Below are 57,671 nucleotides of genomic sequence, written 5' to 3'. Positions count from 1 at the left end.
CCAACGCCAAGCGCCAAATAGGTGAGGAAAACTGCCGCAATGTAGATTGACCCGAGGCCCAACATCCGCAAGCGGAGAGTGTTCACACTTTGTTCTCCAGCCTGGAGGGTGGTGAGCAGGGCGGTGATGAACAGCAACAGCACGGTGAAGGCGCACGGATTGATGCCGTCAACAACCCCGGCGACGACCACCGTCGGGAGCGTGATTTGAGGCAGATACCTCTGCATCGCCTCGGCAGGCGCGTTGGGATGCCAGAAGCCGGTAAGGGCGATTGCGCCAAGAGCCATCGCGCTGAGCGCAGAGAAGACGGCGATGCGGCGAATATGAGTAGCGGTCATTATCTATCCCTCGACGATGAGCGTGCCTTGCATGGTGGGATTGGCCCGCCCACCACAGCAGATGTCGCAATAGAACGTGTACGTGCCGGCTTTGGCGGGAGTGAAGGTGGCGTAGTTCGTGCCTTCAGGAGGGGCGATGATGCTCACGCCAAGTTCGTCCACCGCCCACTGGTGCTTGCCGCCGCCGTCGGTGTGGTGCGAATTGTCGAGGCTGGTCAGGCGGACCGTGACCGGCTGGCCGACCTTGAGGCGGACGAGTTTCAGGTCGAATCCGCCCATGTCAGCGGTAACATCAATGACATTGCCGGCCATCGGTAGCAACGCGGGCTTGAGGAAGGCTGTCACCAGAAAATAGCCAGCCAGGCTCAACACGGCGATGCCGATCCCGGCAAAAGCAATGGCGCGGATTCTTTGCTCGCGCTGGCGGGCACGCTTATGTGCTTCGCGATCTTTGTGTGGCATGTGCATCTCTCCTATCTACGGTTGGAATGTTGATGGTCGAATCTTAGTGTTCGGTTGTAGTCTAGCGCGCTGGCGGTCAAAGGGGAGGCGTTAAATAGCGCATTTGTTACCCGCCATTTAGCCTATGCAAGGATCACAGATCTGGTGTCGAGTTTTGAAAGGGTGATGAGAAACGGTTAATCTTTGACGCTGATGGAGAGGCCCATCCCCGGATGGAGTGTGCAGAGCGCCGTGTAAGTGCCCTCGGCGGCAGGTGCTGTCCAGGTTACAGTTTGCGTAGTGTTGCCAGGCAGGTTCAGGAAGGGGATGCCCGCCTCCTGGCTGACGAAGTTGTGCAGATACGGGTCGTCGTTGGTCACCACGAAGCGCACGGTCTCGCCGGGTCTGACGACGATCTCCGCCGGGGTGAAGCGCAGATTGAGAGCGGTGATTTGAATTTCCTCGTCCACTGGAACAGGGGTCGCACCTACAGGTGTCGGCACGGCGGTTGGGGCAGATTGACCATAGCCATACCCGCCCATCATCCCCCCTCCTCCCATCATCCCACCGCCCATGTGTCCGCCACCCATCATTCCCCCACCATCCATCATGCCGCCCGACCCATAACTGTAGCCCGGCGCGGGAGTCGGTTGATAATTGGCAAGAGGCTGCGCAACACTGCACGCGCTCAACATCAGCGCGACGACGAGGGCCAGCAATCCCTTAGCAATGAATTTGACGTTGTTGTTCATAAGCACACTCCTCTCAGCTTGACTGTGAGCCAGTGTAGCCAAGTTGAGTGAAGAGCCAATGCGGAACGGGTGAAGATTCGATGAAGGTTACGGCTTCGCTACGGCTTGGCCTTAATCCCCTCCAGCTTCGTGTTCTTCAACATCAACGCATTGATCGCCACGAGCAGGGACGAGCCGGACATGGAGATGGCGGCGATCTCCGGGCGCAATATCAACCCAAAAGCTGGATAAAACAACCCGGCGGCGATGGGGAAGGCGATGGTGTTGTAGCCCGCCGCCCACCACAGGTTCTGGTGCATCTTGCGCAAGGTGGCCCGGCTAAGGGTGATTGCACCGATCACGTCGAACGGGTCGGACTTCATCAGTACCACATCGGCGGTCTCCATCGCCACATCGGTACCCGCGCCGATGGCGATGCCCACGTCGGCTTGCGCCAGCGCGGGGGCGTCGTTGATTCCGTCGCCCACCATTGCCACTAACTTGCCCTGCGATTGCAGTTCCTTCACTTTGTCGGCTTTCTGGCCCGGCAAGACTTCGGCGAAGACCGTTTTGATTCCCAGTTCGCCTGCGATGCGTTCAGCGGTAGCACGATTGTCGCCGGTGAGCATGGCAACCTGCACGCCCATTGAAGTCAATTTCTCTACCGCGAGTTTGGCGTTGGGCCGCACCGCGTCGGCGATTGCGATAAAGCCCGCAAACTTGCCGTTGGCGGCGGCGTACACCACCGTGCGCCCCGCGCCTTCCAGTGAACTGGCCTGGTCACTGAATCCATCAGCGGGTGTTCTGACGACTGCTCTGCAGAAGCGACCAACTTTAGAAAGTAATCGGTGGGCAGTTGGGAGTGTTCAGTCTGACTGTTCACTGCCCACCGTTCACTGATCACTATTTCTACCACTTGCGGCTTGCCCTCGGTGAGCGTGCCGGTCTTGTCGAAGATAATGGCCTGTAGTTTAGCGGCCTGTTCAAGGGCGGTGGCGTTCTTGTACAGGATGCCGTTCTGCGCGCCGAGGCCGGTGCCGACCATCACCGCGGTCGGCGTGGCGAGGCCAAGCGCATCGGGGCAGGCGATGACGACGACGGTGATGGCCAATGTGAGCGCCCATACCGTTTTGTCCATCCCTGCCGGAATCGCCGTGCCGCCGAGGAAATACCAGCCGAAGAACGTCGCCAATCCGAAGATGACGGCGGCGGCCACCAGCCACTGCGCGGCCCGGTCGGCCAATCGCTGTGAGGGCGCTTTGGAGTTCTGCGCCATCTGCACCAATTTGACGATTTGCGCCAGAGCGGTATCTGCGCCCACTTTGGTGGCGCGAAACTTGAATGTGCCGGTCTTGTTGATGCTCGCGCCGACCACGGCGGCGCCGACTTCCTTCTTCACCGGCAAACTCTCGCCTGTGAGCATGGATTCGTCCACGCTTGACTCGCCTTCCAGGACCACGCCATCCACCGGGACTTTGTCGCCGGGGCGGATGAGAACGACGTCGCCCAGCAGAACTTCGGAGGTCGGCACTTCGACCGGTTGCCCGCCCCGGATGACGGTGGCTTTGGGCGGTGTGAGGTTCATCAGCGCCTGAATAGCCTGCGAGGCTCCGGCGCGGGCGCGCATTTCCATCCAGTGGCCGAAGAGGACAAAGGCCAGCAGAAGCACCGCCGCTTCGTAGAACACCTCGCCCTCGAAGAAGAAGGTGGCGGCGACGCTGAAGAGGTACCCGGCCAGTACGGAGAGCGTGACCAGCACAGCCATGTTGAGGGTACGATTCTTCAAGCCGCGCCACGCGCCGATGTAAAACACCCAACCGCCATAGAGCACAGCGGGAGTCGCGAGCAGGAACGAGAGCACTTCATTGGACAACCCAAGCGGCAAGGGCAACTGGATATTGAAGTAATCCGTGAACAACGGCGAGTACAGGAAAACCGGGATGGCAAGGATGAAGGCGACGAGGAAGCGGTTGCGCATGTCACGCACCATGCCTTCCATGCCCATGCCTCCGCCATGGCCCATCTCGTGGGCCATCGCTTCCATCTCGCCAGCGGCCATATCGTGCCCGGCATGTACGTCGGCCTTCGCGGCGGGTTTGGTTGCGGGCACAACGTGTCCGGCATGTTCATCGGCTTTGGTCGCTGATGATGCGGACGGCATGGCATGTCCGGCGTGCGCGGCCACATCGTGTCCCGCGTCCGTCATCGCCACCGCGGGCGGGTCGCCCGGTTTGGCGAGGTGCTCCGGCAGAGCCTCGCCTGCGCACCCGTAGCCGCAGTCGGCCACGCATTTTTTGATTTCAGCCAGCGTCACCGAGTCGTCGTGATAGACGGTGGCCGTGCCGGTCATAAAGTTCGTTTCGACTTTGTGGATGCCGGGATGCTGGCACATTTTCTTCTCGACGCCGCCGGGCGAGAGCACCGACTCGATACCCTCGAGTTTGATGACAGTGGTTTTCATAAGTCTTGCCTCCAATGCGATGAGTGTATGCGATTTGCAGTGTTGCGGGGAGCGTTATTCGGCGTGTTTGCAGATGCGCCGTTTGGCGGAGGGAAAGATTAGGGCAAAATTAGCGAGATTGTATGCCGTCAATCCTCATCGGTCGGATGCTCGATCTCACCAGCCATAAAACAGTCAGGGGCGGTTTCAAAAGCATGCAGACAGGCGCGAGCGCAGAAGTAGACGCACTGACCCCGATACAGGACACTGGGGTAGCGGCTGGGATCGCTTATTTTGCCTCCGCAAGCTGTGATGGCTTGAGGTTCTTCGAATGGCACTGTTGGGTTCACGCTGGTATTTACTTTACTCATAGTTGTTTGCTGGCTCGGCCCATAATACCCTATTCTCCCTGTTGTTTCCAATTCTGCCTGGCAGTTGCAGGCAGTTGTGTGCACGCAAAACATGTCAGCCAAATCCGGCTGAGGAGGCCGCATCCCTAGATGCGGCCTAAGTTCGCGTCCGGGGATGCGAACTCCGCGACAACCTTTGCGTGCACACTGGCAGTTACTTTATCCAGCGGTAAACAGCAAACTAAAGGCAAAGACTATAAAGGTGGCCGCGTTGACGAGGACGGCGTTATTCCACAATCAACTTTCCGCGCAGCATCCCCATCTGGCATTGGAACTCGAACTCACCGGCCTTATCGGGGATGAACTCCACCGGCACGGTTTCGCCTTCAGGCAACTTGGCGCTCTTCTTGAAGTCGGGAATGAGCACCATCTCCGAACACGAGGCCGACTCGGCGCGGACGAAGTTCAAGCGCACCGGCTTGCCTTTTTCGACGACGATGACATCGGGCGTGTAACCGCCTTTGACCAATATCATCGCTTCTTGATAACCGCCACTGGTCAACGCCGCTTTCACGCCGGCCTTCTTCACCAACCAGAAGAACCAGACGATGAGGGCGATGGCGGCGATGCCGCCGAGGGTGACGAAGATTTTATCCGGGGTCATAGTGTTTCTCCATTGGTGATTGCTGATTGTTGATTTCTGATTGGGGTTATCAATCAACAATCAGCAATCCAAAATCATCAATTGGACGGTTTCCAATTCTTGAGCCGGTTGGCATTGCTAATGACGGTCACACTGCTGAACGACATCGCCAGCGCCGCGAGCAGGGGCGAGAGCAGGATGCCGAAGAATGGGTATAGCACACCCAACGCGATCGGCAGACCGGCGGTGTTATAAATGAAAGCGCCGACCAGGTTCTGATACACGTTGCGCATGGTGGCGCGGCTGAGTTGGATAGCCGTGACCACGCCCATCAGGCTGCCCTTGATGAGGGTGATGTCGGAGGCCTCAATGGCTACATCCGTGCCGGTGCCAATCGCCAGGCCAATGTCGGCCTGGGCCAGCGCCGGGGCGTCGTTGATGCCGTCGCCAACCATCGCCACCTTCTTGCCTTCGAGTTGCAACTTCTGCACGTTGAAGGCTTTGTCTTGCGGCAAGACTTCGGCTAGCACGCGGTCAACACCCACTTGCCGGGCGATGGCCTTGGCCGTGCGCTCGTTGTCGCCAGTGATCATCACCACTTCGATACCCATCTTTTTCAGGGTGGCGATGGCGGCTTTGGAATCCTCTTTGACGGTATCGGCCACGGCGATGATGCCTGCCGCTTTGTCATCAATGGCGACGTACATAGGGGTCTTGCCGTCGTCGGCCAGGGTTTTAGATTTTTCTTCAAGCGGGCCGAGAGCAACGCCTTCGCGGTTCATCAGTTTCAGGTTGCCAATGAGAATGCGGCGACCCTCAACAGTGGCGGCGACCCCGTGGCCGGGGATGGCTTCAAAGGTTTGCACATCGCTCAATTTCAGACCACGCGCCTGCGCGCTTTCCACAATCGCCGACGCCAGCGGGTGCTCGGACGACTTCTCAACCGAAGCGGCCAAGTGCAATAAGTTATCAGTGAACAGTGATCGGTCATCAGTACCACTGTTCACTGATAACTGGTCACTGATCACAATGTCCGTCAACTCCGGCTTGCCCTTCGTGATCGTCCCGGTCTTGTCCAGAATGATCGCGTTAAGTTTCTCGGCGGCTTGCAAAGCATCACCGGAACGGATCAGAATTCCGTTCTGCGCGCCGAGGCCGATGCCGGTCGTCAGGCTCATGGGCGTAGCCATGCCGAGCGCGCAGGGGCAGGCGATGATGAGCGTCGTCACAGCCACAATGAGCGCGTACGTCAGCCCCGGAGAGGGGCCGAAGTCGTACCAGATCACGAACCCGATGATAGCCAGGATCATTACCGATGGGGTGAAATAGGCCGACACCTGATCCACGATGCGCTGGATAGGCACCTTACTTCCCTGCGCGTCCTGCACCAGCCGGATGATGTTCGAGAGCGCGGTGTCCTTGCCAACCTTGGTAGCGCGGAACCTGAACGAGCCGGTCTTGTTGATCGTCGCGCCGATGACCTCGTCGCCAACTTTCTTTGAGACGGGCAGGGACTCGCCGGTGATCATCGACTCGTCCACTGCCGATTGGCCCTCGATCACTTCGCCGTCCACCGGGATTTTCTCGCCGGGGCGAACGACCACGATGTCACCTGTCAACACTTCCTCAACCGGGATGTCCACTTCTTTACCGTCGCGGAGGACGCGCGCCGTCTTGGCTTGCAGGCCAATGAGTTTCTTGATCGCCTCAGAGGTCCGGCCTTTGGCCCTGATCTCCATTGCCAGGCCGAGCACGACCAGCGCCGTGACGACGACAGTCACGTCGTAATACACGTCGGTGAATTCTTCCGAAGGGAAGATTTGCGGGAAAAGCAAAGCGATAGTGGAATAAATCCAGGCCACGCCGGTGCCAAGAGCGATGAGGGTGTGCATGTTGGCCGAGCGATGCTTGAGGCCTTCCCACGCGCCGACGAAGAACTGACTGCCAGAATAAGCCAACACGGGCGATATTCTTGCTCAGTGGCCTGCGCCTATTTATCCATCTCCGGTTCAGAGGCTTCGGCGGCGCGAGTCGATTTATATGGTCCGGCACTTTCGACGGCCTTCGTCAGCAAACTCAAGTCGCCGATGACGGGTGAATACTCTACCTTCACCTCATTCGTCGCCGCATTCATTGTCGCGCCCAGCACACCAGGGGTCGCCTTGAGCGCGTTTTCAATTCGGACGACACACTCGGCGCAGTACAGGCCGTTCACTTTTAGCCGCATGGTTTGGCCGTCAGTGCTGAAACCAGCGGCGCGCACCGCGTCTACAAAATCAGCCGCCTTGGCGCGCGCCGGATCGTATTCAATAGCCGTGCGACCACTACGAACGTTGACGTAGGCTTTGCTCACGCCAGGCACGGCTTGTAAAGCCTGGGCCAGGGCAGGCCCGCCGGAGCGGTTGAGGCCACGCACCGGGAGTTCCAGCCGCACCGGACCACTGGCGCCATCGGGGACGCCGGTTGTCGCCGAGTGGACAGTAGCGTGTTTCACAGGCGCGGCGGGCGAGGCCTCGAACTGTTTCACACAATTCTCCGAGCAAAAGTAAAATGTTTGGCCTTTCACCGTCCGGGTGGCAAAGGCCGTTTCAGAATCAATCTGCATTCCACATACAGGGTCTTTGATTAGCATAAGATTTGCCTTTCTCTCAACCGAGAATAGCGCCGACTTGGTCGGCATAGTGACAGTGTAGGCAATCGGCGGGGATTTGAATAGCGCGATTCCACCTATTCTCTGATAAGCAAAATGGCCTATGCCAGTCGGATTTCGATAGCGTGGTCAGAATCAGGTTAACGGCAAAACGACGGTCGAAAATGTGTGGTAGTGACTCGAGGAGGATGCTGGAGCCGGTGTCGGAGACAGTGAACAACAGACGGTGATCAGTGGTCAGTGAACGCCGGACCTATCGCCCCGCTCTCGGGCGTATGGCGGATGGCGTTGCCGATTAGATTGCCGAGGAGTTGCGCGATGCGCTGGGGATTGAGCAGGATGGAACGGAGGCCCATCGACCGCCTTGGCACGGAGGTCAGGCTTCTCGTGCTTGTATTGCGTGAGCGCTAATTGGCCGTCGTTGGCCGTCACAACACGGAACCTGGCCTGTTCCAGATAGCCGCGCAGGACCTTCACGATTTGCGGTTCGTCATCCACGACGAGGATTGTTTGGGCCATGCCGGTAGTTTATACCCAAAAGGCCGGAGCATGTCGGCTCCGGCCCCGGCTGGGTTACCACACGTCAGGCTCAAACCTTTTCGCCGCAGTACGGGCAAGCCTTCCAACCGGCCTGAAGCGGCTTGCCGCAGTGGATACAAAATGTGCTGGCGGCGGGCGGTTGAGGCGCGCTTGGCGTCCCCGCGCTCCTCACCAGCCAGACCACGCCGAGCACGATCAGCCCGACGAACAACAGCGGTCCCAACAGCATCCCGATGCCGAACAGCGACATCATTCCGAGTCCACCCATCATAGTTCCACCTCCATACATGTGCCCAGGCCCCATCCCGCCCCAACCGGCCTGCGGGAAGAAGAACGACAGGACGGTCGAAGCGATAAGGGTGAGGGCGATTAAGACGGCGCTAAGGCCGAGAGTCCATTGCAATCCTTTGCTCATATTGGCCTCCAAAGTTGTTTCTGAGTGACACTATAGCTATAACCTGTGAAGAAGCTATGAAGGTTCGCCCAAGGCGCGGTGAAGATTCGAAGCTTACTTTGCCGGAGCGACCCCGGAGCGGCTTATCCCGGTCAGCCTCCAGGCGATCAGCGGTAGGGCGGCGGCGAGGGCGACGAGGGCGACAATTTGTGACTGCGTCAGCCCGAAGGCGATGATTTGATACGAACTGGTGAAGGCCAGCAAGAATCGCTCCACGCTGTAAATAGCGAGATAGACAAGGAACAGCAGACCATCAGGCCAGTTCTTTTTGCGGAGTTGCCAAAGCAATGCGAATATGCCCAAGTTGACGACAATCTCGTATAGGGGCATGGGAGTGTAGTACACGCCCAACTGTGGCACCATCGCATTGGGGCTGGTATAGGCGAATCCAAGCGGGCCGGTGGTGGGCTTGCCCATCGCGTCACCGGTGATGATGCAGGCCACACGCCCGATAGCTTGCGCGAGGACGAGGCCGGGGGCCACTGCGTCGAGCAAGCGCGGCAATTGCCAGCCACGCTGCCACGCGAGGATCGTGGCCGCGATCAGCCCGCCGACCACCCCACCCCAGATCGCCAGCCCACCTTCCCAGATGTACAGGGCGCGCACGGGATTCAGCGCATACTCGTGCGGCCAGTGATCGAGCACGTGAAAGAGCCGCGCGCCGAGCAAACCGCCGATAACCACCCACAACGCGCCGTCGTAGATGTCATTTTTGTTGAAGCCTTTGCGCCCGGCCTCGCGCGCCGCCAGCCACACGCCGGTGAGGATGGCGGTGAGAACGATGACGCTGTACCAGCGCACCATGAAGTGGCCGATGCTGAAGAGGATCGGATCAATACTAATAGTAATCATTGCTAACCTTCAATTGTTCAGACTCCCGAAGTGCTACGCTTATGCTCCGCAAGACTTCGGAAGTCTGAACATACGAGACAGCGGCCTAATGCTGGTGGCCGGCGTGTTCTTCTTTCTTGCCGACATACTTCTCCGGCTCTTTGTCAAACGATTTTTTGCAGCCGGGCGAGCAGAAGTAATACGCCTGCCCGTTGTATTCCGATTTGCCCGCCGCCTTCTTCTCATCCACTTCCATGCCGCAGACCGGGTCTTTTGCCATTGTGGTTCACCTCCTTTCAGCGGAAGAATACGGCGTACACGAGTACGCCCAGAATTGCTATTAGCACCAGCAGGATAGCCTGCCCGATAGGATTGCTCATCATCATCGCCGTGCCATGCATCATGCCCATCGTGCCCGCCCCACCAGTGAAGAACAAATCGAGGACGATGAGGACGACGATGATGCCAACACCGATCAAGAAAAGTGTGCCAATGCCCATCGGTCTCTCCTCTCTGAGCCTCAACCTTTGAAAACTTTCCAGGTACACACGCCCCAACAGATAGCGGCGGCGATGAATAACAAAGTGAGGGCGACGATCCCAGCGACTTTCAGGCCGAAAAGCGGGATAACAAGCAGGCCGACTAACGGCAGAGTGCAGAGCCAGAGCACAAAAGCCAGCGCCATTTCATCCGAGTGGAAACCGAGCCGCTTGAACATCGTGTCCTCCCGACAAGCTAGAAGCCTCTCCTAAGCCTTGAACTGTTTCTTGACCCGCGCGGTGACGATCGGCATGCTTACAATTAAGCTGAGCAGGCCGACCCAGACTGCCCCGCCAAACTTCGCCACGAGCGAATAATCGCCAAGCAGGCTGGCGGCCAGCAGAAATAACAATGCTGCGCCGAGGGAAATTGGCAGGTAAATCAACGCGCTTCTGCGCGCTACTTCTTTTTCCACTTGTTCGTGTTCCATGTTTCTGTTCCTTTCCTCAATCGCCGCTGGCGGTCGCCGGAGCCAGTTGTGTCTTCAGGCCGCCCACGCTGGGCCGCGGTTTATCATGACGCCGAATTGAAGGTTTGAAGCCTTTGAGGAGTAATGTATTAAGCGTGACCGTTACCGAACTGATCGCCATCAGCAACCCCGCCAGTTCTGGACTGATGATCAGTGCAACGAAGGGGTAGAACAGCCCCGCGCCGAGCGGGATGCCCAGCACGTTATAGATGAAGGCCCAAAACAGATTTTGCTTGACCTTGCGCATGGTGGCCTTGGCGACTTCGAGTGCCACCACCACATCGCGGATGTCGTCTTTGATGAGGATGACATCGCCCGTCTCTTTCGCCACGTCCGTGCCTGACCCAATCGCCATGCCCACGTCGGCCTGCGCCAGCGCCGGGGCGTCGTTGACGCCATCGCCCACCATCGCCACTTTCTTACCCGCGCTCTGAAGTTTTTTCACTTCTTCGGCTTTGTCCTGTGGCAGCACTTCGGCCAGCACCCGGTCAATTCCGACCTGCCGGGCAATGGCTTCGGCGGTGCGGCGGTTGTCGCCGGTGATCATCGCCGTTTCAATGCCGAGTTTATGCAGACGCTTGACAGCCTCCGCCGAGTGTTCCTTCAGCGTGTCGGCCACGGCGATCAATCCGGCGGGCTGGCCGTCTATAGCCACAAACATCACCGTCTTGCCCTCGCCTTCCAGCCGCTCAGCCTCGGCCATCATCAAGGCGAAGTCTATCTTATGCTCACGCATGAGTTTGCGATTGCCCAACAACACGACGCGCCCTTCAACTTTGGCTTCCACACCGTGGCCGGGGATGGAGTTAAAAGACTCGGCCTCCACGAGAGCCAAGCCGCGCGTTTCCGCCCCGCGCACAATCGCTTCGCCCAGCGGATGCTCGCTGTTCTTCTCGGCAATCGCCGCCAGCCGCAACACTTCGTTGGGATTTGGGAATTGGGAGTTGGGATTTTCGGTGACATCCGTCACCGACGGCTCCCCCTTCGTCAGCGTCCCCGTCTTGTCGAAGACAATCGTCCGCAACTTGCTGGCGTTCTCAATCGCTTCCGCGCCTTTGAACAGCACCCCGTGCTCGGCGGCCTTGCCCGTCCCGGCCATCATCGCGCTCGGCGTGGCCAACCCCACCGCGCACGGGCAGGAGATGACCAGCACCGTCACCGAGAGCAGGAGCGAGAAGCCGAACACCCCGATCTCGCCCAACTTGTAGGGTGAAAGAATGAAGGCGCTGTTCGGGTCGAAGAACATCTGGTAGCCGAAGAAGAACCAAAACACGAATACGGCGACGGCCAACACGTGGACGCCGAGGATGAAGTGCCCGGCCACCCAGTCGGCCAATTTTTGAATCGGCGCTTTGCTGGCCTGGGCGTCTTCGACAAGTTTGATGATCTGCGCCAGGGCCGTGTCTTTGCCCACGCGGGTGGCGGCGAATTTGAACGCACCGGTCTTGTTCAAGGTGCCGCCGATGACGTTGTCCCCCGCCTTCTTCTCAACCGGCAGGCTCTCACCGGTCAGCATGGACTCGTCCACCGCCGAGTAGCCTTCAATTACCGCGCCGTCCACCGGGATGCTTTCGCCGGGGCGGACCAGAATCAGGTCGTCAATCTCAACTTCGTCGGCGGGAATTTCTTCTTCTCTGCCATCCCGAATCACGCGGGCAATCTTGGGCTGAAGCTTCATCAGTTTACGGATGGCTTCCGAGGTGCGCCCGCGAGTCAGAGCTTCGAGCCAGCGCCCCAGGATGATGAAGGCGGTGAGCAAGGCTGCGCTCTCGAAGAAGGTCGCGCCTTCGCCGCCGAAGCCGGCATTCGGAAACAGGGTGTTGATGACGGCAATGCCGTAGGCCGCGCCGATACCGGTGGCGTAGAGCAGGTTCATGTCGGTGACGCCGTGTCTGAGGCCCTTCCACGAATTGGTGAAGAACTGCCGCCCCGGCCCGAAGACGATGGGCGTGGTGAGCAGGCCGATGATCCACTTGTACGAGAGCCATATCGGGACGAAGGCTTTGAACGGGCCGAGCATGTCGTAGAACGTGCCAATCATGACAATCAGCCCAATGACTCCGGCGATCAGCAAGTTGCGCCCCTGCCGCTTGATTTCTTCCTCGCGCGCCTGCCGCTCGCGGTCGAGGGCGTCTGCGCCTCCACTGCGCTCCTGCGCCTCGTAACCAACTTCGCGCACGGCGCGTTTCATGGCGCTGACACTCACCACGCCGGGGACGTAAGTCACGCGGGCCGTGTTCAGCCCAAGATTGACAACGGCGTCCGTTACGCCGTCGAGTTCCTTGAGTGCTTCTTCGACATGCGAGACGCACGAAGCACAGGTCATGCCGCGCACGTCCAGGGTGAGTTCGGCAGTGGGCACGCGGTAGCCCACATCGTCAATAGCGCGGGCCATGTCGGCCAGTGTCACATGGGCCGGGTCGTAAGTCAGGCCGGCTTTGTTGGTTCCGAGATTGACGACGACGTTCGACACACCGGGTAGTTCTTTGAGCGCGCCTTCGACGTGCGATACGCACGAAGCGCAGGTCATGCCCTGAACGGGCAAGCTGAGAGATTTAGCAATGCTGGTCATACGAATTCCTTTCCACAGTAGACGAGGCCATCGGCAACATGATGGCCGCCTCCACGAGGGCGGCCATCACTTCCCCAGCCAAGCGCGGGTCGGGGATAGTCGCCGCATCGTGGACGATCCGGGCCTCAGTCCGGTTGTCGCGGCTGTGCGTTGTGATGACCACCGGCTCGGCGGCCTCACCGTACACGAGCAGCACTACGAACTGGCAATTGCACTGGGCAGTGCCATGATGAGGACATTCGCAACCGCCGTGAGCGCCGAGGGCCGACTGCAAGTCAAAACTTCGGATAACATACAAACCACGTCGGGCAAGGGTTGTCATCACGGCTTTGATGGCGGTTTCGCTGTCGAAGTTGAAAACGAGGCTCTCGTTCATGGCCGTCACCTTTATGCAAGTCTAGCGAATAAGCGCGACAATCCCTAGCGTCGTTTTGCGGGTGCGGGTATACGCCATTTGGCGGGTGCGGGAGACGAGCTGTTTAGCGCATAGCGAAAAATGAAAACCCTCCCGAAGGTTGGCCTGAGCCGCCGGGAGGGTTTGCGATTAGAGCAGGAGCAATTATCTCTACAGTGGTAATCGGAGTTCGATGGTTGTGCCGGCGCTGGGCACAGATTGAATGGTCAGTCGTGCCCCGATCAACTCGGCGCGTTCCTGCATCCCCATCAATCCGTAATGGCCGGAAGCGACGAGGTCGCTCACCCGCTCCGGCGCGGTGAAACCTTTGCCGTCATCCTGCACCCGGATGATGAACTCGGTCGGGTTGAAGATCGCAGACACGTTAACCGACCGGGCCGAGGCGTAGCGGGCGGCATTATTCAATGCTTCCTGCACGATGCGATAAATGGCAATTTCCTGGCCCGGCGGCAGGCGGCGCGGCTGGCCGTTAGTAGAAAAAGTCGTCTGCACATCGGCGGTGGCTTGCAGGTCGCGGGTCAACATTTCGATGGCGGGTAGCAGTCCGAGGTCTTCAAGATAGTTGGGTCGCAGAGCACGGATCACGCGGCGAACTTCTTCGATCAAGGACGCCGTCAGCCGCCGCAATTCGGCCAGTCGTTCGGCGGCCTCGGGCGATGCATCTTTCAGCGTGAGTTGCGCGAGTTGCATACGCTGATCGAGGGCAACCAACGCCTGCACCGTGCCGTCATGGAGCTCACGGGCAAGGCGGCGGCGCTCGTCTTCCTGTCCGGCAGTGATGGCATTGAGGTAGCCGCGCAGGTTTTGTTGAGCGGCCCTGACCTTGTGCGCCATGAGAATCAGTTGGGCTTGCAAGTGGCGAATTTCGGCAATGCCGCCGACCGGCGGCTCGATGGCCTCGAAACGCCCCCAGCCCAGTTCGGCGGCCTGTTGCGCCAGCAATCGCAGTGGTTGAACAATTTGCCGGATGCCGAAGCCTACAGCAATCAACGCAAAAAACAGCGCCGGAATCAAAATCAACGGCGCGGCTTGCGTTCGACTGAGCAGGGGATTGTCCACCGCCTCCCAGGGTTCTTCAATCACTAAAGCCCAACCCAGTGGCGCTACCGGGCTGTAGGCGACGACGTGTTCGTTGCCATTGATCGCGCGATAGGCTGTGCCGCTCTCGCCGCGCAAGGCTTCCACCACGCCGGGATGTTGGGCAACGCTCGACTCGGAAGCAGGGGGGGTGCCCGCCTCATAAAGCACCTGATTGTCGCTGTCCACGATCACGGCGAAATCCTGCCCGCTGGACGAGAACTCTTCACCCAAAGAGCGGCGCGCGAGAGTAGCTGGTGAGAATGCGCCTGCCGCGATCAATCCTTCGGGTGAACTTGCCATCACCAACACCATTGGCTCGCCGCTGGCCGAGTCAATGAAAGCCGGTGAGAATTTCACTTCATCTTGTTCCGTCGTTTGTCGCAAAAGTTCAGCCACGGGCCGGGTTTGCCAGAGGTCGCCAGAGTTGGAGGCGGCCAGAAAAGTTCCGTCGCCCGCGGTGAGTAACAAGCCGCCCTTAAAGTCCGGAAGAAGAAAATCGTAATCGGCCAGGATTTGCGCGTAGGGTGAGGCTGAACTGGCGCGCTCGGCATACAACGCCAATCCCTGAATGGCGGCGGCGCGATGGCTGAGTTGCTCGGTGATGGCCACTGCCGCGGCCTGGGCCGCGCGCTTATCTCGTTCACCAACGAGGAGGCGCATCGCCTGACTATGAAGAGTCAGACTGCCAAAGGGAATCACCACGACCAGGGCCGCAAGCGGCAAAACGATGAAAACGAAAAGCTGAAAAGTCAGCCCTTGCCAACGCAGGCCGGAAAAGAGTTGGCGGAGTGTTGAGGGATGAGCCATGGGCGAGTCTTATTCTGGGCCGGGTTCGCCGATGGCGGGCGGAATCCAGCCCAGCGTGACGGCGCGCATCACGGCTTCGGTGCGGCTGGCCGCGCCCAACTTGGCATAGATTTTGGCAAGATGGCCCTGCACCGTCCGGTCGCTGATTGATAATTCTACGCCGATGGCCTTGTTGGTGTGGCCCCTGGCGGCAAGGCGCAGCACTTCCAGTTCGCGCTCAGTCAATGCCTCGACGTTTGTAGCTAGCCGAGATGTACCCGGCTCCGAGAGTTGAGACATGAGTTTGCGCGCAATCGCCGGATCAAGCACCGATTGGCCTTCATGAACAGCCTGCACTGCCTGTACGATCTCGCCGGCGTCGGCGGTTTTAAGCACATAGCCATTGGCCCCGGCTTGCAGGACGGCTTTCACGTAAGGCGGATCGTCGAAGGCGGTGAGGATAAGCACCCCGACCGGCAGGCGCTCGGCGCGAATAGCGCGAGTCACTTCGACGCCTGATTGCCCTGGCATTTGAATATCCAGCACGGCGACGTCGGGGCGATGTTCACGGATGAGGCGCATCGCCTCCAATCCGTCTGAGGCCTCGGCGACGACGGTGACCCAGCCCCCTATTTCAAGAAACTCGCGGATGCCTTTGCGAACAACGGCGTGATCGTCGGCAAGGATGACACGGATGGAGTTGTCTATTTCAGCCATAAGATGCTCCTGAACAAGAGTCTATGCAGCAGATGCAAAACAAAGATAAGTCTCCACGCATCGTACCAAATGTAGGGCTTCCGGGCAAATAACAAAGAGAGACGTACAGAGGCGCAACGAAGGTTACACTGCGATCAAAATTGCTCCGGCGGCCATCACCAGTGAAGCCGGGAAACGCTGATTGTATGAGATTCGTATACCCAAACACCATAGGCAAATGCCACGAGTTGGATTACAAATGCATGTCAAGTTCACAGCAAGTTGTCCGCTTCGGCATAATAAGAATGCAGTTGAATATCAGGCCCTCAAATTACCATCTGAAGTTGCTTCATGAGAGCGCGTCGGGCAGTTAGCCGAAACGAGCCTGGAGCCGAGACCGGCGCGGCTTTCGCCTAGCGCACCGCGTCGGTCTGGCAACCGCTGAAGGCTTCGGCCGATAGATGTTGCAGGAAACTGGGGATGGCGTTGGACAACAAAACACCGCAGTCTCATTTTGTGAGACTGCGGTGTCTGTCAGTAGCGGGGGCAGGATTCGAACCTGCGACCTCCGGGTTATGAGCTACAATTCTACATTGCACACTATAGACCGCAAGGCCCTTCATTTTTGAGTAGCCTTGCGGTCGCCGGTTCAAAAGAACCTGGCGAGATAAGGTTGTTAATTGGGAGTGTGATAACTCGCTCCCTGACTATGGTTGGCATGATACACGATGAGGGAAAGTCAGGCAAGCCTGTTCTCAACCTGGCAAAGTCAGACAGCTTTCTATTCATCACTCTGCGCCTCCTCCCACATCTTCAACTCAACACTATTCGCTTTGTCTGCGCTTTGTGCCCCGATATTCAGCATCAAATTGTTCACTTGGAGATGCGCCCGCTTGGCGTTCGGAGAATCGGCTGGCACTTGAGGCGTGAGCGCCGCACCTTCACCAAATCGAAGCGGGTTGAGGAAGACTCGGCCTCACTGCTGATCTACAACTCGGCGACGCCCAAGCGCTCGATTTCCCCGGCCACACCTTTGACACCGCCGTTGCCATCTTCGTCTTTTGCTCTGTGCCCGACCATGTTCTCGGTTTGCGTGAATTGGCGCGCGTCGTCCGCCCCGGCGGGCAAGTGCTTCTGCTCGAACACATGCGCTTGGTGAACGCGCTCATCAGCGCGGTGATGGATGCGCTCAACCCGATCGTCGTGCGAATGATGGGCGCGAATATCAACCGCCGGACGGTCGAAAACGTGCAGGAGGCCAAGTTAGAGATTGAAAGCAATGCCGGGATTCTAAAACAGGCCATTTGGCGCTTCTATGAACTGGATAGGCTCTAGCAGTTTGTCGGAGAGAAAGTCTCGGAGCGGGAACAAGTGAACTTCGCTAAGGCGATCAGCCTCGTTTGGATCTCATTTCACGCTCTGGAACTCAGGTGGCTACTCTTTTTTCAGTCAGCAGGCGTGTTAAAGCCACCTCCCTAAGGCGGGCCACAAGATATGCAACCGTTTCAGGTTGTAGGCCAAACACACCAAGCACCACTCACTGGTTGCGGCCGCCAGGCCGCGCAAGGAGAACTGCCGAAAGTCCAGCACTTCTTTGATGATGCCAATGACTGGCTCGACGGTGCATTCACATCCCTGGGAAAATCAGGCTGAGGGTTAGCCGGTGACAGTCAACGGCGGTCAACACGCGCTCCGCCTGCCCCTGTTGTTCGCCCCTTTGTTGTGATGAATGCAGAAATCTTGGGGTGATCCCCAAGTGGGGATGAGCCTGTGGCTCATTTCGGGTAAGGCAACTCGCCGATTAGACTAGCAAGCGCTATAAACAGGATGTAATATCCCAGCTTATACAGAGATAGAAGCTTCGTAACTTTCTTTGTGCTTTCACTCGCTCATTGAACAGTATTGCCCCCGTCCACTCCCAAACTATTGGGTCAGCAACATCCGCTCTAATTTCTCGTTCCCGGCATCTTCGCAAATGTCTACCTCTGACCTCATCGGCGCACCTATAATAAGCGCGTGTTGGGCAACCCTTTTTTATCGCAGTTCTACCGCACATTGCTTTATTGCAAATACACTGTATGTGGCCGGCTAAAAGGTATTCGCGCTTGCGATTACGGCTGGCTCTCGCTCTATTCTTCGCATGTCGCTTTTGTGCTGCATCGAATGTTGCCTGATCAATAATAGCCAATTCCGGCAGTTCTATTGTGAGTAATTCATGTGACCTGCGTGATGTCACCCCACGCCGCTTTATCTGCAATCACCGTCACATTGGCCGCCTTTTGTAAATACGAAGCAGGCGTCTCTGGGCTGACTGGCCCTTCGACCACGCGCCGGAGGATAGCCCGCTTGTGTTCGCCAGAGACTACCAGCAGAATGTGGCGCGCGGCCAACAGCCAGGCCAAGCCGACCGTTAATGCCTGGCGAGGAACCTGGTCGCGCCCACCCCAGTAGCGCGCATTACTTTCAACACTCGCCTCGGTCAAGGCAACTATGTGGGTGCGTGATGTTGGGTCAGCGGGCGGCTCGTTAAAGCCCAAATGGCCGTTCGACCCTAAGCCGAGCACAGCGAGGTCGAACCCACCCACTGCTTCTATGGCACGGTCATAAACGCGACAGGCAACTTGGGGCTCGGAACTGTTGCCGGGCAAGCGCGCGACATTGGCCGGTGTTATCGCCCAAGGAGCCAAGACAGCGCGCTTCATCCAAAGAAATAGTGATCGCTGGTCGTCAGGCCCCAAGCCCAGATATTCGTCCAGTTGAAAAATGCGAAGCTGTGAAGTGTCGAAGGCGCCGCGGTCTCGCCTTTCGGCCAGTTCCTGATACAGCCCCATGGGGGTGACGCCAGTGGCCAGCACCAGCGCGGCGGTAGGCCGGGCGGCCACCACCTCGGCCACCAGGGCGGCCCCGGCGCGGCTCAGGGCCTGATAGTCGTCAAAGATGAAAAGGCGCACCCCGGCCTACTCATTCCCAATCGGGAGCCTGAGCAGGTTTCTCTCCCAATTGTCCTTGATCCATGCGTAAGCGGGATCATCTAAAGGCGGCGTCCCACGCGCTTCGTCGAGCAGCTCCCCGGCCAGATAGTTCAGGAAATAAACGTTTGAACCGGGCGCGGCGGCGACGGGGTGAAAGCCTTGCGTCACCAAAACCAGATCGCCATTCTGCACGGCGAACAGTTCATCGAAATCTTTGTCGCGCCGGTAGTTGCGGTGAATGGCAAAGCCGTCTTCGGGGTCAATGCGGTAATAATAGACTTCTTCAAGATACGGCGACCCCATGTAGCCGTCGTGGCAGTGCGGCGGCCACCCCGACCACGCGCCGCCGGGGACGTACACCTCAAACAGGATTAGCCGTTCGGCGGGCAAAGGATGAGCAAGGATATGATTGACCTGCCGCCGCGCCGCGCCGCCGCCGCGAATCTCCCGCTTCATCTCGGCGGGCGTGAAGAGGCGCGTGGAATATTTCCCCTCGGCGGGCGCGCCCCCAATTGCAAATTCCAAATCGGTGCTGGCCGTCACCGTGATGGTTTTGCCCGGCGGCGCGTAAAGCACGTGAGGCCGTTCATCAAAATAGCCCTTGCGAGCAATCTCAAAGTGTTCGCCCGAAGCATCGAAGAGTCCCTTGCCGATTAATGGCACAAGGGCGACCTCATTTCGGCCTGTGGGTTCACTGTAGCTCTCTCCCGCCTTTAGCGCCACAACTTTGAAGCTCAAGTATTGCCATCCGGCAGATTCAGTCGCCACGCTGAGAAGGATGCTCGAATCGTGTTTCGGTTTGATCAGGTGATCCAACGTCGCCTCCTTCCAATCAGTATTGCAAATGCCACTGCTCGTTTATCTCCGGCAGTGAATGGCGGCGTTGCCAGGGCTTGCCGAATTCAAGCGCGATCTCAACCAGTTCGGCGAAGCGGCGGCGTGCGACGTTTTCCAGAAAGTTCTCTCGCTCCGCGCCGGTCAGTTTCACTGCTCCGCGCCACACCGCGCGCCCGGCCAAGAAGCCGGAACACCCGGCCTGACATGCCACACGCAACTGTTGCTTGAACACCTCAAATGGCTCGTCGGCAGAGAGCAAGGCCCACGGCGCTGAGGCGGCTTCATCGAGTTCGGCGCAGGCTTCGGCCCAGGCGGCCTGATCCGTGTCGTGTTTGACATCAACGGGAAACTCAACTTTGAGCACGTCCGGCCCCAGCGCCCCCAAACGGCGGGCGCTCTCCACCACGATTCGCCGGCGGAGCCGCGCAAATTCCACGCTCCCCTTCTGAATAGACGGGTCAAGCGAGTACGAGATCGGTTCGAGAAAGAACGGGGTTTCCCAGCGATGGCACTCGGCCAGCACCGCGCGTACCAACTGCTCCTGTTTCTCAGCGGCCATCCCCGCTTCAGGATGATAGAAGAGAAGAATTTTGACTCCGGTCGCGCCCAGCCGCTTCGCTTTCTCAACGCTCCAGCCGGGTAACAACGTCGTCCGGCGGCGATGTGGATCGCCAAGATAGCCCTGCTCTTCCAGCGCGCACAACAGCCCGACGTGACCGGGCAAGGCCTGTGACGTTATCGCCTGCGCCGCGCTGTACAGTGGATCGAGCAACACCGCGCTGGCTTGCGGCGCGAGGCACCGGGTGATGGCGAGCTTCAATTCGGTAAGTTGCGAGGCGGGCACTGACTCCGGCGTGTGGGCGTCCAACATCACCCGCAGTGCGTCGCGGTGATCAATGGCCAGAATGGTGAAGATGCCTTGCGGGGCCGCGCTGGCCTGCAGGCCGCGTATTCGTCCGGGCGAGATCATCATAGGTGATAGCGTTCCTTTTCTTTCGCCGACTGATACTGCTGATATGCCGCCCTCACCGTTTCCATTTCAGAGGCTTCGGCAATCGGCACATCCCACCAACTTTCGTAACCCGGCACACGCTGCTCACGATCCGTCTCAATCACAATCACGGTGGTGCGCGTCTGCTGACGCGCCTCAGCCAACGCAACCTTCAACGAGGGCAAATCGCTCGCCTCGATGACGCGCGCGCCCAGACTGCGCGCGTTCGCGGCGAAGTCCACCGGCAGGCGCTCGCCGTCCAGCTGGCCGGTCGCCGGGTTGCGGTAACGATAGTGCGTCCCGAACCCGCCACTGCCCAGCGAGGCCGAGAGGCCGCCGATGCTGGCAAAGCCGTGATTGTTGATCAGCACGATAGTGAGTTTGTAACCTTCCTGAAGCGAAGTGACGATCTCCTGCGCCATCATCAAATACGAGCCGTCGCCCACCATCACGTACACCTCGCGCTCCGGGGCCGCCATCTTCACCCCCAATCCGCCCGCTATTTCATAGCCCATGCACGAGTAGCCGTATTCAAGATGATAACCCTTCGGGTCGCGCGCCCGCCACAATTTGTGCAGGTCGCCGGGCAGGCTGCCCGCCGCGCACAGCACCACGTCCTGCGGGCGCGATGCTTCATTCACCGCGCCGATGACTTCGCTCTGGCTGATGGGCGGGCCATGCTCCAGGTTGTAGAGGCGGCTCACTTCGGCATCCCACTCGCGGTTGAATTGTGTGGCGCGCGCCCGGTAATCGTCTGCCACTTTATAATCGGCCAGCATCGCCTCAAGTTCATCGAGCGTCATGCGCGCGTCGCCCACCAGCGGCAGGGCGGCGTGCTTGTGCGCGTCGAACTCGGCCACGTTAATATTGATGAAGCGTGCGTTCGGGTCTTGGAAGGCGGTCTTGGAGGCGGTGGTGAAATCGCTGTAGCGTGTCCCGATGCCGATGACGAGGTCGGCTTCACGCGCAATGACGTTGGCCCCCGGCGCGCCGGTCACACCCATCGCGCCGAGTGCTGAAGGATGGTCGTAGCGCAACGCGCCCTTGCCCGCCTGAGTCTCGGCCACGGGGATGCCGGTGCGTTCCGCGAAGCGGGCGAGCACATCGGTGGCCTCGCTGTAAATCACGCCGCCGCCGGCGATGATGAGCGGCGCTTTGCTGGCGCGAATCCAATCCACTGCTTTCTTCAACAGGGCGGCATCAGGCCTCAGGCGCGGGATGTGCCACACGCGCTTCTCAAAGAGCGCCGCCGGATACTCGAAGGCTTCGGCCTGCACGTCTTGCGGCAGAGCAAGTGTCACCGCGCCCGTCTCGGCTGGAGAGATCAACACGCGCAACGCCTCGGGCAGGGCCGTGATGATTTGCTCCGGGCGGTTGAGGCGATCCCAGTAGCGCGAGACGGGCTTGAAGCAATCGTTGACGGAGATGTCCTGCGACGCGCCCCACTCCAATTGTTGTAGAACGGGCGCGACGTTGCGCCGCGCAAAAATGTCGCCGGGTAGGAGCAGGACGGGCAAGCGGTTGATGGTCGCGCCCGCCGCCGCCGTCACCATATTCGTCGCGCCCGGCCCGATGGAGGTGGTACAGGCGAACGTCCGCAGGCGATTATTCATCTTGGCGAACGCCGCCGCAGTGTGCACCATTGCCTGCTCATTGCGCGTCTGGTAATAGCGGAAGTCGGGGTTCTGTTGCAGCGCCTGCCCGATGCCGGTCACGTTGCCGTGCCCAAAGATGCCCCAGCACCCGGCGAAGAACGGCTGTTGATTGCCGTCGCGTTTGACGTATTGATTTTTCAGAAATTGGATGATGGCCTGAGCCATCGTGAGGCGTTTTGTGTGTGCCATTAGAAGCCTCCACGTTCTTCGATAAACATCAACACTTCATCCTCATAACCCATAAAGTTCGCGCAGCCGTGCCGGGTTACGACGATTGCGCCGCAAGCGTTGCCCATGCGCGCCGCCTTGCGCCAGTCCCAGCCTTTGAGGTAGCCGTAGATGAATCCGGCGGCGAAGGCGTCGCCGGCGCCGAGGACGTTGTAAACCTCGATGGGGAAGCCGGGCGCGTCTATGACTTGCCCGTCGGCCAGAAAGACCGACGCGCCTCTTTCGCCCCGCTTGACCACCAACGCCTCCGGCCCGCGACTGAGGAGAACGTGAATGGCCGACGCCAGGTCGCCTGCTACCTCGGGATTGGAGATTTGAGAATTGGAGATTATGAGTTGAGCCGCCTCGCGCAACATGGCGGCTTTGATCTCCGCTTCGGTGCCGAGGGCGATGTTGACGAGCGGCAGGATCGAACGGATGGCGACGCCGAACGCGCGCGGGTCGTGCCACTGGTCGGCGCGGAAGTCGAGGTCGAGGATGATGGTCGTCCCGGCGGCGCGGGCCTGTTCAGCGGCGAAGAACGTGGCACTCCGGCCCGGCTCCCTGCTCAGCCCCGTGCCGGAAATCTCCAATACGCGGCTGTCGGCGATAGGCATCGCCAGCACGTCGTCAATCGTTAGTTGAACGTCGGCGGCATTGTCGCGGTAAAAGACGAGCGGGAACTTGTCGGGCGGCTCGATGCCCAGCACCACCGCGCTACTGCGCGCGCCCGGCTTGCGCGGAATGAACCGGGTATCAATGCCCTCGCTGTTCAGGAAGTTGAGGATAAAATCGCCGACCGGATCGTTGCCAACGGCAGTCAACAGCGCCACTCGCAGTCCGAGCCGTCGCGCGCCCACCGCGATGTTGGTGGGCGAGCCGCCGACGTAGGCGGCGAAACTTTTGATGTCCACAAATGCCGCGCCCACGTCGTTAGCGTACAAATCAATGGACGAGCGGCCCATGGTGATCAGGTCAAATTGCTTTTCAGGCATGGTCGCCTTTCAAGCTCGCGGCGCGGCGGCTTCCATTAGCGCACGGAAGTTGTCTTCTGGAATCTCCGGCCAGAGATCACAGCCGGGCCAAACCGCGCTCGCGCCGGCGTTGACGATGGCGGTCACGGTCTGCGCGATCCGAGTCGGCGTAGCCTGACTCAACACAGCCACCGGATCGAAGTTGCCCAGTAAGACGGCTTGCGGGCCGAGGGCGCGGCGGGCGAGAGAGAGATCGGCGCGCTGATCGACGCTGAGCGCATCCGCGCCGCACGCCGCAAGGTCGCTCAGGATCGCGTTCGTGTCGCCGCACATGCTGAGCACTTTGGGCGAGGGCAAGCGGGCCAACAACCGCGTCAGGCTCGGTTTGACCAGCGCGCGAAATGTGTTCGGGCCGATGACTTGCGACGAGCCGCCCATTTCGTGGACGGTGATGAAGTCCGCCCCGGCCTCACGGTAAGAGGCGGCCACCCGCGCCAGAAAATCTTCCAACCGGGTGAGCAGGCTGTTGAGTCGATCTGAATCCCATTTAACTGAGGTGAGCCAATCGGTCGTGCCGAATAGTTGCCAGCCCAGTGTGAACGGCCCCGGCACCCACGCCCCAACCGCGACCTCACGCCCCACTCCGGCCTTCAGCCGCCGCAGAGCCTCGGCCACCACTGGGAGGCGGCCAACCTGTGAGACATCATCGGGCACAGATAATTGTTCAAGCGCAAGCTCAACATCTAAAGGCGAGTCCACAATCGGCGGCAGGAAGGCATCCACGTCGGTTTGAAAATCCACGCCACACCCCAGCGCTTCGGCCTCGACACATAGATCGAACGGGACGACCGCCGACTCAAAGCCGAACGTCTCAAACGTGCTGGCCGCCGCCTGCGCCATCTTCGCCGGGTCGGTGTGCGCTTCGCCGTAGCGGACGCCCGCCGTCGCCAGCCCCGAGGCCGTCAGGCTGGGCAGGCCGCTGAAGACGGGCACGCGCGAGTCTGGACGACCGGAAAGTAGAGCGAGCGTTTCGTCACGCGAGCGGGGCATGGATGAAAGTTATCCTTCGTGCGGCGCGGGAAACGTCAACGCTTCGGTGAAGATGTCGTTGAACTCCGGTCGCCCTGAGAGTTCGACGTATTCGATAAAGTCCGGGATGCGATTGGCCGCCTCGCGCTCGCGGAACGAGAGCAGGGCCATCTTCGCTCCCTCGCCCGCCGCGTTCCCCACCGCCACGATCCGCTCCACCGGCGCCTGCGGCGGCACCAGCCCGATCGTGCGCGCGCTGGCCGGGTTGATGTACGAGCCGAACGACCCCGCCAGCAATACCTCATGTAACTCTTCTGCCCGCACGCCCAATTTCGCCATCAGCACATTCGCGCCGGAGGCGATGGCGGCCTTGGCAAATTGCAGGGCGCGGATGTCGGTCTGAGTGAGCACGATGCCATCTTCCGGCGCGCTCAACAGAAACGCGCGCACCCCGTCCACTTCGACCAGGCGATCCACGAGCGCGTCGGGGAGCCGCCTGCGTGCGGCGTCGGGGCGCGCGAGGCGGCCTGAGGCGTCCACCAATCCGCAGTTGATCAGTTCGGCCACCGCATCCACCAACCCCGAGCCGGGCGCGCATCCCGCACTTAATTTGCGCGCCCTCAAACGCCGGGCCGGCCGGAGCCGCCGTGGCCAACATGCGGCGCGACGAGCCGAGGATGATCTCGCCATTCGTGCCCACGTCAATGTACAGCCGCAGTTTGTCGTCGCCACTCCGCGCCAGCCCCGTCGCCAGCACACCGGCGACGATGTCGGCCCCCACGTACGCGCCCAAATGTGGCAAGGTGCTTAAGCGCGCTTGTGGATGCAATCGGAGGCTGATCTCCGCGGCGGGCAGTGTCACAGCCCCGGCGACTGCGGGGACGAAAGGTTCAACACCAATCGGCTCCGGGTCAATACCCAACAGCAAGTGCAGCATTGTCGCATTCCCCACGGCCACGGCTTCGTAAATGTTTTCACGCGCCACGCCGGAGGCGGCCAGCAGATTGTCGAGCAGGGTGTTGATGGTTTCGACGATGCGGGCGTGCAAGACGGCCAACCCGTCCGATTCCAGCATGGCGTGGCTGATGCGCGAGATCACGTCCGCCCCGAATGCTGCCTGCCCGTTGAGCGTGGACTGCACGGCGGCGACCATTCCGGTGTTCAAGTTGACCAGTGCGCCGACAACGGTCGTCGTGCCGATGTCCAGCGCCAGCCCGACATTGTGGCCGGTCGTGTCCCCCGGCTCCACTGCGATCAGCTCATCGCCGCACACCACCGCGGTGAGGGCAAAATTGCTGGCGCGGAGCAATTTGGGCAGTGCGCGCCACACTGCCGGGAGGGCGCGGGCTTCGTATCCTTCAACGCGCAAAGCGTCCATCAGGCGCTGAACGTCCGAGCGTTGATCTGCCAGCGAAGGTTCCGAGAGTTGCAGATGAACTTTATCAACGTTTGGATCAATGGCGACATGCCGCCCGTAGCCGAGCAACGCCGCCTTGGGTGACGTCATCATGCGCGGTACTTCGACCGCGCACTCGGCGTGGACTCCGGCCCGGCACGACAGCCGCCAGCCCTCGGCGAGTTCAGCGTCAGACAGGAAACGATGATCTGCTTCGGTGGTGGAGTTCGCGCCTTGCAGGAATCGGACTTTGCATTTCCCGCAAGTGCCGCGCCCGCCGCAGGTGCTGTCAATCGGCAGACCCGCCCAGTTGGCGGCATTGAAGACCGTCGTGCCTTCAGGGGCGTGCGTGACTAAGTTCTGGGGCAGAAACGTGACAGGATGTTTCACGGCGACTGATCACTGATTACTGACTACTGACTACTGCCTTCTGCTTTGCCCGATACTGCGCGATCCACGCCGCCGCATATTCGTCGTGGCCGAACAGCACGTCGCTCGCCAGCACGGCTTGGCGAATCATTGGGTTGGTCGGGTCGGTGATCGCGCACGTCAACCCGCACGCCATCGCAATCGAAAGAAACGCGGCGTTGATGGCCGACCGCTCCGGCAGGCCAAAAGAGACGTTGCTCGCGCCGCAAATCATGTTCACGCCCAGCGCGTCGCGGATCAGCCGCATCGCGGCGAGCGTGATCTGCGCGGTCTGCGGGTCGGCGGCCACCGTGAGGCACAGCGGGTCAATGATCACATCTTGCGGCGGGATGCCGTGATCCTGTGCACGCTCGACGATCTTGCGCGCAACGGCCAGCCGCTCGTAGGGGTCGTTGGAGATAGAGGTTTCATCGTTGGCCATGCCGATAACGGCGGCCCCGTGTTTCTTGATCAGCGGCAGGATGCGTTCCAGCCGCTCCTCTTCGCCCGTGACCGAGTTGACCAGCGCCTTGCCCTCGTACACGGTCAGCGCCGCTTCCAGCGCCTCGATGACCGACGAGTCAATACACAGAGGCGCATCGGTCACGGCCTGCACGGTGCGGACAGCGGTCGTTAGCATGGCGACCTCATCCCCAAGTGGATAGCCCGCGTTCACATCTAGCAGGTGCGCCCCGGCGGCTACCTGCGCTTCGGCGTCGCGCCGCACGCGGGTAAAGTCGCCCGCCGCTATCTCTGCGCCGAGTTTCCTGCGGCCGCTGGGGTTGATGCGCTCGCCGATCATCACGAATGGCTGCCCTGGCCCGATGATGACGGTTTTCGATTTGGAGTGCAATACTGTTTCCATCATTCCCCGGCGTGTTTCTTCTGCGCCACTGTCATTGCCTCCTCGGCCCTGCCAACCTTATCCATAAACTGCTCCACCGCCTGTACCGCCGCCGCCGTCGCTTCGGAGGCTTCGCCGCTCCCGCTCATGTCGTAGCCCAACTCTTGCATCAAACGCTTGACAAGGCGTACGGTGGCGCTGGCATCTTTGGCGTAACCGTCCGCGCCCACTTTGTCGGCGTATTCCTGGGTCACGGGGGCGCCGCCGACTATCACTTTGACCTTGTCGCGCAATCCCTCTTTGGCGAGCGCCTCCATGTTGGCTTTGAACATGGGCATGGTGGTGGTGAGAAAGGCAGAGAAGCCGATGACGGGCGGCTGGTGCTGTTTGACTGCCGCGACCACTTTCTCCGGCGATACGTTCGTGCCCAGGTCAATCACCGTGAACCCGGCCCCCTCCAGCATGATGTCGCACAGGTTCTTGCCGATGTCGTGCAGGTCGCCCTTGACGGTGAGCATCACGACCGTGCCCAGCGGCTTCGCGCCGGTTTGGGCCAGCAGCGGGCGCAGGATGGTCAGCGCGTTCTGCATGGCTTTGGCGGCGATCAGCATTTCGGGGACGAAGTATTCGCCGATCTCGAAGCGGCGGCCCACCTCCTGCAACGAAGGGATCAACGCGCCGAACAGCAAGTCCATCGGATCCATCCCCAACGTGACGCCTTCCTCGGTGAGCGCCTTCACGTCTTTGGCGTGCCCTACCAGCGTGTGCTCGTACAATCCCTGTTTAATTTCGTCTTCACGGCTCATAGAATGATCTCCTTGAGTTTGGGCAAGATATGCCTGTCCACATCGGCGTCGCCGTCTGGGGCAGGCACATCGCGGAAAAGATACCAGTGTTCGGTGTGCTCCACAATCGCGCCCGGTTCCAACCGCGTCAGCGGGCTGAGTGTTTCCAACTCCAGCATATCGGCGTTGGCAAAGGCTTCGGCTGAACAGCCAAAGTCGGGGTAAGCCGCGCCGGGAGCGTGGGCGAAGGATTTGACGAAGAGGCGGTCCCCCCGCGCATAGGCGGCCCAACCGTCAGGAACAGGCGCGCCGATTTTTTGCGGCTGGCTCTGATAGGGGTCTTGTCGCAAAAGAACATATTTGTGTCCCCACCTCCAGCGTGGATCGGACAGATCGGTGTAAGGCCACAATGTCAGCAAACTGTTTGGCTGAAGATTCTCCAGGTGTGCACCGCGCGGGGGCCGTGGGATGACGGCTATGCCGCCGGGGGCCATGGCCGTCAGTGCCCACGCCGCCAATTCCACCGCCCACAGGCCGCAATTGCGGAGGCGATGCGTGACTTGCACACACGCGGCGTCGGGCCAGAGACGAATGTCCATTTCTTTCTGAATGCCGGTCGTGGTTTCCATGGGCTGGATGACACGCATAAATTCAGAGCAGATTTCAAACGCTACCGGCCCGTTGTCGGGGAAGTACGTGCGCGGTATCGCCTCTGGCGCGTGCCACAGCCGGTGCCCGCCGTACATGCGCCACTCGTCGCCGCCGGTCTGTCCCAAGTGCGCTGGGAATTCCGCAAACTCGTTGTCGCCGCCCACAAAACCAAAGCGAATGAGGCGCGGCCCAACGTCTGTGGTGACGATCAACTCTGCCGAGGCATTCGACAGCCTATAACAGTTCGGCCAGCCGCGGTAATTTGCCCTCTCAAGGTGGAATTCAGCCATCAGATGTAACGACCATAGTGGCGCGCCGTTTCAATCATGGCATGGACGTTTTCCGGTGGCGTCAGCGGCGGCAGCGCGCAACCCGGCCCCAAAATCAGCCCGCCGCCTGGCCCCAGAACCTCTATCGCCTCCCGGCATTTCTCGGTCACCAGTTCCGGCGTGCCCAAAGCCATGACGCCGCTGGGATCAATCGGGCCTAAGACGGTCGTCTTGCCGCGCGTCGCTTCTTTGACTTGATGAAGGTCCACTTTGTAATCCAGTTCGAGAACTGCCGCGCCCGTCTCGGCCATCTCCTTCACAATCGGCGTGGCGTTGCCGCAGATGTGATAGGCCAGGGGGATGTTCTTCTCCCTCAGCCGGTCAACCAGCCGTTTGGCATAAGGCCATTCGTACTCCCGGTAAACTTTGGGCGAGCAGACATCCGGCCCCGCGAGTGATTCGCCGATGGAAGTCATGTGCGCGCCCTGCTCCATCTGCGCCACAGCGTAGCGATAGCAAGCCTCCAGCGAAAACTCCAGCAAGCGGTGAAGCAATGCCTGCTTCTCCGCCTCGCCAATCTCGGCCAGGAATTCCACCATGCCCAGGATCATGCTCGCCAGTGAAAAGGGCCCCTGGTCGGCGCGGCCAATGATGAACGCCTTGTCGCCGATTTCCTGCACCACAATCCGCGTGGTCTTCAACAATTCAGGCAAGGGATGGTCTTTATAGGGATCGGGCATCCGCAGTTTATCTATGTCTTCAAGACTATTGATGACCGGCACGAAAGACACTGGCGCGCTCTCGGTGAGAAATTCCACGCCCACGCCGCACGCCTGCGCCAGCGCCGCCGTGCCGTTCTCCAACAGCAGCACGTCGTGCCCGAACTCGCGCCAGGCTTTGATTTGGCCCTCGGCCATCGCCTCGCCGTTCTGGAAATATTCGGGGAACGGCATCCCGGAGGCCTGGGCCGTCATCATGAAGTTGTGCAAATCCACCGGCACGCGGTCGGGGAGGCCGCCGCTCAGCACCGTGCGGACTCGCTCGACGGAAGTCGTGGTCTCGTTCATGAGTCGTCGTTCCTCACTTTCTCAAGTTGTTCAAGCTCGGCGATGAAGTCTTCCGCCTCCATCCGCGAGGCGGCGTCCGTACAGAAGAACAGTTTGCGCGAATTATATTTTTGCCACGCCGCCTTGATTTCGGCCTGGCTGGTCTTGGTGCTGGCGAACAAGTGCCCTTTGCCCAAACGGTCAATTTTCGCCGCCAATTCCGACCAATCCTTACCCTCGTTGCCTGTGCCCGGCATGAAGGCAATCACATCTAGCTTATCCATGCCGCACAGCGCCTCGACGTGATGCAACGCCCCCGGTCCATCGAGATGGAAGACGAAGGCGTCCTGCTCGTTCGCTTCGTATTGCAAGCAGGGTAGCACAAATTCCTGAAACATCTGCATGCTGATCATACAAGAGGCGTCACACTGCGGGCGGCTGTGCCGGCCTGTTGTGTATGTGGCTTCAATATTGAGACTACCCCACTCATCCCACGCCAGTTCCTCCGCGTACGCGTTGATAATCTCAGTGTGCGCGCGGCAGACGGCCTCCAGCGCGCGCTGGATTTTCTCCGGTTCTTCCATCATGTCCACGAATAGGTTAGCCGCCCCGCGAATGGCGGCCAGCGCATCGAGATTGCCGACCAGCGTGGGCGGAACGATCAATAGTTTGCCGTCGCACTGCGCGCGCAGGGCGCGGATGAAGGCCCGAGTCAATTGCCACCAATGGCCCTCGCGCTGGAAGCGGATTTCCACCTCGTCCCAATCCTCAACGAATGGGAGGCACCAGTTTGATTTGCTGTCCTCGTCGTAATGAAGTTCCGCGCCGAGATAAGCGGCGAAGGTGTCCGGGCCGAACTCCAGATAATAGCCGGGGATGGCCTCGCCGATGAAATCGTAGGCCTCGCCCCAAGCCAGCAGTTGGTCAATGACCGGCTGAAAGTTGCCGTCGAGGCAGGCAAGATACACTGGCGGCTCGCCCGGCAGGCCAGTGGGCGTGAAGGGCGTTTCCCACGGGAGGCCGGCCAGATGTTTGTTCGGCCCGCGATATTTCGTGCCCGGTTTGGGCACGATGATGCTGACGAGGGGCCGCGTGCTCTCGCCCTTCCAGAAGGCTGTCCAGCGTCCCCGCGCTTCTTCAAAGTCAGGTTTGAATCCCAATTCCATCACCACGCATCCATCATTCTCAACAACCCGCGCGCTTCATCGGCCAACGTGAGCAGGTAACGGAACATCCTCGCCCAATAATCTGCGTAAACATGGATGGGGTCGCCCCACATTTTCTCGAAGCGTGGGTGTTGAGACTCATCGAGCATAACCGGCAGAAGATTCCGCGTGCCGCCGAGGCAGTAACGCAACGGGGCCGCCGCCGCGTAGCCGAATCGCGCCAATCGCGAGTCGCCCTCCCAGCCGGAATCGCGCAACCCTGCCAGATAATTCTCAAAGACGACTTTCTCCAGCTCCGCCGCTTCGGCCAGATCAACTTCCCGGAAACCCAGCGTCGCCGCCACCGGAGCAACTGCCTCTTCCCCAATCGCCCCGGCGCCTGCAAAAACCCAGTCAATCGCTACTGTCTGCTCCTGTCCATCCGCGCCGCGCCGCGCGAACAGATTACGGCGAAAAGCATCGCGGTGGCAGAAGGTGCGCGGCAGGCGGTCGAGCGCGGAGAGCAGAGGCTCGCGGTCGGCCCACAATCGAAAGATGCCCTCCGCCACGTCGTCGGGATAAAGGCGGCACAGCAACGGGTGATTCAGCACACTCGGCAATTGGGCCATGGCAGGTGCGGCTTGAGTGACAAGCACGCGCAACCACTCCCGGCTCAACCACGGCCAGTGCGGCAATGACCGCCCGTTCAGATATGCACCGTTGAACCGGCCGAGATGCCGCGCGGCCAAACCGTACCGCAATAGCGGCCACTTCGAGCCGATGTCATCTCTCACCTCTTCGAGCCAGATCCAAATTTCACCCTCCGCCTGCTCGAGGACGGCGAAACAGCGCGGGGCCGCGAGGCCGCCGGGCAAATCCGCCAACAGGCTGGATTGATAAGCCAGCGCATCGCGCTTCAAATAGTTCCAGTCGTGTGGATCGTCTTCGCTTGAGCCGGGCGCGGGGCGAACGATCTTGAGAATGAGCGACCACGGAACCGCTCGCTCGTGATCATGCGCCCTGCCGATGAGGCGATACACACCCGCGCGAACTTCAAAGCCGCTGTGAATCGGTTGAAGCGTCCAATCGTTGAGTTCGACTGTCTCACTATTCAGGGCGCGTTGCACCCGCGGCGTGAGTGTGGCCCGGTCAATGGCGGGCAAACATTCTTCAACCCGGAGAGTCATGGCCTCACCATCGCCTCGATTTTGAACACCCGCGCGCCTCCGTTCGGCGCGCGCGCTCTGGGCACAGTCACTTCAAACCGGCCGAGTTCCGCTTCCGTTGCGGTTGACGCGGTCTCGCTCACAAATCGGTCACACGATATGGCCCCTTGCCGCTCATGCCCATTTCGGCCAGTGGCAGGCGCAACGTCATCGGCAACCCCATTGCGTTGTCGTGGCTGGCGATAACGACGATGGCCTTCTCGCCCCGAATGAAGCGGACGTACGGGATAGGCCGGGTGGAGGGCGAGTGCGGCACTCTCAAGATGTGCGTGGCCGAGCGGTCGCCGTGCAACACGTCCCGGTTCTCACGCCGGATGCGGAGCATCTTCTTGAAGTCGTCGAACATCTCACGGTGCTTCGTTTCCTCCAACTGCTCCCACTGAATCCACGAGCCGTACAGCCAACCGCCCGGCCCGCCGCCGCCGTACAGATTCTTCTCCAGCCCCGGCAGGCTCGTCTGCTCGGCCTGGAACTCCTCGCCGGACATGAAGACTGGGATGTTGTACCCGAACAGCGTGTAGGCCAGATTGCCCCGCTCGCCTTTGACTTTGTAATAGTTGCCGGGGCCGGACTGCCAGCCCTCGTCGTGGCAACTGATTTGGACGCCGACATACTGCGGAGTCTCACAAAATTCACCCGCCATGTCGGAACTAAAGCCGTAGTAATCGTGCTGACCAAAATGGTATGTGCAGGTATGCTCCGGGATGATGACGATAGGATGCCCCGCCGCCGCGCATCGTGCCGTGATAATGTCCCACAGCGGCATCTGGTGCTGGCGCGGCACGTCGAGGCGGTAGCCGTCCACCCCGTACTCGGTCACGTAATTGACCCACACGTTGATCCACCCCTCTCTGAACTCGGCGTTATCGTAGTCGTAGTCCGTCATCCCCCATGTGCCGCCTTTGAACCAATCGGGGTGCTCAGCGATGAGGGGGCTGTCGTCCACGACGCCGTGTGTGATCACGTCCAGAAAGATTCGGATGCTCCGGCGGTGGGCCTCGTCCATCATGTCGTTGAAATCGCGGGCCGTGCCCAGCGCCGGGTCAAATTCGTCGGGCCGGACGCAGGCATAGACCGATTTGATGCCGTAGAAGTGTGCCGTGCACCGACAGTATCCCGCCAGCCAGATACCGGTGATGCCCAGCTCTTCGAGATATGCCAGCTTCTCTTTCAGGCTGGCAAAGGTCCCGCTGCCACTCCCGCCGCCCGCGCCATCCGGCGAGGTGAAGGCGTAGGGGTTGATCTCGTAGATCACGAGGTCTCGAGTCCACTCAGGCGCGAGCGTCATTCCGGGGTCGCGCATCTTACTCCCCCGGCTGCGGCGGTCGCAACGGCGGAACCGGTTGCAGGATCTTGCGTCGTTCGGGCGACAGGCGATCGAGCAGGGCCTGCGAGTAGGTGTATCCGAAGCGCGTCGCCCCCCAACTTGCGCCGTATCGGTAAATCACCACGCGCCGTTCGCCGGGGTTCGTCCGGCTGCTCGCGCCATGCATTAGGCCATCCACAAACAGCAAAGCATCGCCCTTCTGAAGATGCACTTCGATCGCGCCCTCCATCGTGTCCATCCGCTCAAGCCGGGCGTAATCGCCGGCCTGTGGATGCGGCAGGTTCGATTTGTGACTGCCAGGGATCACCATGGTGCCGCCGTCGCCGGGGCCGATGTCCGTCAGCGCCAGAATGATGTTGCACTGCCCACAGCGGAAGACGCCGTGACTGTAATGGTAGATTCCGCGCAACGCGCCCCGGTGCCCGCCGGAGTGAACCGGGTGATACCCGCCGGAGCGCCGCACCGACAGGATACACTCATCAATAAATAGCCCTTCGACATACGATCCTTCCTCGCCGCAGTAGTGCTGGACATAGTTGATCCAGCCGGGATGGTCAATCAGCCGTTCAAACGGCTCACCCGCCTCCACACAATTGTGCAGTTCGAACCCGGCCGCCGCGTTGTAGTCGCGGCGTTGGGCGTCGCCGTGCCATTGCCTGTTTTCCATCGCGGGCAATGCCTCTATGAGGCGATTGAGATTGGCGACCGACTCCGGCTCGACTGCCTGCTTGAGGATCAGGTAGCCGCGAAGGTCGAATAAAAAGTCGTCCAGCGCGGTCGGTTGCTTGGGTTCCATACGTTGTTCCTCCCGGTCAGAAAGTGTTGCGCGGCGTCAGATGGTATAGGCCAGCCGCGTGCGGATCGAGCGACGCCGTAAACGAATCTTGAAATGGTCCTAAATCTTGATGCGCCCATAAATCGCGCACCACGCACGCACGCGACACTCCCAGTTCTCGGAATGGGATCTCGACCCGCGCGCGCGCCTCGCCGAGGTTGAACAGCGCCAGGCACTTGTCTGCCGAATCGGGAACGTCTGCGGCCCAGGCAATGTGATCGCCGCGCGCGAACACTTCGCGATTGTTCTCGCTTGCCCGGTGCACGGCGAGGACTTCTGCGTTAGTGAGCAGGTTCAACGTGCATTCGTCGAGGCTCGTCAAATCGCCGCCGAATATCAGCGGCGACCGGAACATTGTCCACAAAGTCATGAGCGTGATCTGCTCGTCCCATGTGAGGCGGGTGGGGCGATCCGACCCGATGTGGGGAGACGGTCCGATCCGGCCCAGCGGCAGCAGGTCGAGATCAGGCCAATGTCCGGAGCCGATATACTCCGCCCATTGCCGCGCGGCGTCGAATTGATTTTTCAAGCCGGTCGAATCTTTGACCTCTGGCTCCCAGCGATCCCACAAATCGGCGGTGATGCGCCACAGCTCGCTGTGCGCTTTCAGGTGCGCGGCGTTTTCGACGCTCATTCACAAGCCCGGCGAAAGGCTGAGGACGATGTCGTGGCCCGTTTTCCTGATTGCCTGAGAGAAAGCGGCGACGTGATCGGGATAGTAGGGCGTCCCCATGTCGTCGGCCTTGATGTAGTCCACGCACCACTCGGCGCACAGCGCCGCCACGGAATCGTAATACGCCTGCGCGCCCGGATGTGACAGGTTCAGGCCATACATATCGGGATTCCAAGCGCACACATCGTTTGTGTTCACGATGTCCCGCGCCCGGCAGGGCGTGCCGAGGACGGGCGTGTTCAGCGTCACGGCCTGGCGCGGGATGCCGCGCATCAGATGAATTCCGAACTTCAGCCCCAAGTGATGCAGATCGTCGGCAAGCGGTTTGAAGCCCGCGCCGCCCGCCGCCGAAGGGAAACGGTTGATGGCCGGCAGCCACCGCCCGTAGGCGTCCATTTCCATAGCGACATTCTCGCGGTAGGTTCCGGCGACGGGATGGGGGTCGTACCATAGTGCATCAATCACCACGTACTCCCAGCCGTAACGTAGAAGGTGCCGCGCCATGTAGTCCGATGTAGCTCGCACGTCGTCTTCCCGAACGGTGCTGGCATAGCAGAGCCAACTGTTCCAGCCCATCGGCGGCGTGGGGGTAAGATGATTGTGGAGACTCATTCGATCCCGTACCTCGCCAACTGGCGGCGGTACTCGCTCTCGTCGCCGGTGAGCGGTTCCCAGTGAAAGTGGCAATGAATCGCGCCGGGGTCGCCGACTTGTTCAATGACGGCGTCGAGGATGTCGAACTCGCCGAAGATTTGCATCAGTTTCCCGGCGGCGTGAATCTTTTGATAAACCTCCGGCCAGTGAGCGCAGTCGGGCTTGCCCGCGCCGGGAACCCACTGCACCCCGTTGAGCGTTTCGATCTTCAATATGGAATCCAGATGGGCCAGTTGGCCGATGCCGTCCAGATGGTAGAAAGAATGGGCAAGCCGCCGGGTGCTGGCCGCCAGTTCCGGCTCGGCAAACTCGTCGAACATCTTCGGGCCGATCATGAACGTGAAGTCGGATTGCAGCATGTACCCCGGCTGCTCGTAGAAGAGCGAAGACCAGTCGGAGTAGCCCGGCGTGTGCGGCGCGATAATAGCGTTGATTTCTTCAAAGTAGCGATGCCAGGCTTCGTGCACCTCCCAGGTCAGGCGTTTGACTTCGTCCGGGTATTCGTACAGGTCCACCGGCAGCTTTTCGCCGTGTCGGAAGGTCGAGAGGATGTCCAGGTTCCCGCCCAGGTCGGTCATGCTCATGAGTACCTGCCCCTGCCAGTGGCGCATCCCGGCCTCGTAAATCTCCTTAATCCGCCGGAACCAGAGATTGTCGGGATCGTAGCGAAAATGGATTTGGTCTATCGGCAAGTCCTCGGATGGAAAAAACCAGACCAGCCCCGTCGAGTTGTCGAGCCTCGCGCCCATGAAGGCCGCGATCAGGCCCGGCCCGAAGACATCCATGCTGAAAAAGGGGAAGGCGTCGCCGAGGAACACGAGCCGGGACAGTTCGTAGTCAATGCAGTCAATCAGGTCCTCCGCCGGGATCGAAAAGTCGTGGCACGTAGTCTGCGAAAGCAATGGCGCGCAGGGTCGGTCGCGGCCAGGGTCGCGCCCGGACAGGGTGAGTGGGATGATGGGGCGGTCGAGTTGATGTGCCCACCACAGGCGATAGGTCTCTTTGACTTTTTGCCATTGGTCTATGTCAAAGTGAATGGGCATAGAATGCAAATGAGGCTGCGCTGCCCAGGCTAGACCACTGGATTGAGTTCACTGGCCGCCAAATCGCCCGGCTTGCAACCGGGGAGCCACCGCGCCAAATCTTTCTGGCGGCCTTCACCCACCGGGTTTACTACCCGCGCCCCATCGGGATAGTAGATCATGGTCATTGCCTTGCGGATTGTGTCGGTGGTGTTGGGCGCGGCGGCGTGCAGAACCCAGCCGGAGTGAAAGGTGGCATCGCCAGCCGCCATCGGCTGGGATTGGCTCAGCCGGAAGCCGCGTTCGGCTATGAACCTCCGAAACACATCCTGAGATTCGTCTGAGATGGGGAACTCGCCGAGAGAGCCGCTGGTGTGCGAGCCGGAGGCGAAATGCAGTACGCCCATTTCAGGCGTGACGTCTACCAGCGGCATCCACATCGTAATAGTCTGGTCGGTGTCCAACGGCCAGTAATGCTGGTCTTGATGCCAGGGGGTGTAGCCGCCCCCGGCTTCCTTGAACAGGGCTTGATCGTGATAGAGCCGCACGCGCTCCACGCCCATCAAGTCGGCAGCGATCTTCGCAAAGCGGCGTGCCAGGACAAAGCGGCGAACCGCGTCCGCGTCATCGCATGCCCACAGGTTCATGATCTGGAGGAAGGCTTTTTTGTAGGTGTCGCGTTCCTCCAATGCACGATGTTCGGTGTTGTAACGTATGGCCGCCTCGACAATGGCCGGGCCGTAGGCAGCCATCTCCTCCGGCGAGGCGACGTCCCGGAGCAAGATATGGCCGTTCGCGCGATAGGCCGCCACATTTTCGGCTGAGAGCGGATATTCTTGCGACAGGTCAGGCAGTTCCATAGCATATCCCTGTTTGAGATCAACCTTTGATAGCGCCCATCGTCAGCCCGCGCACGACGTAGCGCTGCAGGATAAGCGCCATGATGATGGTCGGCACAATGTACATCACTGCCGAAGCTGACAGGCTGTCCCAGCGGATGCCAAACCGCAGGGACATGTGAGACATGCCGACCGGCATCGTCAAGACCCCCGGTTTTTGGACCATCATGACAGCTAGGCCAAAATCATTCCAACTGATCAGGAAGGAGAAGATGGCGGCCACCGCCAGGCCCGGCGCGGCCAGCGGCAGGACGACGTGATACAACACGCTCAAGCGATTGCAACCATCCACCAGCCCGGCGTCCATCAGTTCGGGGGGCAGGTCTTGAAAAAAGCCTTGCAGGATCCAGATGACCAGCGGCAACTGGCCCGCGACGTGGGCCAGGATCAGGCCGTAGTACGTGTTGGTTAGCCGCAGGCGGGAGAAAAGCAAGTACAGGGGAATGCCCACCGCCACCGCCGGCAGAATCCGCATCAACAGCGTGGAGATGAGCAACGATTGCCGGCCCCGGAAGCGATAGCGGGTAAACCCGTAAGCCGCCAGGGAGCCGGCCGCCAGCGTGATCGAGGTCGAGCTGAGGGCGACCAGCAGGCTGTTGCGGAGGTACGTTCCCACCGGAAACTCTTTCAGAACATTGGAATAGTTCTCCAACGTCGGCTGGGTGGGCAACGAGACGACGAGCAATTCGGAGCGCGGCTTGAATGACCCCAGCGTCAGCCAGATAATAGGAAATAGGAAGACGACCACGGCCCCCAGGATAAGCGCGTAACTCAACACGAGTTGCAAACGTCGTTGGGTCTTCATAGCGCCTCCTCTGTGCTCCGCATCGAACGAATCAGCACCAGGCCGCCCACCAACAGGATGAGGGTCATAATCCAGGCTGTGGCCGTGGCCGTGCCGATGGCGCGATGTACGAAGACCCCCCGGAAAGCATAATACGACAGCACGTCACTTTGAAAGTTGGGGCCGCCCCGAGTCATCACATAGATAATGTCGAAGACGCGAAAGGCGTCCATGCCGCGAATGAGCAGCACCACGAGTATAATCGGCTGGAGCAGGGGCAGGGTGATATGGCGAAAGGCCGCCACGGCGCTAGCGCCGTCAATCCTGGCCGATTCGTAGTATTCGGAGGGGATGGAGAGCAGCCCGGCCAGCATGAGCAGGATGACGAAGGGGACGGTGGCCCAGATGTCTACAATGACGACGCTGTACAGCACCAGATCCGGATCGGCCAGCCACAGCGGCGGCGTGAGGCCCAGTTGCTCAATCAAGTAATTGATGACGCCGAGTTCGCGGTTGTACATGAACTTCCACATCAGGCCCATGACGATGGGCGCGAGCATCATGGGGATGATGAGCAGGGTGCGGATTACCGCCCGGCCGCGCTCGATGGTGGCCAGGGCCAAAGCCAGGGTCAGACCGATGACGAATTCCAGCGGCACGGCCAGGCCTGCATAGATGAACGTGTTCTTGAGCGCCCGCTGAAATTCTTCGCTTTGAATGATCTCAAGATAATTCCCCAGGCCCACGAAATGAAAGTCCTGCGGGCGAGCCAGATCAAAGAAATGGAAACTCATGTAGGCCGAGTAGGCCAGGGGATAAGCGAAGATGGCGAGCAGCAGCAGGAACGCAGGCAGCACCATGAGGAATCCAAAACCGGCGTTACTGAGCCGCCACGCCGACTCAAAGCGGGGAACCGGTTTTTCCGACAACGACGGCGAAGAGGAGTCCGTTTCCATTGATTCTACAGCCAGAGTCGCCGGGGGCTGGCCCCCAGCGCCTCACACAGGAGAGCGTGTGCGAGAAAATCTCTACAGGCGCTAAAGTTGGCACGGGAGGCGCCGTCTCCCATGCCAGTGAGCGAGAGAAGAAGAGGCTGGTGTCTACTTGCCTTGTAACTTGGGCAGCGCCTCGCTGAAGAACTTGTTCTTTTCCAGGATAGCTTTGATCTCCTCGTTCGCGTCATCCAGAGCGGTCTGCGGATCTTTCGCTCCGGTGAGGGCGGCCTGGATGGCGGCCACCTGAACATCCTCGACCTCTAGCCACGAGGGGCCGGTGTCCAACCACTGCACGCCGAGGCCATCTCCCAGGTTGACGTTGATGGCGTTGAGCAGGGTGGGGTCTTGCTTTGCCCAGATTTCCGCCACAGACAGACGCACAGGGTTGCCGTCCTTGCCCTCGGCAAAGGCCAACCCGGCGTGGGGGGAGCTCATCCATTTGGCAAAGGCAATAGCCAGTTCCGGGTTCTTGCTCATTTTGAAGACGTTCCACGACCAGCCGCCGATGTTGCCGCCGTGAATCACCTGGCCCGGCTTGCGCCCGACCATGATCTTGTCCACGACTTTGGACTGCGCCGGGTCCTGGACGATGCCCCACAGGTAGGGCCAGTTGATGGCCATGGCGGCCCGGCCCTGAGCGATCAGCGTGTCAAACTCGCTGTAGTCCATAGTGACGGTATCGAGCGGGTAGATGTGATACTTGTTCTGGTTATCGGTGAGCCAGGTAAGCGCCGCCACCGCCTCGGGCGAGTTGAGGGTGGGGTTGTAGTCTTTGTCGAACTCCCGCCCGCCGAAGGCATACAGATAGTTGTACCATTCCCAGGTGCTGGCCAGATTGGCGATGCCCTTGTAGACCGACCCGTAGACTTCGATGTTGTTCGGGTCGAAGCCGTCTTCGCCGGGGTGCTTGCCGTTCTTGTCCGTCGTCAACTTGATCGCGTATTCGCGGAACTGGTCGTATGTTTCCGGGGGCTTCTTGGGATCCAGCCCGGCTTTCTCGAATAGTTCCGTATTCCAATACAGCAGGTTGGTGTCGGCGATCATCGGCAGGCCGTATAGTTTGCCGGCGATACTGTACTGGGCGATGTCGGCGGCATAGAAATCGTCAACGTCCGGGGGCTTGGGCAGTTCGACGAGATAGCCGCTCAGTCCGAAGTCCTTGGCACCGCCCGCGCCCGTGTGCGTCAAGTCGTAGATGCCGGAGTTGTTCACCAACTCCAGCCGAGTCAGGTCGTAGATTTGATCGCCGGGAAGGGGAACGAACTCCACTGTGGCTCCGGTCAGTTCTTCGAACTCCTTGCGCAGTTTCTCCACCGCCCGATCCTCGCCGTGGAAAAAGGCGCTGAGGACGACAGTGATTTTCTGCCCGTCGAAACGACCGGGGGTGTAATAGGCAATGGCCTCCGGAGACATCTCAATACCGAAATCAAACGCCGGGGCGGCTGTTGGCTCGGGCGCTTTCGTCGGTTCGGGGGCCTTGGTCGGCTCGGGCGCAGTGGTGGCCGTCGGTTGGGCCGGCGCACAACTGGTTACCAGCACAGCCACAAGGGTCAGTGCTGTTAGAAGAGAGTGTCGCGGTTTCATTTGGAACTCCTCCTTGTTTCATTATGCGGGGACAATTCAACGGTTCGGTGTCGTTGTGAAGTCTGGGTTATCTTGTCGGCTGTCACCTCCTATTCTGCCCGAGCAAAATTTGAACTCAATCTTCCTCATCCTCTTTTCAAAAGGCCGCCTTGCCGGTTGATTCTCGAAGAACGAGTTCGGTGGGCAGTTCGTGATGCAAGACGGGCAGGGTTTTTCCTTCCAGCAGATCGATCAGTAGAGTGGTGGCCAGTCTGGCGATCTGGTGGATGGGCTGGCGCACGGTGGTCAGGGGCGGCCAGACCTGCTCTGCGAGGGGCACATCGTCGAACCCGGCCACCGACAGTTCTTTAGGGATTGATATTCCCAGACGATGCGCCACATTGAGCGCCCCGGCGGCCATATCGTCGTTGCTGGCAAAAATGGCGGTGGGTCGCAGGCTCATTTCTAGGAGTTCGCGCCCGCAGGAGATTCCAGATTTGAACGACCAGTCTCCTTGACGTATCAGAGTTGGATCAAAGGGCGCCTGATGTGCCTGCAAGGCGTCCCGGAAACCCGCCAGACGGTCATGACTGGCATGGTGATCGGGATTACCCATGATGAAGCCAATGCGCTGGTGTCCCAGCGACAAGAGGTGTTCGGCCATGTCCCGCGCGCCTCGGTAATCGCTCGCCGAGACGTGCGGCAGAGGTAACTGGCGATCATGGGGCGTCAGGCGGATGAACGGGATATTTCTCTTTTGGAGTGTATCAAGGAGTTCTGGCGCGTTGTCGCACGGCGGTGTGAAGAGATACCCTTCCGCCCGTTGTTGCGCGACCATACGCAACAACTCTTCGCGATCGGCGGGCTTGCTCACGTCAACAAGGCGGGTCATGATCCCATACCCGCGCTGGCGGGCAACTTCCAAGCTTGCCTCCAAGACATCGCTCAAATAAGCCCAGGTCGCGTTGTTGAAAAGGAGGCCGATCACCTTCGAGCGACCACGCGCCAGACGTTGAGCCATGATATTGGGGACATAGGCCAGATCTTCCATTACGGCTTGGACTCGGGCGCGCGTCTCTTCCCCAACCATCGGCTCGTTATTGATGATGCGAGAAACAGTCTTGACTGAAACACCGGACTTGGCGGCTATATCACGAATGGTAGGCATTATCCAAAAAGGAAAAATCCGAGCGAAATTTCCAGAATGACATCGGTATCTGACACCGGTATCAGTATATGAAATAACAATTTCCATGTCAAGCACTAATCTCATTTGCTTGGGCGGGCGCTACAGATTCTTAGGCGTATTGGCCGAAGGTTCGAGCCGTCTCCAGCAGAGCAAAAACATTCTCATCGGGGGTAGTGTGAGGCAAGACGCAGCCCGGGCTGAGGATAAAACCGCCGCCACTGCCCAAGTGTTCAATATCGTAGCGGGCCATTTCTGACACGTTCTCAGGCGTGCCCAGAGCCATGACGCCACTCGGGTCCACCGTGCCGATCAATGTTGTCTTGCCCTGCGCCGTCCGTTTGCAGGCATCGCGATCTATCTTGTAATCCACCTGCAAAAAAATGCTGCCAGTGCCCACCATTGGCTCGATGATTTTGGTGGCGTTGCCGCAGATATGCATCCCGATTTCTTTGCCATCCGTTCGAAGGGTTTCGATGATGCGCTTTTCGTATGGAAAAGCAAAGCGACTGTACACGTCGGGCGAACACACGTCGGGGCCGGCGATGCTTTCGCCCATCATGGTCAGGTGCGCCCCCGCGTCGGTCAGCGCACGAGCGTAGCGGAGCACTTGTTCGGTAGAATATTCCAGCAGGCGATGAATTAAAGACTCTTTGTCGGGATCCAGCAAAGCCGGCAACAACTCTGCCGGGCTAACGATATGTGACGCCAGGCTGAACGGCCCCTGATCGGCTTCAGACAGAAGGCAGACATGATGTCCCAGTTCTTTGGAAATGAGCCGGGTGGCCTTGATAACTTCGGGGAGCGTCCCATCCTGATAAGGGTCAATGGGTTTGAGCTTATCTACCTCCTCCAGGCTTTCGATGGCTGGGGCAATCACCCACGGGGCGGCGTCTTCCGTAAAATCAACCCCACAGCCCACAGCTTGAGCCAGCGCCGCTACGCCATTCTCCACATCAATCATGTCATGTCCGAACTTCTGCCAGGCCTTGATGTGCGCATCGGCCATTTTCTCCCCGTCGAGGCAGTAGTCGCGGATGGTGTAACCACCGATGGTGGCCGCGTGCATGAAGTTCTCCAGGCAAACCGGCACCCGGTCGGGGATGCCGCCCTTCAATACTGTCATGCACCGTTCGAGTGAGGTCATTTCGGCCATAGCCAACCTCCATTAGTTAGTACGGTTTCCGTTATGATTTATCCCGACCCTAAAGGTCTTCGAGACCTTTAGGGTCAAGCCCTTAGTGTACTCGCTTGACCACATAGTATTCCGTCGTTCCGTTCAACACGAGCACGATGGCCCCCATCACCGCCGCCCGGCGGTCGAGCGGCGATGCGACCAGGCGGGGCAGGAAAGGTACCACTCCCTCTAGCCGTTTCAGGATCAACGGGATCAGCAGGTCCGCCGATTTGGCGACACCCCCGCCCAAGATAACTACCTCCGGGTCAAGAATAGAGGCAATGTTGCCGACAGCCAGGCCTAAGAAATCAGCCGTCTCGGCAACAATCTTTTTAGCCCACATCTCATCCCGACGGGCCGCGTTGAAGACATCCTCAGCGGTCAAGCCCCGGGCTTCCTCATGTCTTCCCTCCTCAGTCAACAGCTGGCAGGCCCGCTCTGCAATCCCGGTTCCAGAGGCCAGGCTCTCCAGCGCGCCAAATTGATCATGGCGCCGCCCCAAGAATTGGACGCCTGGTAGCATGTATCCAATCTCGCCAGCGCCCTGGTGATAGCCTCGAAAGAGGGAGCCGCCAATCATAACGCCTGCGCCGATCCCTGTCCCCACCGCGATGCAAATCAGGTTGTTAGCGCCGCGTCCTGCGCCAAATCCCCATTCGCCGAGGGCGGCCAGGTTGACATCATTCTCAACAAAGACGGGGAGATCGAAGCGCTCGGTCAGGATCTTTTGAAGTGGAAGGTCACGCCAGTTCAGGCTTGGCGCCCAGATGACCGTTCCCTCGGGGCTAAGCGTGAGGCCCGGGGCGCCAACGCCAACGCCTCGGATTCTCTGCCCGGGAGGGCGTGGAGTGTTCAGAAGTTGTTCAATCAGTTCGCATAAACGCTCCACGTGGTCGTCACTGCCATTCTCGTGAGGAAGGTAAATCTCATGCCGAATATTCCCGGACAGATCGGCCAAAGCGCCAACCATCTTGGTTCCCCCCAAATCCACGCCAATGACAGCATAGGCGTTGCCGTTGAAATTCAGAAGTGAGCGCGGGCGTCCGCGCGTTGCCTCGCTGGCACCACTGGGGCGCACGAGGTCCTCCTCCATCAAATCCTCCACGATGCGCATCACGGTTGGCAAACTCAGATTAAGCAGATGAGCGAGTTGGGAACGCGAGATAGGCTCCTTTTCACGAATTAGATCCAAGATCGCTGAACGGTTGATATGCCGCATGGTGGCCGCGGTTGCAACTTGATTCATTGAAATTCCATTCTCCTTTAGAGCGGCGAAGCCAGCCAGCGCCGCAACATCGGCAGCGCAGTTCTGAGTTCCTCCGTCGGGTCATGATCAAAAGCGTGATTCTCCACGCTGTAATCGCCGCTGTAGCCGATTTTTTTCAAAGCCTGGACGCTGGCCTCCAGCGGCGCGCATCCCTGGCAGTAGCCGCAGTTGATATGCTCGCCTGGCGCTTGCACGTCTTTCAGGTGGACATGGAAAATATGGTTGCTCAACGCTTCGATGGCTTTGACGGCATCGTATCCCTGGGTGGCATACCAGCCGGTGTCAACGGCGGTTCCAATCCGGCCCTCCCCGCCGCCCCCAATCTTGTCCAACATTTCCTGCGGCGTTTTCTCAGGATGGTTTTCAAACGCCAGCCGCAAATCATATTCTTTCAGCGTTGCGATCACAAAGGCGCGTTCACTAAACAGCAGGGTCGTCGTTCCGCTGAGGAGTTGGGTTTTGACACCGGAGGCCAGTTTACAGGCGGCCACGAAATCCTCCCGGGTGGCCCCGAACTCCCCGCCGATGCTGGTTGCCGCCATATAGTGTTGTTCAAGCAGGCGGCGGGCGATGACGATATGCTCTTCACTTGCCCAGCGCCAACTCAACTGGCCCGGCGTCCACACGTCCAGCGCGTCGAACCCAAGCGCCTTCACGTCGAGAATGAGTTGCTCGAACCGTTTGGCGAACGTCTCCAACGGCCTATAGAACTCGTTGACGGCCCGCACACAAGTCTCCCAACTGTCATGCGGACGGGGGTAGCCGTTCTGTTTGGCGACAAAGCTTGAGCAATTCAATGATATTTTGTTCATGGGTTATACTGCGCCGCCTCACCGCCCAGACCCGCCGGTTTGAGCGCGGCGAAAATCTTTTGCAACAGGACTATATCCGCGCGGGCGTCGGATGCATCCGTCAGCGGCGGCGTGTCGTTCACGATGCAGTGATGAAACGCGATGAGTTCTTCCCTGAACGCTTCTGCATACGACACCTGAACGCGCTTCTCGAACGCCGCGCCGTTTTCCATCCCCTGCAAAACAACCGGCGCGGGAAAATTTTTCAAATAGGGTGATGGGAACTGAATGCGCAGCCGGTTGGCCGGGGACATCACGGCAATCTCCTGCGAATAATCGCGCAGTTCTGGCAGATAAGTCCATGTGTAAACAGCACGGACATTGCCCGAATATTTCAACACTGTCGTGATAGAGGCCTCCCGTTGCCCGGCAGGCCACAGCTCCGCGAACAACACTTCTTCCGGCTCGCCCAACAACCCGCGCAGTGCGTTGCAGTCGTGTACCAGACTGCCCAGAAACAGATCGGCGTAGAGAGCGCGCAGGGTGGGAGAGACTTCGCCCACTGCTTCAATAACCTGCCTGTCCTCGGCTTCGCGGATGGGCCGGAGCGCCTCGGCGGGCACGTCGTCAAAGTGGAGGATGTCGTGAATGCTCACGAAATCATCTTCTGCCGGGTGCAGCGTGTTGAGTTGGACATAGCGGATGTCTTGCAGTTCCCGAATTTTCTGTTGCGCGTAGAGGTAGCCGGGGTCGTACCGCTTCATGTAGCCAACCATCACCTTTGATTTGGTTTGGGTTGCGGCGTGAATAATCTCGTCGGCTTCGCGCGCGGTGTAGCACAGGGGCTTCTCTGCAAAAACGTGTTTTCCCCCGCGAACGGCGGCCAACACCTGCGGATGATGATTGCCGCCGGTCAACACGAGCGCCGCCTCAATATCCAAAGCCAGCAAGTTCTTGTAGTCGGTAAAACGGCAGTCCTCGGGAATGCCGTATTTCTCCCCTATGGCTTGCAACACACCGGGCGACAGATCGCTGAGAGCCGCGATCTCAAATAAATCGGGCAGACTCTGCAGATACGGCAGGTGCATCATCTGGGCGATGCCGCCACAGCCGATCACACCCACGCGCAGACGTTTGGAGTTGCTCATCGGGAACCGTTTACTCTTTGTATAGCGGATTGGTCAGGGCGAGCAGATCGCCCTCGGCGTCATAGCCCTGGCGCAGTTCCAGCCGACACCACCGATGCGGCGACACCTGCTCAATCGTAACCCTGCCGCCCGGCGGTTGCAGATTCCATGACCCGTTTGAAGCCCCATCGGACACGAGCCAGAGCGTGGCCGGCGGGGCCAGTTCACGCACCTCGACCGCGAGTGTCGCGGACTCATTTCGCGGAATCGAATCGCCGGGCAAGGAGGTCTCGAACCCGCCCGGAGTTCGGGCCGTGAAATATATCTCCGGCCCGCAAGACAGAAACGCCCGGCCCTGGCTTAACGCCCGCAGGATTTCTCGCTCGCCGAGGCCCTCGACGTAAACCCATGTGAATGGAATGTCCTTTTGCCAATATTGCTCCGCGTGATGATTATCCGTCCCGGCAATCGCCGTCACGCGGAAACCTTCGTTGAGCAAGTCGGTCCAAAGCTCGAGCGCGGCGGGATTGTAGATGCCCTCCGCGCGCCACGGCCCGTTCCAGATTTCGAAGCCATCAACCTGACTAAAATCAGTCCCGATGAAATCCCAATGACAACCAGTGCAAGCCGGGTTGCCGACGGCGCACGGGTGGTTGACGACAAAGAGCGCCTCCTGCCGATGCGCCTGCTCGATGATCGTGCGCACGCCAAACGCGCGCCTCGGCGTGCGCCAGTCAATCCACTCCTTAATGCCCAGCACATTGGCGTGGCCGAAGAACATGGTGCACTCCATGCCGCGCACCGCCAGCAATCCCTCCGGCCAGGTTGTATCTGAGGCAAGCCAGCTCAGGGTGTTGTGGCTGGTCAGTGCCAGAAAATTTAGGCCGCGACTCGCAGCGGCTCTCGCCATATCTGTTACGGTGCTTCCGCCATCACAGTGGACGCTGTGGCTGTGGAGGTCGCCCTTGTACCACCCCGGTTTGCGGCGAACCTGAGTTGGGCCGGCGACTCGCCGACGAGGGTCTGTAACGGCTGGCGTGTCGCCAGGCTGAACTTCTGCCGTCACGGCCAACTCGTACTCGCACCAGCCCCGGCCCTCTCCATCGTTGAGAATTTCGTGTGCGTCAATCACCACCTGCCACTCCCCAGCGTAGACCGGGCCGGGGAAAAAACCGGGGGTGGCCTGCCCGCCGGCCACAAACACCTCCTGCTCCACCTGCCAGCGATGAGCCGCCCCACGAAACCCCAGCGGGTCAAAAAGGGAAAGCGTGAGCAAATTTTGAAAAGCCCCAACTGCGCCCGGCGCAAAACGGAAATGAATCCGAAGCCGCGCCGAATCGGGGGGAACCGAGAAGGGAAATGCATGATGCCGCTGGCGATCCCGGTCACTCAGCCGGCCTTGTTCCTGAATGCAGATTACGTTCATTCTTAACCCTTGATCGCACCGCCGACAAGGCTCTTGTGAATCTGTTCCTGAAGAAGAACGTAGATGATGATACTTGGCAGGAGCGTCAACACAACCGCCGCCAAGAGAGTCGGGTAATCGTACGAGAACGTGTTGACGAAGAACCTTAGAGCGTAAGAAAGCGTCCGCGTCTCTTCGGATTGCGTGAGCAGAAGCGCGAAGAGGAACTCGTTCCACGAATTGAGGAAGATGAGCACGCCGGAGCTGGCAATCGCCGGCGTGGTCAGCGGCAGCATCACTCTTGTGTAAGTTTGCAGGAAACTCGCGCCATCCAGCACCGCCGCTTCTTCCAACTCCTTCGGGAGGGACTTGAAGTAGCTGTGCATGACAAAAATGGCCGTCGGCAGGCCCTTCACCGCGTATACCAGAATCAATCCCCACAACGTATCGTACAGGCCGAGCGTGCGAACGATCAGCGTGATGGGCTGTTGCATCGGGATCAGTGAGATCAACATCGAAGAGATGAGGACGGCATAGATGGCGTTTCGGCCAGGGAACTCGTAGCGGGCCAGCACGTAGGCGGCCATGCCGAAAATCGCAATGGCCGCAACCGTCGCCAGCGTTGAAACGAAGAGCGAGTTGAAAAAGAACAACAGGAACCGAGAGCGCGTCACGGCATTGACGTAGCCGGCGAGGGAAAAATGCGCCGGCCACGACAGAGCCGAGTCCAAAACCTCGACGTTGGTTTTGAAGGACGACAGCACCACCCAGGCGAAGGGGGCCAGGGAGATGAACACCACAAAAAGGATGAGGCCGTATCTGAGCGCGGCATCCACGAACCCGATAAGCCGACGTGAGAGGGACAAACTCATTTGCGCCTGCCTCCTAATCCGCCGGCTCGCTCAAGCGGAAAGCCCGCGAGACCAGATAGAAGGCCAGCAGCCCCATGACCAACAGGATCACGCCGACCGCATTGGCATAGCCATATTTGTAGCGGACGGTGGCCTGGTTGTAGATCATCAGCCCCAGGCTCATGGTCTGGTTGTTCGGCCCGCCCCCGGTGGTGAGATAGACGTAATCGAACATCTTGAAGACCTCGGTGACGGCGATGATGATGCCGACGCCGATGATGTTCTTGAGAAGCGGGAGATGAATATGCCAGTCCACTTGATTGTCAGTCGCGCCGTCAATCAGAGCCGATTCGCGGAGATCGGGCGGTATGCCGGACAGTTCGGCCATCGTGATCAAAATGATCACCCCGGCATACAGCACCCAGACTGCCGTCACCGCAAAGAATGCGGTCTCCGGCTCGAAATACCAGTGGACGAGGAAATCCTTGAAGCCGAGGGCGCGAATGGATTCGTTGACAAGACCGATGCCGGGATTGAAGAGGAAAGAATAAATGAGCGCCAGGGCCGCGGGCGGAATCAAGTTGGGCAACATGCTCGCCGACCGGGTGAACCGCCAGCCAAACGGTTTTCGGTGCAGGACGAGAGCCACCAACACGCCGAAGGGCACGTGGATGCCGGCCGCAATCAATCCCCACAACAGAGAGTTGCGGATGGCAAGTTGAAACTGCTTGCTTTGAATCAGATTCCAATAATTCTCCAGGCCGATGAACTCGATAGCGCCAAAGCCGTTCCACTTCGTAAAGCTGGTGGCGATCACGGTCACGATCGGAATCGCGTAAATCAGCCCGAACAGTACGAGGGTGGGCAGGAGAAACAGCGCGATCCAGAATGTAGGCCGTCTCATTTCGGAACGCCCGGTACAGACCTGTCAGGTCTGCTCCTTAAGACCTGACAGGTTGTATTCGACAGCGCCTCAACGAACTGGCTAGTTTCCTTCTTTGGCCGCGTCGGTCAACTGCTGAACAAACTCTTCCGCCGTGATATTACCCAAGGCAAGTTGCGGCAGGCCCTGGACAATGGTCTCGTTCTGGATGATGGTGTTCCACTGGCCTTGGTAGTTAGGCAGAACCGGCGCATGGTTCACCTGAACCAGCGTCAGCAATTTCGCCGCCAGCGGATCCAGCAGAGCCAAATCCTCCGAGGTCATCGCAAGATTGGGGGCGGTGGAGCCGAGGCGGATCACCCGTTGCCGCACGACTTCGCGCGAGAGCATAAACTCGATGAATTTAGCGGCGGCGTCCTGCTCTGCCTGAGAATAGCCTTTGGTGATCGCCCAGTCGCCAAGCTGGAGGCCGGTGTCGTCAACGGCGATGTTGCCCGGATACAGGGCCACGTCAATCTTGTCGCCAAATCCCGGCGACGACTTGCTGGGGTCCCTGAAGTCGCCAATCATCCAGGGGCCGTTGGGCATCATGGCCGTTTTTCCGCTCAGGAAGTTGTTGGCGGCCAGAGGGTAGGCGCTGCCAATCGCGTCGGGGGTCGAGTACGCAAAAAGCCGGCCCGTGTCCCGGGACGCGTCAACCATGCACGGAAGATTGAAGTCGTCAGGGAATTTGAGGTCGAGAAAGGCTTTACAGTCCGCCGAGCGGGCCATCAGCGCCTCGAACACCAGCATCGCGCTCCAGCCCGTGTCTTCCGTATGAAGCGAAAGAGGCGTAACACCTGCCGCCTTCAGCTGATCCATCGCATCAAAAAACGCCTCCCAGCTTCCGGGGAACTGCGTAATGCCTGCCTGGGCGAACAGCTCCGTGTTGTAAAAAATCCCGACGGGGGTCACCCAGGCGTCGGGCGCGGCGACGAGCTGGCCGTCAATGGTATTCAGCTCGACCGAAGACTGGAGAGCGATCTCCTTCCACTCCGTCGAGGCATCGAAGTAAGGCTTGAGGTCAATGATCTCGCCGTTCTTGAGCCAAAGGTCGGCCAGAGTCGGGTCCCGTTTCAACGTCACGATGATCGGCAGGTTACCCGAGGCGGCGTAATCGGTTTTCAGTTTTTCGACATAGTCGTGCTGGCCGGGGACATACTCGACCTCCGCCTTGATTTTGCCCTCGTACTTCTTGTTGAAGCAGTCCAGCGCATCAGTGAACAGCTTATCGCTGGGAGAATCCCCGCCGCCGACCCACCAGACGAAGCTGAGGGTCACCGGCCCGCCGCTGAAATCGGCCGGGGCGCAATTCATGGCAAAGGGATCGCCAGCGGGTGCGGGGGTTGAGGTCACCTCGACCGGCTGCTCGACAACGCGGGTGACTTCAACCGGGACTTCAACCGTCTCCTTTACGACCGCCGTTTCGACCACCTTTTCCGGGGTCGGCGTGGCGCAAGCGCCGAGGATCAGGCTCAGTACGACAATAACCCCCAACATCACGACTAGCCTGTTTTCCTTTTGAGTGGATGAGTAGTTGGTGTTCATCCTGGTTTCTCCTTCCTTGAAATTTAGACTGATCAGGTTCATTCGCTATTCTGGAGGAGCGGAATGTCAGAACTCATCACGTTACATCATCACCTCCTGTCTCTCATAGTTGTGCGCTCACTCGCGGTTGCCGTTTGTTACTCTTTGAGGCGTCAAGGCAAGTAAGAATGGTTGATATGGCACCAGCCCACTACGGCCAGGGCATTTAGCCGACTCAGTCTTCGTTAACTCATTGATGGCAGTATGCAAATTTAGAAGAGGCGAAAGCATCACACTACTTAGTTACTATATGTTAATAAGTAATTATAGATTGCATTTGAATCGCGTCAATACAGAACAAAAATTCATATTTAGGATTTACACGGTTGCCGAACTATGATTCTGTCAATGTTACAGGTATCAATGCGCACGCCGAGCTAAGTGCTTAAAGCGCCTTGCCTTTTCGCCAATTCGGCTACTGGAATCTGGCAGTAGATAGCATGAGCCGGGCCGACCGTCTGCCAGGGCGGCATCTGCTGATCACAGATTGGCCCGACTCGATGGGGGCATCGGGACGAGAACGGGCAACCGATTTTGTTTTCTACGTTTAGCTGCTCGAAGGGCGATTCTCGATAACTTGAGAAAGAACGGCCAGGCTCCGGTTCGGGCACAGACTGCAATAGCATCTCGGTGTAAGGATGAAAAGGCGGTGTGAACACTTCCGCCGCCGCGCCCTGCTCCATCAGCCGTCCACGATAGAGCACCAGGACGCGATGCGCCAGCCAGCGCACCACAGCCAGGTCGTGAGCGATGAACACGTAGGCAATGCCCCGCCTGGCTTGCAATTCGCGCAACAGGTCGAGAATGCTGGCTTGCACTGAAACGTCCAGGGCCGAGACAATCTCGTCACACAAAATCAACTTCGGTTCGGCGGCCAGCGCCTGGGCAATCGCCACCCGTTGCCGCTCGCCGCCGCTGAGTTGGCCGGGGAAGCGATGCATGTAACTGGGATTCAAATGCACGGCCTCAAGCAACTCCTCAACACGGCGGGTCTTGGCTGAATCGGCGAGGCCGAAGAAGAATTCGAGGGGACGCCCCAGAATGTGCGATATACGGCGGCGGGGGTTGAGTGAGGCGTCTGGGTTTTGAAAGACAAACTGAATCTGGCGGTGTAGTTCTTTCGACCGTTGCTCGATGGGCGCCGTGATGTTTTGATTTTCAAAAAGAATTTGCCCCCGCGTGGGAGCCAGCAAGCCGGCGATGGCCCGGGCGAGAGTGGTCTTGCCGCTGCCGCTTTCGCCCACCAGCGCCACGGTTTCTCCACCCGCAACAGTAAAAGACACGTCGCGAATGACGGCTTGAGGTTTCCGGCCTAAAAATGGCAGGCCGCCTCGGGCTTCATAGGCAATATCCAGATCGTGTATCTCCAACAACGCTGTGCTCATGTCTGTGAAAGGAAGTTATCCAGTAGCAACCGCGCTCTCAAGGTCGGCGACGCGCGGCCACAGCCAACAGGCGGCTTGGTGGTCGTCCCGGACGTCCTCCAACAACTGAGGGTGAGCGAAGCATTCGGATTGAGCGTAATGGCAACGGGGCGCGAAGCGACAGCCCGGCGGCAACTCTTCTCGCCGCAACAGGCCCCGCAACCGGCGTTGGTTTTCATTCGGGGCGCTGACACGCGGCACGGCGGCGATAAGCCCGCGAGTGTAGGGGTGACGAGGATTGTGAAAGAGTTCGGCCGTTGAGGCCACTTCGACGAGTTCCCCGGCATACATCACTGCCACCCGGTCACAAATCTGTGCCAGCACGCCCAGGTTGTGGGTAACATACAACATACTCATACCGTACTCGGTCTTCAGGCGGATCAGTAATTTGAGGATGAGCGCCTGAGTTGTCACATCCAGGGCCGTCGTCGGCTCATCCAGAACAAGCAGTTTGGGATTGCAGGCCAGGGCCATGGCGATGACCACCCGTTGTTGCTGGCCGCCGCTTAACTGGTGAGGATAGCGTTTGGCGATGGCTTGCGGCTGGGGCAACCCGATCCGGGCGAAGAGTTCGATGGTTCGTTCTTCCGCTTCTCGTCCAGCACAAACGTGATGGGCCTCCAGCGTTTCAACAATCTGGTGCCCGACTCGCAGGGAGGGGGTGAGACTGCTGGCCGGGTTCTGTGGCACAAGGCAGATTTTGACTCCGCGAATAGATTGCAACTCACGCGTATTTAGGCCAAGCAGATTGCGCCCCTCGAACTGAATGTTTCCTTCCCGGATACGACTGCCGGGGCGACGATAGCCAAAGAGCGAATAAGCCGTCGTGGATTTCCCGCAACCGGACTCGCCCGCCAAGCCGAGAGTCTCACCGGGGCGGATGCTGAAGGAAACGCGATTTACGACGTTGGCCCAGCCGTGTTGGTCATAAAAGTCAACCGTCAGGGATTGGACATGAATGGCGGCATCGGTTGACGACGTCATGCGTTTTGTTCTCTCCGGGCCGACAAGCCCAGTGTTTCACTGATGCTCTCTGTGAACAGACTCAGGGCAACCACGAGTGAGGCGAGCGCCAGCGACGGGCTGAGCACTGTCCACGGCGCAGTGACAATGTAGGCCCGACCCTCGTTAATCATTAGCCCCCATTCCGGCGTGGGCGGGGCCGCGCCGAAGCCCAGAAAACTTAATCCGCCGATGAACAATACGGCGTAGCCCGTTCGCAATGAAAACTCGACAAGGACGCTTGATAAGACGTTGGGCAATAATTCCTGCGCCGCAATCGTCCAGGCCGACTCGCCTCGAAGCCGGGCAATCGTCACGAAGTCTTCTGCCACCACACTCAAAGCGGCCGCCCGGACGACGATGGCTACCCGTGGCGTGAAGAAGAAGGCGACGGTGAGGACAACCACTAAATAACTGGAGCCTAGCGCGCCCAAAACCAAGAGCGAAAGGATGAGGGGTGGAATGCTCAAAAGGATTTCAACCACGCGCATCACCGCTTCATCCACCCAATTGCGAAGATAGGCCAAAAGCAAGCCCAGGGCGGCGCCGCCGATGACGGACAGGCTTGCCGCCGACAAGCCCAAGCCGAGGACGATCTGCTCGCCATGCACGAGGCGGCTGAACACATCGCGCCCAAAGTTATCCGTTCCCAGGAGGTGCTCGGCTGAAGGAGGTGAAAAGGGTTTGCCTGTCAGCATTTTGGCAGGCGCATAGGGCGCCCACAACGGCCCGGTCAGTGCCGTGAGGCCATGGAGCAACAACACTGCCGTCGCAATAAGAAACACCGGCGACTGGCGGCCCAACCAGAAAAACAATTTTTGCAACGCCTTTCGGTGTTGGTTTACGGCTACGGCTTGCATAAGCACAGGCAGACCTTGAAGGCCATCGCGAAGCAGACCCTTATGCTCTTTGCGATAACTCAACCCGTTCGCAGTCGAGGGTTGAGCGCGGCGGTCACCAGATCAGCTCCGAGGTTGGCCAGGATGTACACCGAGGCCAGGATCATGGCGATGGCTTCAATTACCGGTGTATCCAACAGGCGAATCGAGTCGACCAACAGTTGCCCAATGCCGGGAAAGGTAAAGATGTTTTCCACCAGCACCACGCCGCCGATGAGCCAGGCGATGTTGATGACGGTGACGCGGAGCGCCGGGCCAAGAGCATTGGGCAAGGCGTGAAGCATGATGACGCGCTGCTGAGACAACCCTTTGAGTGTCGCCATGCGGACGTAGTCTGAATCCAGCACGGCGATCAGGCTGGTTTGCATCATTCTCACGGCGTAAGCCGTCATGGACATTGTGAGTGTGACCGCAGGCAGAGCAAGCATTCGCAGGAGTTCTGGAAATGATTGCGCCTGATCGATCAGCGACAGAGGTGGAAACCAGGGAATCATCACCGTGAACACGAGCAACAGCAGAATGCCGATCACGAACTCCGGCGCCGCCGTCCCGACCAGCACCAACACCGAGAGCGAGTCGGCAAAACGGCGTCCGCGATAAATGGCGGTGATAACGCCTAAAAGCAGGCTCGCTGGCACGTACAAGATCAAAGCTACTGTGGCGAGGATAAGGGTGTTCTTCAAACGGGATAACACCATGTCGGCCACAGGCCGCTCGGTCCGACCGCCCGCCGAGGCCACGGAAGCGGGTATATGGGAGACTAACGAAACGCCCCAGTTGCCGCGCACAAAGTCACTGACCCATAAGCCGTATCTTACCCAGGGTGGCCGGTCAAGCCGCATCTGCTCCCGCAATACTTTCACTCGTTCCGGTGTGGCGTTCTGCCCGAGGATGCGGGTGGCCGCATCCCCGGGCAGCCATTCGACGGCCCAAAAGATGATGAGCGAAACTGCCAACAAGGTGATAACTGACAGCCCCAACCGGGGCAAGATCAGGCGCAGCGCGTAGCGCATGGCTGGCTAGCTGGCGAGGTCAATCGGGCGGAAGTCGTGATAGGGTGTGCCGGATGGCAACCAGCCGACAACGTTCTTGCGCGTAGCGTTGATAGTGCTGACCATGTAGGGAACCAGGTGGCCGCCTTCATCTACGATTTGTTGTTGCGCTTGTTGATAGAGAGCTTTGCGCTGATCATAGTCCAGCGTAGCGCGCGCCTGGGCAAACAGGTCATCCCAATCCTTATTGCGCCAGTGGATTTCGTTCCAGTCCGCGGCGGACAAGTATAGAAGCGCCAACATGCCGTCGGTGGGCCGGGCAATGTAGGCGCTGACAAACATCGGCTCCTTCAGCCAAACGACATCCCAGTACGTGTCTGCCGGGCGGATGTCCAACTCAAGGGTGATACCGGCCTCAGCCGCGAACTGCTGGTAGACAGTAGCGAACTCGACAAAGCGGGCCTGAACATCGGAGACGACCACCTTGACGGTGAGGCCGTCGGGATAACCGGCTTCGCTGAGGAGTTGTTTGGCCCTGGCGATATCATGCTCTCGCACACCCCGCACACCATACTCGAGTGTTGAAGAAATCGGGATGTCGTTGACCAACGTGCCGTAGCCCTGCGCCACCAAGTCGAGCATCCCCTGGCGATCCATTGCGTACTTCATCGCCAATCGCACGCGATTATCGTCGAAGGGCGGCTGGTCAATCTGCATGGCGATCAGTTCCATGTTGCCCTTGGGTTGGAGAACGATAGTCGTATCCGAGCCTGATTTCAATGCCTCCAGGTCGGTGAACGGCGGGTCCTCGACGATCTCCACCTGGCCTGCCTGCAGGGCCGCAATGCGTGAGGGCGCTTCTGGAATGGAGAGCAATTCGAGAGCGTCCGCTTTAGGGAAGCCCGCCTGCCAGTAATTCTCATTCTTGACGAAGAGGGTTGGGGTCTCGCCGGGGGTGAATTTGTTGAGTTTGAAGGGGCCGGTGCCGTTGGCGGTTGCCTTCAAGTCATCGTTGCTGGCGCCGTCCGGGACGATATAGGCCTGGCGAAACACGGTGCTCAAAGGGAAGTCAACGTTGGGTTGCTTGAGTTTGAAGCGCACCGTGTAGTCGTCTACAGCTTCAATTCCATCAGAGTCTAAACTAGACAGATTGCCCGCGCCGGGCGAAGCCACATTCGGATCAAGCAGGCGGCGATAAGAATAGACGACATCCTTAGACGTAAATTTTTCTCCGTTGTGGAACGTCACGCCCTGGCGCAATTTGAAGGTCCATTCACCGCCGGTGGCATTGGGTTCCCACGATTCGGCGAGCGATGGCGTCGCCTTCAAGGACTCATCAAACTGGGCCAACTGTTCGTAGACGGCGGAGATCAACCGCCCATCATGAGAGGTGTTGTTGAAAGCAGGGTCGGCGGTGTCTGCCGAGGTCGCCTTGCCGCTCATCACGAAACGCACTGTCTTGAGCGCTTTGGCGACGGTGGGCTGAATTTGGGCGGTCGGCGCGGTAGTCGGAGTAGCCGTCGGCCCACATGCGGCGAGAGTCGCCCCCATCGCCGCGAAGCCAGCAGTCTTGAGAAATTGACGTCGGGTCATTTTGCGTTTGGTTGACATGTTCTCCTCCTATGCAAGAAAGTACAGGGTTGATTCTTGGCAGTAGTTGATAACACCTTATTCACTCTCGACCTTTCATTCACCTCCCTCTGTCAAACTATCAAAACACAACATTGCAGAGTTTACAGAATTTTGAAATCCATGATTGGCGACTCTACAGGCATGCAAGCTTTTTTCTCATGTGTAGTTATCAAATTGTAATATCATGTATACATGATACAATAAAGTGGGTTATAATACAAGCACCTTTACGCTAAAATTTTGGGA

Annotated in this window: 51 protein-coding genes and 5 pseudogenes (1 of these 56 running past the window's edge); 1 reads left to right on the top strand and 55 read right to left on the bottom strand. The window is 59.4% G+C overall.

What is annotated here, in order from left to right:
- The 17 genes and pseudogenes from HYZ49_12950 to HYZ49_12870 all read right to left on the bottom strand — a co-directional run.
- Window positions 1-338, bottom strand: partial view of a cytochrome C biogenesis protein gene (locus tag HYZ49_12950; protein MBI3243190.1) — the 5' end (the start) only. 484 nt of this gene lie to the left of the window's left edge; the window shows 338 of its 822 coding nt (coding positions 1-338); the start codon lies at window positions 336-338; its stop codon lies beyond the left edge, outside the window.
- 3 nt (window positions 339-341) lie between these two features.
- Window positions 342-800: a cupredoxin domain-containing protein gene (locus tag HYZ49_12945; protein MBI3243189.1), complete on the bottom strand. Its 459-nt coding sequence runs from the start codon at window positions 798-800 to the stop codon at window positions 342-344.
- A gap of 176 nt (window positions 801-976) precedes the next feature.
- The gene (locus tag HYZ49_12940) at window positions 977-1,531 is read right to left on the bottom strand and encodes a cupredoxin domain-containing protein (GenBank protein MBI3243188.1); all 555 of its coding nucleotides are present in this window, start codon (window positions 1,529-1,531) and stop codon (window positions 977-979) included.
- Between the two features lie 98 nt (window positions 1,532-1,629).
- Window positions 1,630-3,971: pseudogene (gene cadA, locus HYZ49_12935) on the bottom strand (cadmium-translocating P-type ATPase).
- A 615-nt stretch (window positions 3,972-4,586) separates the two neighbouring features.
- Window positions 4,587-4,964 (bottom strand): cupredoxin domain-containing protein, encoded by a 378-nt coding sequence (locus tag HYZ49_12930; GenBank protein MBI3243187.1) that lies wholly within the window; start codon window positions 4,962-4,964, stop codon window positions 4,587-4,589.
- A 77-nt stretch (window positions 4,965-5,041) separates the two neighbouring features.
- Window positions 5,042-7,548 (bottom strand): annotated as a pseudogene (locus HYZ49_12925) (heavy metal translocating P-type ATPase).
- A 282-nt stretch (window positions 7,549-7,830) separates the two neighbouring features.
- The gene (locus HYZ49_12920) at window positions 7,831-8,112 is read right to left on the bottom strand and encodes a response regulator (protein MBI3243186.1); all 282 of its coding nucleotides are present in this window, start codon (window positions 8,110-8,112) and stop codon (window positions 7,831-7,833) included.
- A 70-nt stretch (window positions 8,113-8,182) separates the two neighbouring features.
- The gene (locus HYZ49_12915) at window positions 8,183-8,548 is read right to left on the bottom strand and encodes a zinc ribbon domain-containing protein (GenBank protein ID MBI3243185.1); all 366 of its coding nucleotides are present in this window, start codon (window positions 8,546-8,548) and stop codon (window positions 8,183-8,185) included.
- A gap of 93 nt (window positions 8,549-8,641) precedes the next feature.
- Window positions 8,642-9,439: a prolipoprotein diacylglyceryl transferase gene (lgt, locus tag HYZ49_12910; protein ID MBI3243184.1), complete on the bottom strand. Its 798-nt coding sequence runs from the start codon at window positions 9,437-9,439 to the stop codon at window positions 8,642-8,644.
- An 85-nt stretch (window positions 9,440-9,524) separates the two neighbouring features.
- Window positions 9,525-9,698, bottom strand: a complete 174-nt coding sequence (locus tag HYZ49_12905; GenBank protein MBI3243183.1) for a YHS domain-containing protein — start codon at window positions 9,696-9,698, stop codon at window positions 9,525-9,527.
- 16 nt (window positions 9,699-9,714) lie between these two features.
- A complete protein-coding gene (locus tag HYZ49_12900; protein ID MBI3243182.1) occupies window positions 9,715-9,918 on the bottom strand; it encodes a hypothetical protein in 204 nt (67 codons plus the stop codon).
- Window positions 9,919-9,938: 20 nt separating this feature from the next.
- Window positions 9,939-10,136, bottom strand: coding sequence for a hypothetical protein (locus HYZ49_12895; protein MBI3243181.1), 198 nt, complete (start codon window positions 10,134-10,136; stop codon window positions 9,939-9,941).
- 30 nt (window positions 10,137-10,166) lie between these two features.
- Entirely contained in the window at window positions 10,167-10,388 is a 222-nt protein-coding gene (locus HYZ49_12890) for a hypothetical protein (GenBank protein ID MBI3243180.1), read from the bottom strand.
- 16 nt (window positions 10,389-10,404) lie between these two features.
- Complete coding sequence (locus HYZ49_12885) at window positions 10,405-12,999, bottom strand: copper-translocating P-type ATPase (GenBank protein MBI3243179.1); 2,595 nt, start codon at window positions 12,997-12,999, stop codon at window positions 10,405-10,407.
- The gene (locus tag HYZ49_12880; GenBank protein MBI3243178.1) at window positions 12,983-13,375 is read right to left on the bottom strand and encodes a hypothetical protein; all 393 of its coding nucleotides are present in this window, start codon (window positions 13,373-13,375) and stop codon (window positions 12,983-12,985) included. Before HYZ49_12880 ends, HYZ49_12885 begins: the two co-directional genes overlap by 17 nt.
- 189 nt (window positions 13,376-13,564) lie before the next feature.
- Window positions 13,565-15,301 (bottom strand): hypothetical protein, encoded by a 1,737-nt coding sequence (locus HYZ49_12875; protein ID MBI3243177.1) that lies wholly within the window; start codon window positions 15,299-15,301, stop codon window positions 13,565-13,567.
- Window positions 15,302-15,310: 9 nt separating this feature from the next.
- The gene (locus tag HYZ49_12870; GenBank protein MBI3243176.1) at window positions 15,311-15,997 is read right to left on the bottom strand and encodes a response regulator transcription factor; all 687 of its coding nucleotides are present in this window, start codon (window positions 15,995-15,997) and stop codon (window positions 15,311-15,313) included.
- 954 nt (window positions 15,998-16,951) lie between these two features.
- Here HYZ49_12870 and HYZ49_12865 point away from each other — a divergent pair.
- A pseudogene (locus HYZ49_12865) lies at window positions 16,952-17,311 on the top strand (methyltransferase domain-containing protein).
- Window positions 17,312-17,437: 126 nt separating this feature from the next.
- Here the strand turns inward: HYZ49_12865 and HYZ49_12860 are convergent.
- From HYZ49_12860 to HYZ49_12675, 38 genes and pseudogenes are all read right to left on the bottom strand, one after another.
- Window positions 17,438-17,605: pseudogene (locus HYZ49_12860) on the bottom strand (transposase).
- Window positions 17,606-17,792: 187 nt separating this feature from the next.
- Complete coding sequence (locus tag HYZ49_12855) at window positions 17,793-18,164, bottom strand: recombinase zinc beta ribbon domain-containing protein (GenBank protein MBI3243175.1); 372 nt, start codon at window positions 18,162-18,164, stop codon at window positions 17,793-17,795.
- A gap of 25 nt (window positions 18,165-18,189) precedes the next feature.
- Window positions 18,190-18,927, bottom strand: a complete 738-nt coding sequence (locus HYZ49_12850; protein MBI3243174.1) for a glucosamine-6-phosphate deaminase — start codon at window positions 18,925-18,927, stop codon at window positions 18,190-18,192.
- 6 nt (window positions 18,928-18,933) lie between these two features.
- Entirely contained in the window at window positions 18,934-19,764 is an 831-nt protein-coding gene (iolB, locus tag HYZ49_12845; protein ID MBI3243173.1) for a 5-deoxy-glucuronate isomerase, read from the bottom strand.
- 16 nt (window positions 19,765-19,780) lie between these two features.
- On the bottom strand, window positions 19,781-20,758 hold the full coding sequence (locus HYZ49_12840; GenBank protein MBI3243172.1) for a tagatose 1,6-diphosphate aldolase: 978 nt from the start codon (window positions 20,756-20,758) through the stop codon (window positions 19,781-19,783).
- Window positions 20,755-22,596 carry a 3D-(3,5/4)-trihydroxycyclohexane-1,2-dione acylhydrolase (decyclizing) gene (iolD, locus tag HYZ49_12835; protein MBI3243171.1) on the bottom strand — a complete coding sequence of 614 codons (1,842 nt, stop codon included), beginning with the start codon at window positions 22,594-22,596 and terminating at the stop codon, window positions 20,755-20,757. The genes HYZ49_12840 and iolD overlap by 4 nt, the downstream gene beginning before the upstream one ends.
- Before the next feature lie 23 nt (window positions 22,597-22,619).
- Window positions 22,620-23,633 carry a 5-dehydro-2-deoxygluconokinase gene (gene iolC / locus HYZ49_12830; protein MBI3243170.1) on the bottom strand — a complete coding sequence of 338 codons (1,014 nt, stop codon included), beginning with the start codon at window positions 23,631-23,633 and terminating at the stop codon, window positions 22,620-22,622.
- 9 nt (window positions 23,634-23,642) lie between these two features.
- Complete coding sequence (locus HYZ49_12825) at window positions 23,643-24,662, bottom strand: methyltransferase (protein MBI3243169.1); 1,020 nt, start codon at window positions 24,660-24,662, stop codon at window positions 23,643-23,645.
- A gap of 9 nt (window positions 24,663-24,671) precedes the next feature.
- Window positions 24,672-25,052, bottom strand: a complete 381-nt coding sequence (locus tag HYZ49_12820) for a DUF4445 domain-containing protein (protein ID MBI3243168.1) — start codon at window positions 25,050-25,052, stop codon at window positions 24,672-24,674.
- Complete coding sequence (locus HYZ49_12815; protein MBI3243167.1) at window positions 24,943-26,427, bottom strand: DUF4445 domain-containing protein; 1,485 nt, start codon at window positions 26,425-26,427, stop codon at window positions 24,943-24,945. The genes HYZ49_12820 and HYZ49_12815 overlap by 110 nt, the downstream gene beginning before the upstream one ends.
- A 16-nt stretch (window positions 26,428-26,443) precedes the next feature.
- Entirely contained in the window at window positions 26,444-27,310 is an 867-nt protein-coding gene (locus HYZ49_12810) for a dihydropteroate synthase (protein MBI3243166.1), read from the bottom strand.
- Window positions 27,310-28,095 (bottom strand): corrinoid protein, encoded by a 786-nt coding sequence (locus tag HYZ49_12805; protein MBI3243165.1) that lies wholly within the window; start codon window positions 28,093-28,095, stop codon window positions 27,310-27,312. Before HYZ49_12805 ends, HYZ49_12810 begins: the two co-directional genes overlap by 1 nt.
- On the bottom strand, window positions 28,092-29,015 hold the full coding sequence (locus HYZ49_12800) for a hypothetical protein (protein ID MBI3243164.1): 924 nt from the start codon (window positions 29,013-29,015) through the stop codon (window positions 28,092-28,094). Before HYZ49_12800 ends, HYZ49_12805 begins: the two co-directional genes overlap by 4 nt.
- Window positions 29,015-30,061 carry a uroporphyrinogen decarboxylase family protein gene (locus HYZ49_12795; GenBank protein ID MBI3243163.1) on the bottom strand — a complete coding sequence of 349 codons (1,047 nt, stop codon included), beginning with the start codon at window positions 30,059-30,061 and terminating at the stop codon, window positions 29,015-29,017. Before HYZ49_12795 ends, HYZ49_12800 begins: the two co-directional genes overlap by 1 nt.
- Complete coding sequence (locus HYZ49_12790; protein ID MBI3243162.1) at window positions 30,058-31,206, bottom strand: hypothetical protein; 1,149 nt, start codon at window positions 31,204-31,206, stop codon at window positions 30,058-30,060. The genes HYZ49_12795 and HYZ49_12790 overlap by 4 nt, the downstream gene beginning before the upstream one ends.
- Window positions 31,206-32,372 carry a hypothetical protein gene (locus HYZ49_12785; protein MBI3243161.1) on the bottom strand — a complete coding sequence of 389 codons (1,167 nt, stop codon included), beginning with the start codon at window positions 32,370-32,372 and terminating at the stop codon, window positions 31,206-31,208. Before HYZ49_12785 ends, HYZ49_12790 begins: the two co-directional genes overlap by 1 nt.
- 118 nt (window positions 32,373-32,490) lie before the next feature.
- Complete coding sequence (locus tag HYZ49_12780; protein ID MBI3243160.1) at window positions 32,491-33,714, bottom strand: hypothetical protein; 1,224 nt, start codon at window positions 33,712-33,714, stop codon at window positions 32,491-32,493.
- A 1-nt stretch (window position 33,715) separates the two neighbouring features.
- Entirely contained in the window at window positions 33,716-34,534 is an 819-nt protein-coding gene (locus tag HYZ49_12775) for a phytanoyl-CoA dioxygenase family protein (GenBank protein MBI3243159.1), read from the bottom strand.
- A gap of 16 nt (window positions 34,535-34,550) precedes the next feature.
- Window positions 34,551-35,858, bottom strand: a pseudogene (locus HYZ49_12770) (glycoside hydrolase family 27 protein).
- Window positions 35,855-36,943: a hypothetical protein gene (locus tag HYZ49_12765; protein MBI3243158.1), complete on the bottom strand. Its 1,089-nt coding sequence runs from the start codon at window positions 36,941-36,943 to the stop codon at window positions 35,855-35,857. The pseudogene HYZ49_12770 and the gene HYZ49_12765 overlap by 4 nt, the downstream one beginning before the upstream one ends.
- Before the next feature lie 29 nt (window positions 36,944-36,972).
- Window positions 36,973-37,782, bottom strand: coding sequence for a phytanoyl-CoA dioxygenase family protein (locus HYZ49_12760; protein ID MBI3243157.1), 810 nt, complete (start codon window positions 37,780-37,782; stop codon window positions 36,973-36,975).
- 19 nt (window positions 37,783-37,801) lie between these two features.
- Entirely contained in the window at window positions 37,802-38,626 is an 825-nt protein-coding gene (locus HYZ49_12755; GenBank protein MBI3243156.1) for a carbohydrate ABC transporter permease, read from the bottom strand.
- The gene (locus HYZ49_12750; protein MBI3243155.1) at window positions 38,623-39,561 is read right to left on the bottom strand and encodes a sugar ABC transporter permease; all 939 of its coding nucleotides are present in this window, start codon (window positions 39,559-39,561) and stop codon (window positions 38,623-38,625) included. Before HYZ49_12750 ends, HYZ49_12755 begins: the two co-directional genes overlap by 4 nt.
- Before the next feature lie 144 nt (window positions 39,562-39,705).
- On the bottom strand, window positions 39,706-41,184 hold the full coding sequence (locus tag HYZ49_12745; GenBank protein ID MBI3243154.1) for an extracellular solute-binding protein: 1,479 nt from the start codon (window positions 41,182-41,184) through the stop codon (window positions 39,706-39,708).
- 136 nt (window positions 41,185-41,320) lie between these two features.
- On the bottom strand, window positions 41,321-42,418 hold the full coding sequence (locus tag HYZ49_12740; GenBank protein ID MBI3243153.1) for a LacI family DNA-binding transcriptional regulator: 1,098 nt from the start codon (window positions 42,416-42,418) through the stop codon (window positions 41,321-41,323).
- Window positions 42,419-42,461: 43 nt separating this feature from the next.
- Complete coding sequence (locus tag HYZ49_12735) at window positions 42,462-43,505, bottom strand: uroporphyrinogen decarboxylase family protein (GenBank protein ID MBI3243152.1); 1,044 nt, start codon at window positions 43,503-43,505, stop codon at window positions 42,462-42,464.
- A gap of 82 nt (window positions 43,506-43,587) precedes the next feature.
- Window positions 43,588-44,772 (bottom strand): ROK family transcriptional regulator, encoded by a 1,185-nt coding sequence (locus tag HYZ49_12730; protein MBI3243151.1) that lies wholly within the window; start codon window positions 44,770-44,772, stop codon window positions 43,588-43,590.
- A gap of 17 nt (window positions 44,773-44,789) precedes the next feature.
- Window positions 44,790-45,605, bottom strand: coding sequence for a sugar phosphate isomerase/epimerase (locus tag HYZ49_12725; protein ID MBI3243150.1), 816 nt, complete (start codon window positions 45,603-45,605; stop codon window positions 44,790-44,792).
- A complete protein-coding gene (locus tag HYZ49_12720; protein MBI3243149.1) occupies window positions 45,602-46,732 on the bottom strand; it encodes a Gfo/Idh/MocA family oxidoreductase in 1,131 nt (376 codons plus the stop codon). The genes HYZ49_12725 and HYZ49_12720 overlap by 4 nt, the downstream gene beginning before the upstream one ends.
- Before the next feature lie 10 nt (window positions 46,733-46,742).
- Window positions 46,743-48,137: a CehA/McbA family metallohydrolase gene (locus HYZ49_12715; protein MBI3243148.1), complete on the bottom strand. Its 1,395-nt coding sequence runs from the start codon at window positions 48,135-48,137 to the stop codon at window positions 46,743-46,745.
- A gap of 2 nt (window positions 48,138-48,139) precedes the next feature.
- Window positions 48,140-48,988 (bottom strand): carbohydrate ABC transporter permease, encoded by an 849-nt coding sequence (locus HYZ49_12710; GenBank protein ID MBI3243147.1) that lies wholly within the window; start codon window positions 48,986-48,988, stop codon window positions 48,140-48,142.
- A gap of 13 nt (window positions 48,989-49,001) precedes the next feature.
- The gene (locus HYZ49_12705) at window positions 49,002-49,871 is read right to left on the bottom strand and encodes a sugar ABC transporter permease (GenBank protein MBI3243146.1); all 870 of its coding nucleotides are present in this window, start codon (window positions 49,869-49,871) and stop codon (window positions 49,002-49,004) included.
- Window positions 49,872-49,952: 81 nt separating this feature from the next.
- On the bottom strand, window positions 49,953-51,437 hold the full coding sequence (locus HYZ49_12700) for a carbohydrate ABC transporter substrate-binding protein (GenBank protein ID MBI3243145.1): 1,485 nt from the start codon (window positions 51,435-51,437) through the stop codon (window positions 49,953-49,955).
- Between the two features lie 416 nt (window positions 51,438-51,853).
- Window positions 51,854-52,861 (bottom strand): ABC transporter ATP-binding protein, encoded by a 1,008-nt coding sequence (locus tag HYZ49_12695; protein ID MBI3243144.1) that lies wholly within the window; start codon window positions 52,859-52,861, stop codon window positions 51,854-51,856.
- Window positions 52,862-52,876: 15 nt separating this feature from the next.
- On the bottom strand, window positions 52,877-53,884 hold the full coding sequence (locus tag HYZ49_12690; GenBank protein ID MBI3243143.1) for an ABC transporter ATP-binding protein: 1,008 nt from the start codon (window positions 53,882-53,884) through the stop codon (window positions 52,877-52,879).
- Window positions 53,881-54,726: an ABC transporter permease gene (locus tag HYZ49_12685; GenBank protein ID MBI3243142.1), complete on the bottom strand. Its 846-nt coding sequence runs from the start codon at window positions 54,724-54,726 to the stop codon at window positions 53,881-53,883. Before HYZ49_12685 ends, HYZ49_12690 begins: the two co-directional genes overlap by 4 nt.
- Before the next feature lie 95 nt (window positions 54,727-54,821).
- Entirely contained in the window at window positions 54,822-55,814 is a 993-nt protein-coding gene (locus tag HYZ49_12680) for an ABC transporter permease (GenBank protein MBI3243141.1), read from the bottom strand.
- Window positions 55,815-55,820: 6 nt separating this feature from the next.
- Complete coding sequence (locus HYZ49_12675; GenBank protein ID MBI3243140.1) at window positions 55,821-57,404, bottom strand: twin-arginine translocation signal domain-containing protein; 1,584 nt, start codon at window positions 57,402-57,404, stop codon at window positions 55,821-55,823.
- Window positions 57,405-57,671: the final 267 nt, after the last annotated feature.

It is taken from the genome of Chloroflexota bacterium, from assembly GCA_016197225.1.
Taxonomy (GTDB): Bacteria; Chloroflexota; Anaerolineae; order Anaerolineales; family VGOW01; genus VGOW01.
The sequence above is the reverse complement of the archived record's forward strand: the minus strand, read 5'-3'. Positions and strand labels throughout refer to the sequence as shown.

Bases quoted from the DNA above. Each gene is read 5' to 3' on its own strand.
- HYZ49_12945 (MBI3243189.1), bottom strand. From the start codon at position 800: ATGCCACACAAAGATCGCGAAGCACATAAGCGTGCCCGCCAGCGCGAG.
- HYZ49_12940 (MBI3243188.1), bottom strand. From the start codon at position 1,531: ATGAACAACAACGTCAAATTCATTGCTAAGGGATTGCTGGCCCTCGTC.
- HYZ49_12930 (MBI3243187.1), bottom strand. From the start codon at position 4,964: ATGACCCCGGATAAAATCTTCGTCACCCTCGGCGGCATCGCCGCCATC.
- HYZ49_12920 (MBI3243186.1), bottom strand. From the start codon at position 8,112: ATGGCCCAAACAATCCTCGTCGTGGATGACGAACCGCAAATCGTGAAG.
- HYZ49_12915 (MBI3243185.1), bottom strand. From the start codon at position 8,548: ATGAGCAAAGGATTGCAATGGACTCTCGGCCTTAGCGCCGTCTTAATC.
- lgt (MBI3243184.1), bottom strand. From the start codon at position 9,439: ATGATTACTATTAGTATTGATCCGATCCTCTTCAGCATCGGCCACTTC.
- HYZ49_12905 (MBI3243183.1), bottom strand. From the start codon at position 9,698: ATGGCAAAAGACCCGGTCTGCGGCATGGAAGTGGATGAGAAGAAGGCG.
- HYZ49_12900 (MBI3243182.1), bottom strand. From the start codon at position 9,918: ATGGGCATTGGCACACTTTTCTTGATCGGTGTTGGCATCATCGTCGTC.
- HYZ49_12895 (MBI3243181.1), bottom strand. From the start codon at position 10,136: ATGTTCAAGCGGCTCGGTTTCCACTCGGATGAAATGGCGCTGGCTTTT.
- HYZ49_12890 (MBI3243180.1), bottom strand. From the start codon at position 10,388: ATGGAACACGAACAAGTGGAAAAAGAAGTAGCGCGCAGAAGCGCGTTG.
- HYZ49_12885 (MBI3243179.1), bottom strand. From the start codon at position 12,999: ATGACCAGCATTGCTAAATCTCTCAGCTTGCCCGTTCAGGGCATGACC.
- HYZ49_12880 (MBI3243178.1), bottom strand. From the start codon at position 13,375: ATGAACGAGAGCCTCGTTTTCAACTTCGACAGCGAAACCGCCATCAAA.
- HYZ49_12875 (MBI3243177.1), bottom strand. From the start codon at position 15,301: ATGGCTCATCCCTCAACACTCCGCCAACTCTTTTCCGGCCTGCGTTGG.
- HYZ49_12870 (MBI3243176.1), bottom strand. From the start codon at position 15,997: ATGGCTGAAATAGACAACTCCATCCGTGTCATCCTTGCCGACGATCAC.
- HYZ49_12840 (MBI3243172.1), bottom strand. From the start codon at position 20,758: ATGATGATCTCGCCCGGACGAATACGCGGCCTGCAGGCCAGCGCGGCC.
- iolD (MBI3243171.1), bottom strand. From the start codon at position 22,596: ATGGCTCAGGCCATCATCCAATTTCTGAAAAATCAATACGTCAAACGC.
- iolC (MBI3243170.1), bottom strand. From the start codon at position 23,633: ATGCCTGAAAAGCAATTTGACCTGATCACCATGGGCCGCTCGTCCATT.
- HYZ49_12825 (MBI3243169.1), bottom strand. From the start codon at position 24,662: ATGCCCCGCTCGCGTGACGAAACGCTCGCTCTACTTTCCGGTCGTCCA.
- HYZ49_12810 (MBI3243166.1), bottom strand. From the start codon at position 27,310: ATGGAAACAGTATTGCACTCCAAATCGAAAACCGTCATCATCGGGCCA.
- HYZ49_12805 (MBI3243165.1), bottom strand. From the start codon at position 28,095: ATGAGCCGTGAAGACGAAATTAAACAGGGATTGTACGAGCACACGCTG.
- HYZ49_12800 (MBI3243164.1), bottom strand. From the start codon at position 29,015: ATGGCTGAATTCCACCTTGAGAGGGCAAATTACCGCGGCTGGCCGAAC.
- HYZ49_12795 (MBI3243163.1), bottom strand. From the start codon at position 30,061: ATGAACGAGACCACGACTTCCGTCGAGCGAGTCCGCACGGTGCTGAGC.
- HYZ49_12790 (MBI3243162.1), bottom strand. From the start codon at position 31,206: ATGGAATTGGGATTCAAACCTGACTTTGAAGAAGCGCGGGGACGCTGG.
- HYZ49_12785 (MBI3243161.1), bottom strand. From the start codon at position 32,372: ATGACTCTCCGGGTTGAAGAATGTTTGCCCGCCATTGACCGGGCCACA.
- HYZ49_12780 (MBI3243160.1), bottom strand. From the start codon at position 33,714: ATGCGCGACCCCGGAATGACGCTCGCGCCTGAGTGGACTCGAGACCTC.
- HYZ49_12775 (MBI3243159.1), bottom strand. From the start codon at position 34,534: ATGGAACCCAAGCAACCGACCGCGCTGGACGACTTTTTATTCGACCTT.
- HYZ49_12765 (MBI3243158.1), bottom strand. From the start codon at position 36,943: ATGCCCATTCACTTTGACATAGACCAATGGCAAAAAGTCAAAGAGACC.
- HYZ49_12760 (MBI3243157.1), bottom strand. From the start codon at position 37,782: ATGGAACTGCCTGACCTGTCGCAAGAATATCCGCTCTCAGCCGAAAAT.
- HYZ49_12755 (MBI3243156.1), bottom strand. From the start codon at position 38,626: ATGAAGACCCAACGACGTTTGCAACTCGTGTTGAGTTACGCGCTTATC.
- HYZ49_12750 (MBI3243155.1), bottom strand. From the start codon at position 39,561: ATGGAAACGGACTCCTCTTCGCCGTCGTTGTCGGAAAAACCGGTTCCC.
- HYZ49_12745 (MBI3243154.1), bottom strand. From the start codon at position 41,184: ATGAAACCGCGACACTCTCTTCTAACAGCACTGACCCTTGTGGCTGTG.
- HYZ49_12740 (MBI3243153.1), bottom strand. From the start codon at position 42,418: ATGGAAATTGTTATTTCATATACTGATACCGGTGTCAGATACCGATGT.
- HYZ49_12735 (MBI3243152.1), bottom strand. From the start codon at position 43,505: ATGGCCGAAATGACCTCACTCGAACGGTGCATGACAGTATTGAAGGGC.
- HYZ49_12730 (MBI3243151.1), bottom strand. From the start codon at position 44,772: ATGAATCAAGTTGCAACCGCGGCCACCATGCGGCATATCAACCGTTCA.
- HYZ49_12725 (MBI3243150.1), bottom strand. From the start codon at position 45,605: ATGAACAAAATATCATTGAATTGCTCAAGCTTTGTCGCCAAACAGAAC.
- HYZ49_12720 (MBI3243149.1), bottom strand. From the start codon at position 46,732: ATGAGCAACTCCAAACGTCTGCGCGTGGGTGTGATCGGCTGTGGCGGC.
- HYZ49_12715 (MBI3243148.1), bottom strand. From the start codon at position 48,137: ATGAACGTAATCTGCATTCAGGAACAAGGCCGGCTGAGTGACCGGGAT.
- HYZ49_12710 (MBI3243147.1), bottom strand. From the start codon at position 48,988: ATGAGTTTGTCCCTCTCACGTCGGCTTATCGGGTTCGTGGATGCCGCG.
- HYZ49_12705 (MBI3243146.1), bottom strand. From the start codon at position 49,871: ATGAGACGGCCTACATTCTGGATCGCGCTGTTTCTCCTGCCCACCCTC.
- HYZ49_12700 (MBI3243145.1), bottom strand. From the start codon at position 51,437: ATGAACACCAACTACTCATCCACTCAAAAGGAAAACAGGCTAGTCGTG.
- HYZ49_12695 (MBI3243144.1), bottom strand. From the start codon at position 52,861: ATGAGCACAGCGTTGTTGGAGATACACGATCTGGATATTGCCTATGAA.
- HYZ49_12690 (MBI3243143.1), bottom strand. From the start codon at position 53,884: ATGACGTCGTCAACCGATGCCGCCATTCATGTCCAATCCCTGACGGTT.
- HYZ49_12680 (MBI3243141.1), bottom strand. From the start codon at position 55,814: ATGCGCTACGCGCTGCGCCTGATCTTGCCCCGGTTGGGGCTGTCAGTT.
- HYZ49_12675 (MBI3243140.1), bottom strand. From the start codon at position 57,404: ATGTCAACCAAACGCAAAATGACCCGACGTCAATTTCTCAAGACTGCT.